57 protein-coding genes, 1 pseudogene and 1 other annotated feature (1 of these 59 only partly in view) are annotated in these 41,030 nt (G+C 36.1%); of the genes and pseudogenes, 5 read left to right on the top strand and 53 right to left on the bottom strand.

The window, feature by feature from the left end:
• Positions 1-408: 408 nt before the first annotated feature.
• The 8 genes from IEW44_RS12695 to IEW44_RS12660 form a co-directional block, all read right to left on the bottom strand.
• A complete protein-coding gene (locus IEW44_RS12695) occupies positions 409-1,101 on the bottom strand; it encodes a KinB-signaling pathway activation protein (protein WP_188615420.1) in 693 nt (230 codons plus the stop codon).
• Positions 1,102-1,355: 254 nt separating this feature from the next.
• A complete protein-coding gene (gene salA / locus IEW44_RS12690) occupies positions 1,356-2,411 on the bottom strand; it encodes an iron-sulfur carrier protein/transcriptional regulator SalA (RefSeq protein WP_188615419.1) in 1,056 nt (351 codons plus the stop codon).
• 78 nt (positions 2,412-2,489) lie between these two features.
• Complete coding sequence (locus tag IEW44_RS12685; RefSeq protein WP_188615418.1) at positions 2,490-3,020, bottom strand: DUF1648 domain-containing protein; 531 nt, start codon at positions 3,018-3,020, stop codon at positions 2,490-2,492.
• Between the two features lie 11 nt (positions 3,021-3,031).
• On the bottom strand, positions 3,032-3,415 hold the full coding sequence (locus IEW44_RS12680; protein ID WP_188615417.1) for a DUF3887 domain-containing protein: 384 nt from the start codon (positions 3,413-3,415) through the stop codon (positions 3,032-3,034).
• Positions 3,405-4,064, bottom strand: coding sequence for a YhfC family glutamic-type intramembrane protease (locus IEW44_RS12675; protein ID WP_188615416.1), 660 nt, complete (start codon positions 4,062-4,064; stop codon positions 3,405-3,407). The genes IEW44_RS12680 and IEW44_RS12675 overlap by 11 nt, the downstream gene beginning before the upstream one ends.
• Before the next feature lie 71 nt (positions 4,065-4,135).
• Entirely contained in the window at positions 4,136-5,470 is a 1,335-nt protein-coding gene (locus IEW44_RS12670) for a sensor histidine kinase (RefSeq protein WP_188615415.1), read from the bottom strand.
• Positions 5,467-6,192, bottom strand: a complete 726-nt coding sequence (locus IEW44_RS12665) for a LytR/AlgR family response regulator transcription factor (protein ID WP_188615414.1) — start codon at positions 6,190-6,192, stop codon at positions 5,467-5,469. Before IEW44_RS12665 ends, IEW44_RS12670 begins: the two co-directional genes overlap by 4 nt.
• Positions 6,193-6,237: 45 nt before the next feature.
• On the bottom strand, positions 6,238-7,116 hold the full coding sequence (locus IEW44_RS12660) for an SAM hydrolase/SAM-dependent halogenase family protein (RefSeq protein ID WP_188615413.1): 879 nt from the start codon (positions 7,114-7,116) through the stop codon (positions 6,238-6,240).
• Between the two features lie 48 nt (positions 7,117-7,164).
• Positions 7,165-7,426 (bottom strand) — a binding site (T-box leader).
• A gap of 509 nt (positions 7,427-7,935) precedes the next feature.
• Between IEW44_RS12660 and IEW44_RS12655 the strand changes: the two genes are divergently transcribed.
• The 4 genes from IEW44_RS12655 (at position 7,936) to IEW44_RS12640 (ending at position 11,052) form a co-directional block, all read left to right on the top strand.
• Positions 7,936-8,091 carry a hypothetical protein gene (locus tag IEW44_RS12655; RefSeq protein WP_188615412.1) on the top strand — a complete coding sequence of 52 codons (156 nt, stop codon included), beginning with the start codon at positions 7,936-7,938 and terminating at the stop codon, positions 8,089-8,091.
• A 90-nt stretch (positions 8,092-8,181) separates the two neighbouring features.
• Positions 8,182-9,066 carry a HesA/MoeB/ThiF family protein gene (locus tag IEW44_RS12650; protein ID WP_229704241.1) on the top strand — a complete coding sequence of 295 codons (885 nt, stop codon included), beginning with the start codon at positions 8,182-8,184 and terminating at the stop codon, positions 9,064-9,066.
• Entirely contained in the window at positions 9,056-10,213 is a 1,158-nt protein-coding gene (locus IEW44_RS12645) for a hypothetical protein (RefSeq protein WP_188615410.1), read from the top strand. The genes IEW44_RS12650 and IEW44_RS12645 overlap by 11 nt, the downstream gene beginning before the upstream one ends.
• A 2-nt stretch (positions 10,214-10,215) precedes the next feature.
• Positions 10,216-11,052, top strand: coding sequence for an alpha/beta fold hydrolase (locus IEW44_RS12640; protein WP_188615409.1), 837 nt, complete (start codon positions 10,216-10,218; stop codon positions 11,050-11,052).
• Between the two features lie 28 nt (positions 11,053-11,080).
• On the opposite strand, the gene IEW44_RS12635 is transcribed toward IEW44_RS12640, so the two are convergent.
• The 3 genes from IEW44_RS12635 to IEW44_RS12625 form a co-directional block, all read right to left on the bottom strand.
• On the bottom strand, positions 11,081-11,302 hold the full coding sequence (locus IEW44_RS12635; protein WP_188615408.1) for a phosphate-starvation-inducible protein PsiE: 222 nt from the start codon (positions 11,300-11,302) through the stop codon (positions 11,081-11,083).
• A gap of 116 nt (positions 11,303-11,418) precedes the next feature.
• Positions 11,419-12,765, bottom strand: coding sequence for a branched-chain amino acid transport system II carrier protein (gene brnQ / locus IEW44_RS12630; protein WP_188615407.1), 1,347 nt, complete (start codon positions 12,763-12,765; stop codon positions 11,419-11,421).
• A gap of 25 nt (positions 12,766-12,790) precedes the next feature.
• Entirely contained in the window at positions 12,791-13,771 is a 981-nt protein-coding gene (locus IEW44_RS12625) for a proline racemase family protein (protein WP_373286139.1), read from the bottom strand.
• An 860-nt stretch (positions 13,772-14,631) separates the two neighbouring features.
• Here IEW44_RS12625 and IEW44_RS12620 point away from each other — a divergent pair.
• Positions 14,632-15,108 (top strand): YfbM family protein, encoded by a 477-nt coding sequence (locus IEW44_RS12620; RefSeq protein ID WP_188615406.1) that lies wholly within the window; start codon positions 14,632-14,634, stop codon positions 15,106-15,108.
• Here the strand turns inward: IEW44_RS12620 and IEW44_RS12615 are convergent.
• The 42 genes and pseudogenes from IEW44_RS12615 to rplC all read right to left on the bottom strand — a co-directional run.
• On the bottom strand, positions 15,105-15,929 hold the full coding sequence (locus tag IEW44_RS12615; protein ID WP_188615405.1) for a helix-turn-helix transcriptional regulator: 825 nt from the start codon (positions 15,927-15,929) through the stop codon (positions 15,105-15,107). The two genes, IEW44_RS12620 and IEW44_RS12615, sit on opposite strands and share 4 nt — an antisense overlap.
• Positions 15,930-16,102: 173 nt before the next feature.
• On the bottom strand, positions 16,103-16,852 hold the full coding sequence (locus IEW44_RS12610) for a YwqG family protein (protein WP_188615404.1): 750 nt from the start codon (positions 16,850-16,852) through the stop codon (positions 16,103-16,105).
• A 110-nt stretch (positions 16,853-16,962) separates the two neighbouring features.
• Positions 16,963-17,619, bottom strand: a complete 657-nt coding sequence (locus IEW44_RS12605; protein ID WP_188615403.1) for a GAP family protein — start codon at positions 17,617-17,619, stop codon at positions 16,963-16,965.
• On the bottom strand, positions 17,616-18,350 hold the full coding sequence (locus IEW44_RS12600) for a MerR family transcriptional regulator (protein WP_188615402.1): 735 nt from the start codon (positions 18,348-18,350) through the stop codon (positions 17,616-17,618). The genes IEW44_RS12605 and IEW44_RS12600 overlap by 4 nt, the downstream gene beginning before the upstream one ends.
• 323 nt (positions 18,351-18,673) lie before the next feature.
• Positions 18,674-18,973, bottom strand: coding sequence for an ATP-binding cassette domain-containing protein (locus tag IEW44_RS16025; protein ID WP_188615429.1), 300 nt, complete (start codon positions 18,971-18,973; stop codon positions 18,674-18,676).
• 156 nt (positions 18,974-19,129) lie between these two features.
• On the bottom strand, positions 19,130-19,519 hold the full coding sequence (locus IEW44_RS12590; RefSeq protein WP_188615401.1) for a hypothetical protein: 390 nt from the start codon (positions 19,517-19,519) through the stop codon (positions 19,130-19,132).
• 42 nt (positions 19,520-19,561) lie between these two features.
• Complete coding sequence (locus tag IEW44_RS12585; protein WP_188615400.1) at positions 19,562-19,885, bottom strand: hypothetical protein; 324 nt, start codon at positions 19,883-19,885, stop codon at positions 19,562-19,564.
• Positions 19,886-20,240: 355 nt separating this feature from the next.
• Complete coding sequence (locus IEW44_RS12580; RefSeq protein ID WP_188615399.1) at positions 20,241-22,547, bottom strand: AAA family ATPase; 2,307 nt, start codon at positions 22,545-22,547, stop codon at positions 20,241-20,243.
• 675 nt (positions 22,548-23,222) lie between these two features.
• Complete coding sequence (gene rpsI, locus IEW44_RS12575; RefSeq protein WP_188615398.1) at positions 23,223-23,615, bottom strand: 30S ribosomal protein S9; 393 nt, start codon at positions 23,613-23,615, stop codon at positions 23,223-23,225.
• 22 nt (positions 23,616-23,637) lie between these two features.
• On the bottom strand, positions 23,638-24,075 hold the full coding sequence (gene rplM / locus IEW44_RS12570) for a 50S ribosomal protein L13 (protein WP_188615397.1): 438 nt from the start codon (positions 24,073-24,075) through the stop codon (positions 23,638-23,640).
• Between the two features lie 168 nt (positions 24,076-24,243).
• Positions 24,244-24,984, bottom strand: coding sequence for a tRNA pseudouridine(38-40) synthase TruA (gene truA, locus IEW44_RS12565; RefSeq protein WP_188615396.1), 741 nt, complete (start codon positions 24,982-24,984; stop codon positions 24,244-24,246).
• 4 nt (positions 24,985-24,988) lie between these two features.
• Positions 24,989-25,786, bottom strand: a complete 798-nt coding sequence (locus tag IEW44_RS12560) for an energy-coupling factor transporter transmembrane component T family protein (protein WP_188615395.1) — start codon at positions 25,784-25,786, stop codon at positions 24,989-24,991.
• On the bottom strand, positions 25,779-26,657 hold the full coding sequence (locus tag IEW44_RS12555; protein ID WP_188615394.1) for an energy-coupling factor ABC transporter ATP-binding protein: 879 nt from the start codon (positions 26,655-26,657) through the stop codon (positions 25,779-25,781). Before IEW44_RS12555 ends, IEW44_RS12560 begins: the two co-directional genes overlap by 8 nt.
• Positions 26,633-27,478, bottom strand: coding sequence for an energy-coupling factor ABC transporter ATP-binding protein (locus IEW44_RS12550; protein ID WP_188615393.1), 846 nt, complete (start codon positions 27,476-27,478; stop codon positions 26,633-26,635). The genes IEW44_RS12555 and IEW44_RS12550 overlap by 25 nt, the downstream gene beginning before the upstream one ends.
• A gap of 412 nt (positions 27,479-27,890) precedes the next feature.
• Positions 27,891-28,271 (bottom strand): 50S ribosomal protein L17, encoded by a 381-nt coding sequence (gene rplQ, locus IEW44_RS12545; RefSeq protein ID WP_188615392.1) that lies wholly within the window; start codon positions 28,269-28,271, stop codon positions 27,891-27,893.
• Between the two features lie 49 nt (positions 28,272-28,320).
• Positions 28,321-29,149, bottom strand: a pseudogene (locus IEW44_RS12540) (DNA-directed RNA polymerase subunit alpha).
• 137 nt (positions 29,150-29,286) lie between these two features.
• The gene (gene rpsK / locus IEW44_RS12535) at positions 29,287-29,676 is read right to left on the bottom strand and encodes a 30S ribosomal protein S11 (protein WP_188615391.1); all 390 of its coding nucleotides are present in this window, start codon (positions 29,674-29,676) and stop codon (positions 29,287-29,289) included.
• A gap of 25 nt (positions 29,677-29,701) precedes the next feature.
• The gene (gene rpsM / locus IEW44_RS12530) at positions 29,702-30,067 is read right to left on the bottom strand and encodes a 30S ribosomal protein S13 (protein WP_188615390.1); all 366 of its coding nucleotides are present in this window, start codon (positions 30,065-30,067) and stop codon (positions 29,702-29,704) included.
• Between the two features lie 23 nt (positions 30,068-30,090).
• Complete coding sequence (gene rpmJ, locus IEW44_RS12525; RefSeq protein WP_000868344.1) at positions 30,091-30,204, bottom strand: 50S ribosomal protein L36; 114 nt, start codon at positions 30,202-30,204, stop codon at positions 30,091-30,093.
• A gap of 37 nt (positions 30,205-30,241) precedes the next feature.
• The gene (infA, locus tag IEW44_RS12520; RefSeq protein ID WP_036143445.1) at positions 30,242-30,460 is read right to left on the bottom strand and encodes a translation initiation factor IF-1; all 219 of its coding nucleotides are present in this window, start codon (positions 30,458-30,460) and stop codon (positions 30,242-30,244) included.
• Between the two features lie 331 nt (positions 30,461-30,791).
• A complete protein-coding gene (locus tag IEW44_RS12515; RefSeq protein ID WP_188615389.1) occupies positions 30,792-31,445 on the bottom strand; it encodes an adenylate kinase in 654 nt (217 codons plus the stop codon).
• Positions 31,446-31,511: 66 nt separating this feature from the next.
• Positions 31,512-32,807: a preprotein translocase subunit SecY gene (gene secY, locus IEW44_RS12510; RefSeq protein ID WP_188615388.1), complete on the bottom strand. Its 1,296-nt coding sequence runs from the start codon at positions 32,805-32,807 to the stop codon at positions 31,512-31,514.
• Positions 32,807-33,247 carry a 50S ribosomal protein L15 gene (gene rplO, locus IEW44_RS12505; protein WP_188615387.1) on the bottom strand — a complete coding sequence of 147 codons (441 nt, stop codon included), beginning with the start codon at positions 33,245-33,247 and terminating at the stop codon, positions 32,807-32,809. Before rplO ends, secY begins: the two co-directional genes overlap by 1 nt.
• A 35-nt stretch (positions 33,248-33,282) precedes the next feature.
• Positions 33,283-33,465 (bottom strand): 50S ribosomal protein L30, encoded by a 183-nt coding sequence (gene rpmD, locus IEW44_RS12500; protein ID WP_188615386.1) that lies wholly within the window; start codon positions 33,463-33,465, stop codon positions 33,283-33,285.
• Positions 33,466-33,479: 14 nt separating this feature from the next.
• On the bottom strand, positions 33,480-33,983 hold the full coding sequence (gene rpsE / locus IEW44_RS12495; protein WP_188615385.1) for a 30S ribosomal protein S5: 504 nt from the start codon (positions 33,981-33,983) through the stop codon (positions 33,480-33,482).
• Positions 33,984-34,004: 21 nt separating this feature from the next.
• The gene (gene rplR / locus IEW44_RS12490; RefSeq protein ID WP_188615384.1) at positions 34,005-34,364 is read right to left on the bottom strand and encodes a 50S ribosomal protein L18; all 360 of its coding nucleotides are present in this window, start codon (positions 34,362-34,364) and stop codon (positions 34,005-34,007) included.
• Between the two features lie 31 nt (positions 34,365-34,395).
• Positions 34,396-34,935, bottom strand: coding sequence for a 50S ribosomal protein L6 (rplF, locus tag IEW44_RS12485; protein ID WP_188615383.1), 540 nt, complete (start codon positions 34,933-34,935; stop codon positions 34,396-34,398).
• A gap of 29 nt (positions 34,936-34,964) precedes the next feature.
• Positions 34,965-35,363, bottom strand: a complete 399-nt coding sequence (gene rpsH, locus IEW44_RS12480; protein WP_036143418.1) for a 30S ribosomal protein S8 — start codon at positions 35,361-35,363, stop codon at positions 34,965-34,967.
• 29 nt (positions 35,364-35,392) lie between these two features.
• Positions 35,393-35,578: a type Z 30S ribosomal protein S14 gene (locus tag IEW44_RS12475; protein ID WP_004233656.1), complete on the bottom strand. Its 186-nt coding sequence runs from the start codon at positions 35,576-35,578 to the stop codon at positions 35,393-35,395.
• Between the two features lie 21 nt (positions 35,579-35,599).
• The gene (gene rplE / locus IEW44_RS12470; protein WP_188615382.1) at positions 35,600-36,139 is read right to left on the bottom strand and encodes a 50S ribosomal protein L5; all 540 of its coding nucleotides are present in this window, start codon (positions 36,137-36,139) and stop codon (positions 35,600-35,602) included.
• Between the two features lie 25 nt (positions 36,140-36,164).
• The gene (gene rplX / locus IEW44_RS12465; RefSeq protein WP_188615381.1) at positions 36,165-36,473 is read right to left on the bottom strand and encodes a 50S ribosomal protein L24; all 309 of its coding nucleotides are present in this window, start codon (positions 36,471-36,473) and stop codon (positions 36,165-36,167) included.
• Positions 36,474-36,509: 36 nt separating this feature from the next.
• Positions 36,510-36,878, bottom strand: a complete 369-nt coding sequence (gene rplN / locus IEW44_RS12460; protein ID WP_188615380.1) for a 50S ribosomal protein L14 — start codon at positions 36,876-36,878, stop codon at positions 36,510-36,512.
• Between the two features lie 40 nt (positions 36,879-36,918).
• A complete protein-coding gene (rpsQ, locus tag IEW44_RS12455) occupies positions 36,919-37,182 on the bottom strand; it encodes a 30S ribosomal protein S17 (protein WP_188615379.1) in 264 nt (87 codons plus the stop codon).
• Between the two features lie 21 nt (positions 37,183-37,203).
• Positions 37,204-37,404, bottom strand: coding sequence for a 50S ribosomal protein L29 (gene rpmC, locus IEW44_RS12450; RefSeq protein WP_188615378.1), 201 nt, complete (start codon positions 37,402-37,404; stop codon positions 37,204-37,206).
• Positions 37,394-37,828, bottom strand: coding sequence for a 50S ribosomal protein L16 (rplP, locus tag IEW44_RS12445; RefSeq protein ID WP_188615377.1), 435 nt, complete (start codon positions 37,826-37,828; stop codon positions 37,394-37,396). The genes rpmC and rplP overlap by 11 nt, the downstream gene beginning before the upstream one ends.
• Before the next feature lies 1 nt (position 37,829).
• Positions 37,830-38,486 carry a 30S ribosomal protein S3 gene (gene rpsC, locus IEW44_RS12440; protein ID WP_188615376.1) on the bottom strand — a complete coding sequence of 219 codons (657 nt, stop codon included), beginning with the start codon at positions 38,484-38,486 and terminating at the stop codon, positions 37,830-37,832.
• Positions 38,487-38,489: 3 nt separating this feature from the next.
• On the bottom strand, positions 38,490-38,837 hold the full coding sequence (rplV, locus tag IEW44_RS12435) for a 50S ribosomal protein L22 (RefSeq protein WP_188615375.1): 348 nt from the start codon (positions 38,835-38,837) through the stop codon (positions 38,490-38,492).
• 21 nt (positions 38,838-38,858) lie between these two features.
• Complete coding sequence (gene rpsS / locus IEW44_RS12430; RefSeq protein WP_188615374.1) at positions 38,859-39,137, bottom strand: 30S ribosomal protein S19; 279 nt, start codon at positions 39,135-39,137, stop codon at positions 38,859-38,861.
• Between the two features lie 60 nt (positions 39,138-39,197).
• Complete coding sequence (rplB, locus tag IEW44_RS12425; RefSeq protein ID WP_188615373.1) at positions 39,198-40,028, bottom strand: 50S ribosomal protein L2; 831 nt, start codon at positions 40,026-40,028, stop codon at positions 39,198-39,200.
• Between the two features lie 40 nt (positions 40,029-40,068).
• Complete coding sequence (gene rplW / locus IEW44_RS12420; protein WP_188615372.1) at positions 40,069-40,353, bottom strand: 50S ribosomal protein L23; 285 nt, start codon at positions 40,351-40,353, stop codon at positions 40,069-40,071.
• Positions 40,353-40,976, bottom strand: a complete 624-nt coding sequence (gene rplD, locus IEW44_RS12415; RefSeq protein ID WP_188615371.1) for a 50S ribosomal protein L4 — start codon at positions 40,974-40,976, stop codon at positions 40,353-40,355. The genes rplW and rplD overlap by 1 nt, the downstream gene beginning before the upstream one ends.
• A 26-nt stretch (positions 40,977-41,002) precedes the next feature.
• Positions 41,003-41,030: the 3' end of a 50S ribosomal protein L3 gene (gene rplC, locus IEW44_RS12410; protein WP_188615370.1), read on the bottom strand. Its footprint extends 602 nt past the window's final position; 28 of the gene's 630 nt are visible here — the last part of the coding sequence; the start codon falls outside the window, past its right edge; it ends in the stop codon at positions 41,003-41,005.

The raw sequence follows: 41,030 nt of genomic DNA, 5'->3' as shown, positions 1-41,030 counted from the left end.
CGTCCTGAGCCAGGATCAAACTCTCCATAATAGAGAGAGCGATTAAGCTCTGCTTTGCTGGCATCTGTTTGATGTCCATTTGTTTCATTTTCATGAAACGTTTTATTGATTAACGTTTTGCTTGTTCAGTTTTCAAAGGTCATGGTGTTGCTTACGACAACTTTTATATCATAACATGATTATGTTTTTGTTGTCAACAACTTATTTTAAATTATTTTGTTTGTTGTCTTGTTTTAGACGACTTACATATCTTATCATGCAATAAATACATTCGTCAATTCTTTAATGTTTTTATATAAGATTTTTACAATTTACAGCTATTACCTTACATTAAAGCATATATTTTTATGCATCTTACAAAAAAACAAAGAATCTTATAAAGAAAGATTCTTTGTTGATCTTAGATATTTACTTCTTTTTTGTTTTCGCAGGCTTTGCTTGTTCCGCAACTCTTGCTTTTCGGCGCTCTTCTAAACGCTGACGATCAGCTTCAGATTGTTCATTGTATTTTGGCAGCATTAACACTTGGAATGCATTCACTGCTAATAATGGTAAGAGTAATAATGTAACGTATGTGTCGATTTTAGCATCGCGCCCCATTAATGCAATTGTCCATTCTAATGTTGTAACTACAATCATGAAGAATAATGTAGAGATAAGAATATACTTTTTATCTGTCATTTTTACTTTAGCAATCGCTGTTGCTACTGCACTACCCACTAATACAAGTAATAAAATCGTATATCTGATCCAATCTGCTGTTGTATCAGCTTGTGGTACAAAACGGAAAGCAATTAAATCAATTAACACAATGGCAATAAGCAATAACTGTACCCAATTCCATAGTGTAAGTGATCGGAAAATATTAACACCTACTTGGTGCAAGGTTAAATAAGCGAAGAAACCTGCTTGAGCAATTACACTCATTGTAAAACCTAGAAACACCATCCAGATGACACCTAAAATTAATTGCCCCCACTCACCATTAGCAGCATAAGGCTGGAAAAAGTCCCAACGTATGAATAAACTAAATACTCCAGTGACTAAGCCACCTATCATTAACGCTTTAACAAAAAATTTAATCCAGTTGCGTATTGTCACGACGTATTGTCCTCCAATGTTTAAATATAGTTATTATTTTAACAATGCTATTTAAAAAAAGCCATGTTGTGTTGTGATATCGCTTTCACTTTGTGACTAATCCTTGAAATAATACTCACTTCTAGACTACGCAATACGTATGTGATATCTCTTTTAAAAGAGACTTTCTACTATAATAAAAGAAAACATGGTGATCAAACAATAAATAAAAAAGTGATAAAGAGAAATATACCTTTTCTCTTTACCACTTCTACTTATTGTAATTTATCGATCATTTTTTGTGCTACGTCTAAATAAATCTTACCTGTTGGATGATCAGCTGCGTAAACAGAAGGCGCAAAGTCTTCTTCTGACCAATCTGGTTGACCTAATGGAATTTGACCTAATAAGTCTGTGCGTAGCTCTTCTGCAAGTTTAGGGCCACCACCTTGACCGAAGACATATTCACGTTCACCTGTTGTTTTAGATTCAAACCATGCCATGTTTTCGATAACACCTAGTAACTCATGGTCGGTTTGTAATGCCATAGCACCGGCACGTGCCGCAACAAATGCTGCGGTTGGATGTGGTGTTGTGACAACAATCTCCTTAGAAGCCGGTAACATCTGATGTATATCTAATGCAACATCACCTGTACCTGGTGGTAAATCTAATAGTAGATAGTCTAACTCGCCCCACTCTACATCACGGAAAAACTGGTCTAATACTTTACCAAGCATTGGACCGCGCCATACAATCGGTGCATTATTTTCTACGAAGAAGCCCATAGAAATCACTTTAACACCCATGCGTTCTACAGGGTAAATACGATCTTCTTTAATTACTGGCATCTCTTGAATACCCATCATATCTGGTACACTAAACCCATAAATATCTGCATCAATTAATGCCACTTTTTTTCCGAGACGTGCCAATGCTACTGCTAAGTTAACCGAAACAGTTGACTTACCTACGCCACCTTTACCAGAAGCAATTGAAATAAAACGTGTGGTATTTAATGGCGATAATAAATCTTGTGATGCCGACTCTGTAGCAGTACCTCGGAAGCTCTCTAATACTTCTGTTGATAACTCCTCAAAACGGATACCAACTGTATTTGCCCCTGCCTCTTTTAATACTTCAACCACTTTCATTTGCAGCTGCATTTGCTCTGGTGTATTTGTTTTCGCAATGGCTATTTTAACACTGATGTGATTTTTTTCATCTTTAATTGCAACGTCAATAATACCGCCTGTTTCCTCTAATGATTTATGTAAAAAAGGATCTTGCAGTTTACCTAATGCCGAAAATGCTTTTTCTTTTGTGATCATTTCTTGTGCCACTCCCTCAATTTAATTCACTATATGGCTTAGTATATCACAATCATTTTAGATAAACTTCAACGCTGTTTAGCTATTTTTAGTCGCATCTTTTAAACGTCTAGAGACTCGTACTAAGCGATAAATGCCAATAGGTAGTGGTAAAAAAATAAGAATTAAGCCAATTACCGTGGCATATATCCCTAAAAACGCCTTACCATATAATAGAGTATATAATTGGTCTGCCTCTACGATCAGAAAGAAAAATAATAAACCGCTTCTTATCAAACTCATCATTAGCACACCTTCATAATAATAGTAAGGCGCGTTCTCTTTTGTGATCTCTACAGGAAAATTCATAACATGGGGACGTCTTTGAATAAAACCACAGCCTATGTAACAAACTAGCCCAATCAGGACTGGTATCAATACATGTATTTTAGAACCGTAACGGTCTGGTACATTTCCTATTGTATAATGCGTTGGAATCGTATCTGGCAAACGTGACCATTGCGTAATAAGATAGATCAAATAACCTAACATAGCTAAGAGTGCCACATACTCAATGAATTTTGCTAACGTTGGTGTTGCTACTTGTAAGCGTGGTCGGTCGCGATACATGATGTCACTCCTTAATTAATAAATAATCCCTTCACTTGCTTCTCTTGATCGAATGTTAAGGTGAAAACACGCTTTTCTTTTGAATACTCAGCAACCGTTGTCACCACATATAATCCATCTTTCTCATCAACAGCCGTTTTTTTAAATGAAACAAACTCGCCAGCTTCTTGAATCACAGGTGTTAACTCCTCTAATTTAGCAATTGGTAATGCTTTTTGCATTTCTGTATCAAAACGCTGATAAACCGCTTCAAAATCACTAGCATATAATAACTCTATAATAGTATGTGCTTCTTTTTCGTAATCTGTTGCCACATCACTCTCTACATTGGAGCTACATGCTGCTAGTAAAATACACAAGCTACTTATTACTACTAATAATGCTTTATATCTCATGCCATTCATTTCCTTTCTTGTTACCATAATATAATGTAGTTATACTCACGACAATCAACAATGTTTCAAGAATAAGTATCGCATAGTGAGGCCACAACGTATTTACGATGCCAATGCTAGCATCGACCGTCGTATGCAGAGTAATAGCCATCATGAAATAGCGCCACTTTTTTGTTTGTACAGTTAACCAAACAAGCAATGTTAAACCGACATGTAATACCATAGCAAAAATCCGTTCCACCCCTGCCACAACTGTAATACTATCCCATAACGCAGGCTGCAATAACATAGGCACCCCTACGATAAGTAGTGCCTCAACCCCACCATGACCTAAGCCAAAAAAGATGGCTTGTTGTTTCGTCACGGCTTTTAACCCCTTCAATCCGATCAATCGCGCACAACTCTCCATTAATGCTGCCGATAACCCTAAAATAATACTAAAGACAAGAGGCATTGTGTTTCGCCATAACATATAAGTATCACTGTGATAACTGAGCCAACCTAAAAGCGGCAGTCGAATAAGTACTTGGGCAACAACAAAAGCTAATGCACCTATAAAAAATGCTTTTGCACTATGGGAGCGCCATGCTAAAACGCCACAAATCATAGGTATAATGAATGTAATAAAAAAGATAAAGCCTACAACCATCGCGATATTCACCTCCCCTTTAGTGTAGGAAAATCGCAAAAAATTGTAAGCTTTTTTTCGTATATGGTTCGTTATTCCGCATAATTGGTCACTTGTACATGTTGTGTAAAATATTGATCTGTCATTGTCGTCTGTAATGTGAGCTGGGGATGTTTACGGACGATTTGTTGTACATAATATAAACCTAAGCCACGTTGCGCTCCCTTTGTGGAATGTTGCTTTTGAAAAAGATTTGGTAAAGATAATTGGGTATTAGCGTAGGTATTACGAATAATCATATGATAGCTTTGTTTTGGCGTTTCAAAGAGTGATACATATATTTCCTTGCCTTCTGTAGATGCAGCCGCCTCAATCGCATTATCTAATAAAATAGCCATCATGCGAATGAGTGAACTTCTTTCGATTGATAAAATCGGTAGTGGTAATGGAATATCAAGGTATACTTGAATACCTTGCTGCTGTGCCTCACGCACCTTCGCATAATATAAGCTTTTTAACTCAATATTGGCAATCCGCGAGAGTTTGAGCACCTCGACTTGTTGTTGATTAAATACTTGCTCTGTTGGCTTAACGACTTGATAATACGTCTTTTCAATTGTGGCTAAGTCGTGCGTACGAATACTATAATCTAAAGATAATAAAATATTCATATAGTCATGACGAAACGTTGCCAACTCCTCGTGCGTGGCCTCTAGCTTTTGCATATAGTGCATCAACTCTTTATCCGCTTGTTTTTGACTCATAATATTGGCATATTCTTTTGTGAAATGAATACTCAAAATCACAATCAATCCTAGTAGTAATGTAAGGCCCCACAAATATAACATCATCTGATTAGCTAAATATAATTGCCATGTTTGCAAAAAAGCTATTTTGGGTTGAGAGGCGATCATTAATAATATGTTACCAACCAAACTAATTACAAAAATGACAGGATACCACTTACTTTGTTGTAATATAGCCGATAATGCTACAATTTTTTTACGACCTACTATAATAAGCCCTAATAATAGTAAAGCACTTGCTAGTGGAAGTAATAATTGCGTAGTCACACCGTAATAAAAAGGTGTTTGTAAATAGAGCGTATATGCGCTCTTATCTACTATAATGCGTAAAATCGTTACAACAAAGTAACTTAGTAGAGCGCTACCTACAATATAAAATACAGGCATGCCTTCCTGTCTTTTAGGCAAGCCAATGATAATAAGTAGAAGTAACAACAACAAATTTAATTCTGAGTATCCACTGATAGAAATAGCGCTAGCTAATAACAAAGTAAAAACCATACTAATACCTAACATACGCTTAGATAAAAATGCCGTTTGCTGAATTAATAATAAAAAAACAGCCAAATGACATAATGCAATGACGCTATACCAGACAATCATTATGATATTTAGCATCATCTCTGTATCAGCGCCTTTAATTTACGTAAATTCCTTCTTGAGAAAGGTATGTCTACCCCTGCTTGCATATGAATTATCCTTGCTTTGTAATCTATCGCTCGTATGTTAGGTACATATACAACATAAGATTGATGACACCGAAATAAACGTGTATCTATACCCTCCACCTCTTTTAATGTGCCATAAAACTGCACGACTTGCTGAGTGGTAATGGCCTCTAACCGATGGGGCTCTGCCGTCATAATATATTGTAGTGTAGAAAATGGCAAACGTACTGTTGTCCATGCTGTATCTACAATAAAATCATCGGGTATAGCAGGATTGGCATTATTTTTTGCGTATTGCTCAATACAGGCTGTAATTTGTTGTAATCGCTTTTCTAGTGGTGCTTGTTTCACAATGTATGTAAAAGCTGACACCATATATTCATAGGAGATTGGTGCTAATTCCGCATGAGTGGTAATGAAAACAATCATACCAGTCGGGTCGAGTGTTCGAATTTGTTGTGCTGTTTTTAAGCCTTGTCGGTTATCTCCTTTAATTTCAATATCTAAAAAGTAGAGGGCATAAGGAGACGATGTAGGTATCCAACTGATGAGCTCTTGTGGGCGACTTGTCGTATAAATTGTGTCATCAATCGCATACCTCGTACAAGTTTCTTGCAATTGCTTTTTGAGTTGTTGTGCTTGCATCACATCATCTTCTAAAATAAAAATTGCCATCTTAAACGACCACCTTTATATTTTGCTCCTTATATCATACATGATTTAAGAGCGGCGACAGTCTAACAATACTTTTTTCTCTCCCGTGGCACGTAAAGTTAGCTGCCAATTCGTACCTGTGCCTACATGATAAGCTTTAGCGAACGAACCTTGATTAATTGCAATGCCTAACTGGTCTAATGAGTTGACATACAACAATGGCTCTCCCAGTTGTGTGTCCATGAATGAGCGTCCATATACCATCGTGCTGTGGTATACCTCTCTATGCCCATCTCGAATCGAGACTTCTATCACATCACCATATGCAACTCCTTTTGATACAAAGAGTGCGCGCGGAATATTTGACCATAGATTCCCAAAACGCACATCTAAAATATCAACATTGCCATGGAACGTATTCGCCTCATAATAGGCATTTGGATTTTCTAACAAGACAATCGTTTCTAAATCGATAGTGTTTCCCACCTCTTCATACGTAATCACGCCAGTAGCTAAGCGTGCACCTGTATAAGCATAAACATCTCGCCCATGGAAAGTGTATGACTCACCTGATTGTGGTAATCGATTTTTGTTTTCGTCTATAATACGTGCTTCTTCAATTCCGATATGCGTAGCTAAATGTGTGAGTGTCCCATTATCGGGCGTTACAATATAATGACCGCTCGTTGTTTTTGCTACAATGCTCAAACGCTCTGAGCCAACACCTGGGTCTACAACCGAAACAAATACTGTATCCTTTGGCCAATACGTAACAGTTTGAAATAAACGATACGATGCTTCCCAAATATTATACGTAGGAATTTCATGTGTTAAATCAAAGATGCGTATTGCTGGATCTACACAATTAGCAACACCATACATGGCACTCACTGCACCATCACATAATCCAAAATCGGTTTGTAATACTAAACTTTGTTTTGTCATCTCATAATCCCTCCAAATAAAATAAAAAAACGTCCTTATCGATTGAACGATAAGGACGTGTTATATACGTGGTACCACCTTAATTTATTAGTTATTCACATAACTAATCTCTACAAGTACGCGAAAAAATCGGATACTGTGGCAATGGTAACGGATGCCAAAACCCGTCGAGACCTACTTGCAATGACTTGCTTTCAGCACGAGACTCTGAGGCCATTTTCAAAAACACATTTTGCTTGCACTCTCTCAGCTAACGAATGCTCTCTGTACTGCCATCTGTATCTTCTACTCTTCTCATCAACGTCTGTTTAACTTATTGCCTTTATTATAGGACTGCCTACTAGCTCACGCAACATCATTTTTGAATTTTCTAAAACTTCTATTCTATTTTTGACAAAGCTATGTCATTATCCATTTTTTGCTCCCTACGCCACAACCCGTTCACAAGTTAGACTTACTTTTAATAGAGATTGAGGTTTGTATTAATATAAAATGTCTATCACTAATAATTACACATTCCACTACATATAACTATTATATGGTAAAATTTATATTTATTAGCTTTTAATACAGAAAAACTTTATAAGATTTTTCTGTATTTTCTGGTAATTAAGTTGCTTTGCGGAATTATATTGTATATAATAGTTTTAATTACATAAAAAGGATGTTATTCGCTATGAAGATTGAAATCAAAGAAGTAGAAAACTTAACACCCTTAATTTGCCACAACCGCTAATTTGAAGGAGAAATAACTAAGTGTGTTTAAGTTTATATAAACTTAAACACACTTTTTTTTAGAAATACATAGGAGGTTTTTAAATGAAGCCTAAGATAAAAGAAATAGTCACACCCTTAATTAAATATGAGAAGAAAATTAGAATTGGATATCATGAAAAAGCTTTTGATTTAATGGACGAAGATAATAAAATTGAATCTCTCTTATCTTCCTTCGATGGGCAAAAAGAACTAGAATAGTTAGCCAAACTGAATAATTTACAATTAGAAAATTTAATAGGTTTAATTAATACATTTGACAATATTAAAATCCTAGAAAATCGAGATTTGATGAAAGATTTATTAAATGAGCAAGAGAAAGAAAGGTATAGAGCTAATTTTACTTATTTTGAGTACTACACCGATATATATAAAAGCTCCTATGATATGCAAAAAAAGATCAAGGACTCTCATGTACTTATTTTAGGCCTAGGTGGAGCTATCCAAGATGTAGCAACTTTAGCTAGTTTAGGTGTCGGTAAGATCACAGGTTTGGATTTTGATACAGTCGAATATAGTAATCTAAACAGACAATATATATATAAAGAAGGTGATGTAGGAAAGTTAAAAACAGAGGCAGCCAAACAAAGAATTAAAGAAATAAATTCGGATATAGAATTAAATATAATAAATAAAAAAATAACTAGTTCTGAAGATATTTTGCCTCTTTTATCAAATGTAGATTTAGTAATTAGTGGTATCGATAGTCCTGGTATTATATCTAGTCGTTGGGTTAATTTTGCTTGTGTTACCAAAAATGTACCTGTAATATTTAGTGGAATAAATGGAAATAAAATACTTATCAATAAACGTTCAGGTGAAGGATGTTTTGATTGTTTTTTAATGTATTGTTCAACAAACGATCCGATTTTTAAATATCAATTAAATACTTTATATGGCTATACTTTTGAAAAGAAAAACACAGCTATTGCACCAACTGTTTCTATTTTAAGTGGTTTTATTACAGCTGAAGTGATGAAACATCTATTGAACCTTGAATACCAAATGCGTGCTGGTTATATGTATCAATTCGATGTAAATGAACTGACTATGAATTCTGACTACCATTGGGAAAAGTCTAGTCAATGTCCAACTTGCGGAAAAAACCCCTCAAAAGAATTATGTGATATAACTACTTTAATGAAAATTGTTGAGGGACATTCTAATGATACATGAAAAATTCACAAAGGATAGTATCATTTCACTTTCCAATTTAACTGTCATAAAAGAAATAGATGACTACACCATTGGTGATGAACAAAAAAACATCTTTTTTCGTGTTCCTAGAGAAGCTGTCTATGTAATCGAAGAAGCAGAAGGTCATAATACAATTGAAGAAATTCAGAATTCTATTTTACAAAATAAAAAAATAGAAATCGACGTTTTAGATTTTATGAATACACTCAATAATTTAGGTGTGATAAATAATATTAGCCTTAATGAAGGTCATAGAAACAATTTCATAAAAAATTTAGGTAAATTATTATTTAATAAAACAACTGTAATTTTCTATATTATAAATATTTTACTAACAATTATTTTATTAATTTCTTTTCCAAACAAATTGACTCCTAATTATCAAGATACATTTGTTTTGTCTTCAATAGGGTTAAGCCTATTATTGTTTTTCTTTGTCTCCTGGTTTTTAGTTTTTGTTCATGAAGGTGCGCATTATTTAGCTGTTTCAGCAACTGGAAAAAAGATGAATTTCCAACTTAGTATTAGGTGGTTCTGGGTAGTTATAGAAGCCAATATGAATACATTATGGTCAATATCTAGAGAAAAAAGATATATCCCTTTTTTAGCTGGTTTTTTTATCGATATATTAATTATTAATGTTTCTTTCATATTGATTTTAATAATTAATGATATTTTCGTAATCAGTTTATTAAAAATGGTAGCATTAATACAATTTTATAAAATAATATGGCAATTCATTATATTTTTAAGAACCGATTTCTATTATGTTTTACTCAATTATTTTGGCGTTTCAACGTTAACAAAAGGAAGTATATCTTATTTATTACGAAAAATCTCTTCTAAATATAGTTTATTTTTTGATCAATTAAGCATTCGCGAACAAATAATATGTAAAAGATATAGTTGGCTGTATGTAATATCACTATTTGCCATATGCTATTTATTTTTATTTTTTTCTATTCCAACAGTATTCCACACTTTAAAAACAACCTTAAATATTCTATCCGCCTTTGCTTATAATACATTTGAATTTTGGGATTCTTTTATTGTTATAGCTTTAATATTCTTTGAGTTCATTTTATGGATAATCGCAGCATATAAACGTTTTAAGAGGGGGGATTAACTATGTCAGGAAAAATTAATATAAATTTATACGGTCATAAAGATAAAACACCTCTAATCTTTTTACATGGATTAAATTGGACACATCTTATTTGGAATTCCGTAATTAAACATCTAAAAGATGATTTTTTTATAATCGCAGTGGATTTACCTGGGCATGGGAATAGTGAGAGATTACAAGACTATTCATTTAACAATATCGCTCGTGTAATAAATGAAACGATTTCTGATTTGAATTTAACACAAAAGGTAACCATTATAGGTAGCTCCATAGGCGCTTCTATCGCACTAACCTTTGCTAGTATGTACGATATAGTAAAAACTGTAGTATTAGTGGATGGCGGTTTTTTTGCATTAAAAGAAGTTGAAGGGTTGACATGGGAAAACATAGAAGAAAATAGTTTCCCAAATGAAGTTTTACAAAACAAAGCATCTTTTATCAATTATATGAAGAGTGATAATCCAAATTTATGGAACAATAATATTGAAAAAGCTGTACTTGATCAAATTAAATGGTCTGCTGAACATCAAATGTATCAATTTAAAGTATCTGAGGACGATCAAATTCAATATATGAAAGATGAATGGAATCTTGACGTATTAACTTTACTAAAAAATGTACAAGCAAAAATTGTTTTATTAATCGCTGATAATAATCCTGAGGATGACTTTTTAAATTCTAAGATTGATACTTTTCAAAGCAATTACAAAGACTCTTTAGTTTATCGTTTGCGCAATACAGATCATTTAATCATGTTGGATGCTGAACAAGAATTTATCAAAATAATTAAAGACCATTTTCAAACCACACCTCGTATTTATCGTGAAATAAAAAAATGAGAATGACTTTACCAGTCATTCTCATTTTTTATAATTTCTGAATTAAAGCATACAATGTATCTTTTAACTCATCATCATGTGACGATAATTGTACAAAGTTAGCTAAGCGCTCGCGTAATACTGGGCGTTCTACTACTAATTTTTCATCTAAAATCGTGACAAGTAATTCGATAATCAAGCGGTCGCGTGCTGCTAATGCTTCCTCTAAACGTGATTCTGTAATTTTACCTTCTTTAATAACATTTGCCATGACATTTCCTCCTATACTTTTTATTTCTTTCATTATTTTAGCATGCTCTCTCACTTTTGCGTACTTTTATTCAAAGAAAAACGTTGAAATCATTTACTGATTTCAACGTTTGATCATTAATCTTCTACATGTGCTTTAGGGCTATTTTTGCTCAAAATCAAACCAATAATAGCACCCACTAAACCTGTAACTAACCAGCCCGCACCACTCGAAATAAGTGGAATAAATGAAAAGAAATCATTGATTGCATCTACCTTCGTTTGTGAACCACCAACAATGTCTTTCACAGCTTCAATAATAGCTACAACGCCAACACCGATTGTTGTCCACACATATACAGACTGTTTACTACCAAATAATTTGTCTGTGAAAATTAAAATAATTAATGCGATTGCTAATGGATATAGCAACATCAACAACGGAGAAGCCATGCTTAATACAGTTTGTAAACCGAAGTTTGTAATAATTAAGCTCACTACAGAAATAATAATTAACCATTTTTTATATGAAATACTTGGCATAATACGTTCGAAATACTCTGCTACAGCTGCTAAACAAGCCACATTTGTTGTAATACCTGTTAAGAAAATAACAGTACCAATCAAATAGAGACCAATTGGACCAAATAATGTTTTAGATGCTAATGCAATAATTTCGCCACCATTACTTGAATAACCAATCGAGTCGACACTTGATGCACCAATCCAAGCCATTGATACTTGCAGTGCAATTAAGCCAACAAGTGTAACAAGCCCCGCTTGAATAAACACAGTAGATACTTGCTTCTCATCTTTAATGCCTAATGCGCTAATGGATTTAATAAAAATCCCACCAAATACGAAAGCAGCTAATACGTCCATCGTATAATAGCCTTGTGTAAATCCTTTAAGGAAGGCTGCCAAAGGCTCTACGTATTCGCCACCATCTACTGGCGGGTGTACGCTTCCCATAGGCGTAATAAGAGATTTACCTACAATAACAACTAATAAAATCCCGAAGATTGGTGTAATAATCTTACCTAAACGGTCCACAAATTTTGATGTTTCCCATGATAAATAAATCGTTAAAATAATAAAGATTGTAGAGAATAACAGTAAAAATAATGTGTGGTTGCCATCTGGTATTAACTGACGAATCCCAATTTCATACACTACACTTGTTGTACGTGGGATAACATATAACGGCCCCAGCGCTAAAAATAATAACACAGAGAAAATCACAGCATATTTCGGAGATACACGGCTTGCTAATTTCTCAACTGTACCTCCACCTTTTGTTAATGCCATAATTGCTAAAATAACTAAACCTACACCTGTAATTAAAAATCCTAACATCGCAATCGGTGTGTTAGTACCTGCTTGTTGACCTACAACGGGTGCAAATATAATATTACCTGCCCCAAGGAACATCGCAAATAACATAAAACCGATAATCACGATTTGTAAGAATGAAACCTTTTTCATCTCGTTTTCCCCTTTGCTCTATAATTTAAATCGAAAAGCCTTGCTGATATGGATCATTTGGCTGTAGCACAAACATATGCTCACCCGTAATCCAAGCCGAACCTTTAATCATCGGTTTAATCGCTGCATGCTCATGCACTTTAGTAGTACCTAACTTTTTACCAATAAACTTAGAGCCAATAATGCTCTCTTGAATAATTTCTTCATTATCATTAAGATCAAGTGTCGCCATTTTTGCACATGTACCTGTACCACATGGCGAGCGATCAATTTGACCATCACCAAATACTACTACATTACGGTAATGATTCTCTGCTACTTTTTCTGTGATCTCGATTAAATCAACCGTTGTGATAGCTGGTAAGTCAGGATGCACCATGTCTAGTTGCGTATTAATCACATCACGTAACTCCATTGCCTTTGCTACGATATTGAACTTATCTGCTAAGTCAATCTTCACACCGAGTTGCTCTGCTTGCACGATACCAAAGAAACTGCCACCAAATGCTACATCTACGTTCACCTTTGTGCCATCTTTTAACGATAATGGCGCTTGTTTATGTAGAACAAAAGCAGGTACGTTTTGGAAAGCTACACTTTGTACAACACCTTCTTCATATGTAACAAAACATTCGATTAACCCTGATGGCGTGTCAATCTTCACCACATCTTTAGCCTCTACTAATCCTTTTGTTACAGCCATTGTTACAGTACCAATCGTGCCATGACCACACATATTCAAATACGAACCACTATCCATAAAAATAACGCCTAAATCTGCACCTTCTGTCACGGGCTCCACTAAAATCGAGCCAAACATATCTTTATGCCCCCGTGGTTCATTCATTAATAATTGTCGTAAATGGTCGTGATGATCGCGTACATATTCCTTTTTTTCCATCATTGTTGTGCCTTTTATCTCTGGAAAACCGTCTAACACAATACGAGTCGCTTCACCCATCGTATGTGTATCGATTGTTTTTATTTTTTTGCTATAATTATCCAATGTTTTCACCTCTGTGTTTGAAATTATGTTTATAAAATATAATAAAGCATACACCAACTTAAATATTTTGAAAAGTAGAAATCGAAAAATTAATGTATTTTACACTGTAATAACTCATTTTTTTACTCTTTGGTAACGTTTTCTTCCATTAATTCTCTAATTATTAGAAAATTACATTGATTCATTAACATCAATTATGAATAATTTTTTTGCACTTTTTCATTGGCTCATATAATGGCATTTATGTAAGTTTCCCATCATTATTTTTTATAATGTACTCATATTAAGGATTACAGCCTTAAATTTTATCGTTAAGTTCCCAATAAAAATACAATAATAAATTGTTAAATCCCACTTGCATTATGCCAATAAATATTGCATTATTATAGTAGTGAGAAAAATCAGTAATGCAAAATAATTTTGCACTTATGTTAAAACAAAATTTTCTACCAAACTACTGTTTATTTTGTTTTAGTAGCATAATCAAACATTACTAAACGACAATAAAATATAGATTCCACTCTATTAGCATTCCATATTTATTATGTTAAACATAAGAATAGAACCCTTTTAATACCTTAAAAGGTAAAATAAATATTTTTATAGAATAATAATAGCGTAAAACGCAGCGACTCATTCCACCATACCCCATGTAGTCTGTTTAGTTAAAAAATCGCTCCCCTTTTTACAAATGCGTTATATCTGCTCATAAATATAGTAACGCTTCGAATTTTGATGCTAAACGTACGAATGAGTCGCTACCTTTTATTGAAAGTGGCTATACAAAAAGCACTGGAACCCCCTGTCCAGTGCTTTTTGGCATTTTTTATTTTATACTACAATAAAAAGGAGGTTTTAGTATGGGCATGATTGGCCATTTCATAGCATATGATGAGACAACACTTGAACAACTCATCACAGCTCAAATACAACTCGAATCTTTACAACCTTGGGAACATGTTGAAGTTGATATTGATAAAACATGGCATGCTATTCACTTTACACTTACAAATTGTCTTGGGAACGGGGCAGCTCCGTTAGGTTACGTTGTCCCCTTACTCAATCATCAGCAATTGCCATTAGAGAGTTATGGTGCTTTTTATGTGACTAGTGCTCAAACGAAAGAGATAGCTGTTACATTGCAAAGTTTTAATGACATTCAATTACGTGAACACTATAATATGAGTGCCCTTGTTAATAACAATATTTATCCTTTATTTGCTGAAGAAGACGCAGAGGATTTTTTTGCCTATATGGTAGAACATTTTATGGCATTAAGAACTTTTATTATACAAACCGCACAACAACAAAAAGGGTATGTATTTTATGTCTGTTAAACGGAATATACTACACGTTCTCGGTAACTACTTGGTGCGATACCGTAGTATTTTTTAAAAGTTCTACTAAAATAAAAAGGGTCACTAAAACCGATTTCGTGTGCAATCTGTTGAATAGGCAATGGGCTTGTAAGTAACATTTCCTTACCTCGATTTAATCGATAACGCAAAATATATTCGGCTGGCCCCATACCAGCATGCCGCTTGAACACATAGGTTAAACGATTTCGATTCACACCATTTTGTGCTGCCAGTGTAGCAATAGGAATGGGCTCAACATAATAATTATGGATATAAGTTGTTGCCGCAAGAAACACTTGATAAGTATCCTCACTTTTTTGTTGCATCGCACTTAAAAATACTTCATTTAATACATCCCGAAAAAGCATTTCCGTTTGAAACATCGAAATGCCCCCTGGTTCATTATATGCTTGCCATAATTTAATAATTAATTGTTGCAAGCGAGGGGATTGTCCAACAATCAACTCAAAGTGCTCACTAGAAAAGGGGTAGGTTGTAGTGTTATTATCAAATATTTGATACAACACTAAAATGTATTCAAAATCAACATCGTCAAACTTCGTATGGGTTAAATCCATATAAGCACCTCCGTGAATGACTTTGCCTGGTTGAAATACATAAGACACTTGGTTAAAAGAAAATTGCGTTTTACCCTTAATCGGAAAGATAAAGCCTGGCACTTGATCGGTCATAGAAGCATAAGGAACACCAGGTTCTTTGGCATAACGATATATGCCTTCGATTTGAAAAGGGACTTGTGCAAAATAGGTAGCAAGTTGATTGACATCTATTTTCTTCATGCTCTACCTCCATTTATAAATGATAATTATTATCAATTAATGATAGGAACTTTTGATCTTTTTGTCAAATAAAAATGGTACAACTGAAAAATGTTCAGTCGTACCATTTACTGATGATGCAAGATTTACAGCGAGTAATCATTGCAATTATTTGTGTGATTAAAAAGGGATAACTAGTGACAGTCCCATGTATACAAAACTTTAGTAAAGTCTTTATTTTTTAAATCTGTTGGATGAATGAAGAAGTTACCAACACCTACATCGCCCCACATAATATCATGATCCATGTCTGAGTCTAACTGAAAGAGCAATTCATATTCCTTTAAATGATCCATATGAGCTCTAGGATCGCATTGTGTAAAGAATGGATATCCCCCTAATTTATGACCTGTTGCGATAAAATGGTCATGCAAAATATCCCATGTAGCATCATCCATATCATCGTAATCATCTATCATACGGTGGTCAGATAGCGATATGAGTTCTTGCTGAAGCTCAAATCGCAGAGCATATTGTTGCTTGAATGGAAATTCATATTCATTTATTGCTAAGTTCGATGGTACGTCTTCTAACAAATTTGCCTCTACATCTTCATGATAAACTACGCGATAGCCATCTTGTATATGTTCGCCAAATTCACAACCATACACATCATCACTAGCAATAAAAAATTGGAGTATACCTGTTTTAGGGAAATCTACGGGCAGATGAGGTAGATCAGCTAAGACAAATTGAGCTAATAATAATAAGGGCTCGCCTTCTTTTGTTTGAGGGTATGGCTTGCTTATGGGCCAATAAGGTTCGCCACCGAATTTACTTTGCCATCTTGTTGCTTCTCCTTTAACCACTTCTATAGCAACCGCTTCTCTCTTTGTATGGGCATACTTTTCTTTAAATTGTTGAACAACTTGCTGCGCATTCATTTTACATCCCTCCTTATAACATCATTATAACAAACGTATGTTCTGTTTTCTAGTTTTTTATGCCATTTTAATGAATAAAAAAGAGTAACATCGATTGTGTTACCCTTGACTTATAAACTATCTATAGTATAAAAAATTAAAATCACACCGATGATGCACAAAAGCCACGCCATTACAGAATGTGAATGTTGATTAAGCTTATGTTGCCAGTTATCAAAAATAGGCTGAATGGCTTTTATGCCACATCGATAAATAAGTAGCAATACGAATGCTGGTAAAATCATAGTAAAATTGTAAAGCATAATAATAGGCATCCAGTGATAAAGTGGCACATTTTCTGCAGTTAGTAAATTTATCAGTATAAAATAAGGCAGTGCCATTCCTGCCTCTATCATAAAAGTTGTAAGCCCTAGACCAATCATCGCTTTCATGTGGTAAGATTTAGCCTTTGGTATTGTTGCCTTTTTCTCGTATGGCACTAGAAAGCTTAACGCAAATAATAACACACCTAGCCCAAATACAATACGCACTAACCATTTATATTGCCTCAACTGTTCTAGTAAATACATCAACCCTGGCATACTTTCCATCATAACTATACCTAATAAAAAATAGAGTAACATAATGGTACCTAAATAAATGCTTATGCGTGACACTATTTTTTTATCCATCGTTACGAGTAACCATAGAGTCACCCCAATAATAGTCGGGCTAATCGCATCTAATAGTGCTAAGCCCACAACATACAACATCATATCTGTCGTCATCGCGATGCCTGCTCCATGTAATAGTCATATGCTTGCTCCATAAAAAGTAACACTTCTTGTGCAATAGGGTAGAGTTGATGTTTTGCCGCTTGCTCTTCTGACCGCCTAATCTCCCATAACTGATGTAAAAATGCCTCCTCACCAGCGTAATCTTCTTCCTTCTTCACCTCCATACGATGAATAATTTGCTGAATACGAGGGTGAGTGTATCCTAAATGTTGATGCTTGTTTAATTGACCTACTAACGCAATCCACTCTAAAGAATCTGGGTCACTGCTCCCCATCTTAGGTACCTTCTCAAGTATAGAATGATTCTTCGTATGCCAGTTAGTTAGTAATTGTTCTTTTGCTTGATGATTGTGATACAAATCAATAATGGTTTTAATTTGAAAAGCCTCTCCATCTACAGCTATGCCATTAATTAATTCACGTAAGCTCTCTTCAATTCGCTGCAATCGCTCTTGTTCACTCGTAATATACGTCAGTTGTTTCAACAAACTGGTTGACCAATCCCATTCATCTGTATCTAGCATTTCTTTAATTTCATGTAGTGAAAAGCCAATCGTTTGTAAAAAACGAATCTGCTGTAACTTTTGCAACTCTACCATCGTATATAATCGATGACCGCCTTCCGTTTTACCTACAGGTTTGAGCAGTCCAATCGTATCATAATGTCTCAATGTCCTAACGGATACCCCACACATCTTCTTAAACTCATTAATATGAAACATTTGCTCACTTCCCATCATGAGAAATTATAGTCTTTATGATATAACCTATACCAAGTCCAATCAGTACACCAATGATTGCACGTCCAAAAACTAATCCTATCCCTGCCCCAATAACCACACATGCATAAATGATACTATCCTCTTTCTTCATCGTATAAACGCATCCCTTCCATCCTATTGCTATTAGTATATAAAATGACATTACGTCACTTTCAAGATATGTGATACTTTATTTTTTCAAATAAAAAAAGCACCACTATGTAAGCAATAGTCGCACTTTCTCTTTCTACTTGTATAATAAAGCTGGCGGATTCACGGAAGGATTAATTTACGATTTTCAATACGGTATATTTGATCTGAATAGGCACAATACGTTCATCATGCGTTGCAATAATTATGATTTTTCCTTCCTGTTTTAGTGATTGAAATAAGGTTAATACTAACGCAAAATTATCAGCATCTAAATTAGTGGTCGGTTCATCTGCTAATATAATGGCAGGATTCAATATCAAACTTCTAATAATAGCTGTTCTCTGTTTCTGCCCTCCCGAAATATGTTTTACTTTTTGATAAAGAACGTCTTCTAAATCAAAGTCTTTAGCTAATTTTGTTGCTTTTTGTATCGCATAGGATTTTGACTTTTTTTATGATATAGTGTTGGCAACTCTTTAAATAATTGACTTGATTCATTCCATAAAAATATATTCATAAGAAATGCAGTCATCATTAGTAAGAGTAATAACAAAAATCTTTTTTTAATAATAATAGATTTATATTTTTCATCGTAACTTCCTCAACAACACATATTTCACCACCATTTGTAACATGAGCAATACTATAATAATTGTCATTTGTAAGATAACATCATACTTTACTTCAAAAAGATGATGCAACACTATACTTATAATCAACACAGTCATAACATGTGTTAATCCAAATACCATTAAAGTATCTTGCATATCTTTTTTAATTGATTTCCCCACAATAAAATGCACATTTATTTCCTTCTTATTTGCCATTATGGTTACACTCAATACGGCTACATTAATAATGAGCAGCATAATAATAAAAACTATTTTCATAGTGTTTGTTGTAAAACGTAATAAAAATGAGATACTAACGACAGTATATATATTTAACAAAAATAAGGTACGTTTTAATTGCCTCATGCTATTTTATTTCCTATTCAAATATTTATAAAAGAGATATCTTTAAAAGCTATAATAGTAAGTTGTCTTCGCTGCCCATGGATTGAGACTATCTCTTACAGTAACATTTGTATAGTTGCTGTTAGCTGAACTCCACGAATCCACATAGGCATACGCTCCACTAACATATGAGCCATTTCGATAATAGGTAATTTGTGACTTCCCATAACCTTTAACGGTATAAGCCTCACCAAAATAGGAAAGTTGGTGCCAATTCTCTGGATTTTTCACCCATTTTGAGCCACTTGTATGTTTAGCTGCATAAACTACCAAAGAAAAAGTGAAAACAAACATCACAATCATAAGTGTTATTTTTATTTTCTTCATATTTTTAACCTTCTCTTATCTCATTTTACATATCTATTTATAATAGTCGTTATATTCTGGATATTATCAAAAAAATGTATCAAAATACTATTAACTTTATAGGAGCAATTGTTTCAATTTGATTATTCATTTTTCGAATTGCTAATACAAATATAAAATCTATTGATTTTACTTTTTATCACTATGATCCACTTTATCCTCTTATAATTTTAAAGAATATCAACATAAGTATTACTTTCATTTTCAACGTAAAGAAACCCTCTCCCATACAAATGGGAAAGGGCTGAAAATGTATAGAAAAGTATTAAACATGATATTATTTGAACAAAAATAATCAATTCTAGTTGCATACAATTTACTTCCAATAGGTTTCAAAGTGTTCTTTTGCATTATTTGTTACAAATACCTCTTTAAACATTGCTATTAAAGTATCTTTATCTTTACCTATAGTTTCCATCGAATGATCGTCTATAGAATGTGAATTTACATCAAATAATTTCTTATGTTCTTCTTTATCTTTGTAAAAATCAACTGGATTTATTTTATTAAACTTAGTATAAGTTTCAATTATCCTCCTCATCGAGTTGAGCATTGAATTTAATAAGTTGTTTGAATAAAGAGACTGCAATTCAATCCATAAAAGTTCATAGTGTGTATTAAAATCCTCTTTCTGAGAAGAAATAAGTTTAAACTTCCCATTTTCTAATCTATAAAAATTATTTTTATCATATTTCGATATCTCTACAAGCTTTTCATTAATTAGCTTTTTGTCTTTAAAATTCCCATGCGGTTGAATATTTAAATAAAAATGTGCATTATGCGTTAAACAAATAAAATAATCTTTTTGAGATTTAAACTTACCTTTATATCTATCTGTATATAATTTTTGTATTTCTGTTATTATCAAATATTGCATAGTATCATCATTCGAGTTCATCGGATCATCAAAAACAATCATTTTATCTTTATCATTTTGTTTTTCAACATCACTTAAACTCTCTAGAAAGTATAAAAAAGCAATTATATTTTTCTCCCCTGTTGATAATTTATCAATAGAACGAACTCTTTCATTATCATCTTTTACTAAATAATGTTCAATATCATCTTCATCTTTATTTAAAACTAACTCTAAATTATACTTTCCAGCTTTTTTTAGCTTATCATTTATGATTTTTACAAATTTAGAAGTACTTTTAGTTTCACTTAAAACAGCTTCTTTTTCTTCATTAGCCTTTTTTATTTCACTATCTAGATAAAGAATTGTATTTTCTTCTAATTTTTTATTTGAACCTTTAAGTTTCGCGATTAAATTAACAATGCTTTTCTCATTTTCCAACTTATCATTCTTTAACCTCTCTAACTCATGTAATTCAATCTCATATCCACGCCAGTTTCTATTATAATTTTCTTTTTCATTTAATCTTAGAGCTACAAAATGTAATCTTAGTTTTTCTTTTGCTTCTATACGTCTATGGTCAATATTCTTATCCAATTCGTTATGTTTTTTTATTATATTTTTCATTTTTTCTTCAATACTTGTGAAATCTTCTGGAATTTCTATATCCACATCTACATTTAAAATCGTATTAAAAATTAAGCTTAGTCTTTTGTTTAAACCATCTTTTAATTTATCTAAATATCGATTACATTTCTCCTTATATAATCTGATATCAGTATTAATCTCATCTATCTCTTTATACAGTGTAATATAAAAGCGTTCCTTGTCTAATTCTTCTATTTTATCTACTTTTTTTCCAATGTTATCAATAATCTGAATATGTTCATTAATACTTATTTGAATTGTTTGAATTTCTGGCATTGATACTAATGTCTCTAATTTCTCTATTCTATCTTCTGTAATTTCATTGCCACAAAATGAACATTTTTCTCCTGCCTTATGTATTTTTAAACCAGTTTGAGCAAATTGTTTTCTAGCAGGGTTATCTTTCAATTCCTCTATAACATTAACTACTGCAACTTCATGTTCTAATATTCTTTTTACATTTTTAATTAAAGTGATAAAATCAAACTTTTTATCTTCTGCCTTTTCAATAATTATGCTTTTCTGTACTTCGCTTAAGATTTTCTTCAAGTCCCCTATGTCTTTGTCATCTAAGATTTTTCTTCTTGATATATCCCTTATAAAATCATTTCTATTATAAGTTGTTTTAGTAATTTGTGGCGAATTGAATTCTCTTAGTTCTCTAGCTTTATCTGTATAAAATCTATTTATTTCACTTTCTTTATTTGAGTAAAGTTTTGAAATATCTTCCTTGCTCTTATATAAAGAATGTTTCTGAAGCCCCTTTTCTTTATATTCATCTTTCCATTTTAAAGATTTAATTTGATTTACAATATTATTTTTTTCAGAAATAAGATCATTCAGTTTCCTATCAAGAGCTTGTAGGTTTCTTTTAGCATCTATATTTTCTTCTCCCAGAACAATAGCATTCAATTTTGTATCTACTATAATATTCTCAAAACCTGTAAAAACACGTACATCAAATTCATCAGTAAATTGTTTTTCTATCATTTTACAAAGTGTAGATTTTCCCGCACCATTTTTACCAAATATAAAATTCTTATTTTTCAGCGCTAGATCTGCTTTTTCTTCAACGTTAAATAACTCGTATTCTTGTTCAGATAAATCCAAACTTAACATTATTATCTCGTCTCCTTACTAAAAATATTATAAAATCTAAAACTTAAGAATTAAAATATAATTCGGAACTTATTATTTAATTTGAAAAACTATTGGCTATTATTATTTATATTGAAGCACTTTTATTGAAAAAAGTACACATATTTTCCATTTTAAATTATAAAAGTAGACACTTCCTATAATTTTGTTGACCTTTTGAATCGCCATAGAGAGAATCTCCGCATCAATTATGTTAAGTGAGGTAAATAGCAAAGCGCTGTGATTCATATATGCTTTGGGGAAGTCTAATGAATTAGGGGAGTTGACTCAAAGCTTCATCTACGTCTAATCTGCACTTGTCTTTTTACAAATTCAAATGATTTTCATCCTACTCTATTATCATAACACTGTCTAGTTTCCTCCCTTTCTTTTATGAGTATTTCAATTTTTTATATAAACCTTTTCCTTTAAGTTAACTATTGATTATCAATATTCTAAATCTGAATGCCTAGATGGTTCGTTTTAGGTCATATCAATATTCAAACAACGCAAAATTATTATCTAGAATTAATGCCAGAAAAAAAGCACCAGCAAGATGCTGATGCTTTAAATCTGTTAAGTTCTTTATGAAATCCAAGCTGATTTGAACCAACTTGAACCAAAAACCATTTGAAAACGTTGATATAAAAAGCGATATTAACGTTTTGAGAACTGAGGTGAACGACGTGCGCCACGTAGACCTGGTTTTTTACGTTCTTTCATACGTGCATCACGTGTTAATAATCCTGCAGATTTAAGTGTTGCACGGAAATCTGGGTCAACGTTAAGTAACGCGCGTGCGATACCGTGACGGATAGCGCCAGCTTGACCTGTGAAACCACCACCATCAACGTTAACGAAGATGTCATAGCTGCCTACTGTTTCAGTAGCTACTAATGGTTGTTTAATTACGTTACGTAAAGATTCGAATGGTACGTACTCTTCAACGTCACGTTTGTTAATAACAATTTTACCTGTACCTGGTACTAAACGTACGCGAGCTACAGAAGTTTTACGGCGACCTGTGCCGATGTATTGAACTTGTGCCAAAGTAATATCCTCCTCTTAGTTATTATCCGCGAAGCTCATATGCTTCTGGTTTTTGTGCTGCATGTGGGTGCTCTGAACCAGCGTATACGTTAAGTTTACCGAACATTTTACGTCCTAAAGAGTTCTTTGGTAACATACCTTTAATCGCTAATTCTAACATTTGTGTTGGGTACTTTTCTTTCATTTCGCCAGCAGTACGTTGTTTAAGACCACCTGTATATTGAGTGTGGCGGTAGTAAATTTTATCTTGTAATTTATTACCTGTTAATTCGATTTTATCAGCGTTGATGATGATTACATGATCACCTGTGTCAACGTTTGGTGTAAATGTTGGTTTATGTTTACCGCGTAAAATAGCAGCAACTTCAGAAGCTAAACGACCTAGTGTTTGGCCTTCTGCGTCAACTAATAACCATTTACGCTCTACTTCGTGACCTTTAGCCATGAATGTTGTACGCATGTGTATATCCTCCTAATCAATTAAAAATACCGTTATTTTTCATTATCTACAATACAATTAAGTTTCGGGGCTTATTTGTGGTGGTAATGAAAATACCATTAGTCATCATACCCTTTTCTCACATCAAAGTCAAGTGTTTTTAGGTGAACACGTGGCTAGGTTGCTTAGTCACGCATACCATACTTCTTCAAGGTATAAACCTTGTGGTGGCGCTGTTTTACCCGCTTCATCACGTGATTGAGAAGCAAGGATGGCTGGGACTTGTGCTACGGCTATTTTTTTCATACCTACATCCCACAATGTGCCAGCAATAATTCGCACCATATTATATAAAAAGCCATTCCCTTCAATAATAAGGTGTAATTCGTTAGGATGTTGCTCTAATCGTAAACTATGAATAGTTCGTACCTTATCTACTACGCTCGTATTAGCTGCACAAAAAGCAGAAAAATCATGTTCACCTAAAAAAGCATGCGTGGCTTGTTTCATCCGTTTAACATCAGGTTGTTGCCCTTTCATAAATACAGCATAATGCCTGCGAAATGGCGATTGTATTCTTTCCAATGACCAGATGTAACGATAACGTTTCCCCACTGCACCATATCTGGCATGAAAGTCATCCGTTACCAACTGCACATCTCTCACGCGAATATCGTCAGGTAGTTGGACGTTGAGCGCTTTTTGCCATGCTTCAACACTAATATTTAATGGTGTGTCAAAATGAATGACTTGCCCAGTAGCATGTACACGTGCATCCGTCCTACCACTTGCCACTACTTTAATGGCTTCCCCCTTGTGTATTTTCATTAGTACACGTTCTAATTCTAACTGTACAGTACGTTTATTTGGTTGTACTTGGTACCCTGCAAAGTTTGTACCATCATAGCTAATTACTGCTTTGATTCTCATATATTCACATTCCTCTATAATAAACTAATACACCTGCAACAAGCAGTAGAAAAAGAATGGCCATTGTATCACGAGTACGCCATGCTAATTGGCGATAGCGTGTACGCCCTTCCCCCCCACGGTAGCCCCTTACTTCCATTGCGGTAGCTAAATCCTCCGCACGTTTAAAAGCACTTACAAAGAGCGGGACAAGTAAAGGTACGACCGCCTTAATACGTTCTTTGATGGGCCCTGTTGTTAAATCTGAACCTCTTGCCATTTGTGCTTTCATAATTTTGTCTGTCTCATCCATTAAAGTCGGGATGAAGCGTAGAGAAATCGACATCATTAAGGCTAACTCATGCACAGGTACTTTAATCTTCTTTAAGGGATTCAGCAAAATCTCAATACCGTCTGTAATCGCAATAGGTGATGTCGTTAACGTTAAGAATGAAGTCATAATAACTAAGACCGCAAAACGAATGGAAATATAAATCCCTTGTCTAAGTCCCCCCTCATAAATTTGGAGAATGCCCCATTCAAATAATAAATCGCCTTCCTTTGTAAAAAACAAATGAAGAAAAAACGTAAAAATCAATAAAAATATTACAGGTTTTAACCCATTAATTAAATAAATTGGTTTAATGCGTGATAATAACATAACAAATAGCGTAAGCCCAATTAATATACTATATGTCAGCCAATTATTTGCTAAAAACACAATAAAGATAAATAGAAAGGTAAAGATTAATTTAGCGCGCGGATCCATCTTATGCACGTAAGTATCACCTGGCATAAAACGACCAAAAATAATTTTATCCATCTATGCCAGCCCTCTCTTTCAGTACATCTGCAATTGTTTGTGCTAACTCCTCTTCTGTTAGACAAACTTTTGGTAATGCCTTGCCCAGTAATTGCTCTACCTTCTCTTGAAAGCGCACAATCCTTGGTGGTTCCAATCGATATTTTTTTAGTGCTAGATGGTCAGCAAAAATTTGTCTAGGCTCGCCTTGTAGCACATTAGTGCCATCATGCATAATGATAATATCATCCGCATAACGTGCAGCATCTTCCATACTATGAGTCACAAGAATTGTTGTTAAGCCTTCTTCTTTATGAAGGCGATAAAACATATCCATCATTTCTTTTTGGCCTTTTGGGTCCAAGCCAGCAGTTGGCTCATCTAACACAATCACATCTGGCTTCATAGCTAATACGCCTGCAATCGCTACTCTACGCATTTGCCCACCTGATAAGTCAAAAGGGGACTTATTTAAGATACTAGTGGGTAAACCTACTTGTTCAATAAGTTGTTCAGCACGACGTTTTGCCTCATCTTCCCCAACACCAAAGTTGATTGGCCCAAACATAATATCTTTTAAAACGGTTTCTTCAAATAATTGATGCTCAGGAAACTGAAAAACAATGCCCACATGTTGACGCATTTCTTTTATATTTTTTGGTTTCTTTTCACTTGCCTTAATGTTAAATTCACCAATGGCAACTTCGCCAACGGTTGGTTTAAGTAAGGCATTAAAATGTTGCAAGACAGTTGATTTACCTGAGCCTGTATGCCCAATGATCGCTTGGTAAGTGCCTGTCGGAATCTTAAAATCCACCTCGTATAATGCACGCTTTTCAAAAGGTGTACCTGCAGCATAGGAAAAGCCTACTTGTTGAAGTTTGATATCCATAAGTCATTCACCAGTTCTTCCTCTGTCATGTTAAGCCCAATGAGAGGAACACCTTTCTCTTGTAATAAACGTGATAATTTCATTGCGAATGGTAAATCTAACCCTAAGTCAAGCAACGTATCACCTAGGGCAAAAATCTCATCTGGCGTTCCCTCTGCAAACTTTTGACCATTATTCATAAATAACAAACGGTCTGCTAAGATAGCCTCTTCTAAATCATGTGTAATTGAAATAACCGTTAAACCTGTTTCTTCACGTAATTGTTGAATGGTTTGCAATACCTCATTACGCCCTTGAGGATCAAGCATTGAAGTTGCCTCATCTAAAATTAAGAGTTTTGGGTATAAAGCTAAGGCGCCTGCAATCGCTACTCGCTGTTTTTGTCCTCCTGAGAGGTGATGTGGTTCATGGTCAAGAAAATCTTGCATTTTCACTTGAGCTAATGCTTGTTGAACACGTTTTACCATGTCATCATGCAAAACACCATTATTCTCTAATGCAAACGCAACATCATCTTGTACAGTAGCGCCAACAAATTGATTATCTGGATTTTGAAAAACCATGCCCATCTGTGAGCGAATATCCCATAAGTTATCATCATTCAATAGCTGATTCATAAATCGCACATTACCTTCATTAGGGTATAATAAGCCATTCATTAACTTAGCAATGGTTGATTTTCCAGAACCATTATGCCCAACAATAGCAATCCACTCCCCTTCTGTTATTGAAAAAGAGACATTGTCTACTGCATTGCGTACCTCTGTTTCATCAGAAGGATAAGCAAATGTTACTTGTTGTAATGCTAGAATTTCACTCATCATTGATACTCCCCTTTGTTTCAATTTTATGTAGTATGCATGTATGATAACTCTTTAAGCGTACTCGCTCCTATGCAGTGCGTCAACCTTTTTAGCGTATTACTTGACCTAATAAAAAAAGCACCCTATTGGCGCTTATCACTGTGCTCAAAGAATAAAAAAGCGCGCACCTCATTCAGAGAAATGCGCTTGTTGAACTACATTTATCAGCTTCTAAGGCGCTCAAACCTTTTAGCCTAAGAATGAGGTGCGGAGAGCTAAACGAGACGCCGCCAAATGGCTCGCTCATCATAACGCTCAGCTATTTTATTTGTCGTATGAAACATAGAGTTATTCACTCTAGTTGTTATAAAAAAGAGGATGATCGTTCACCGGTGAACAAGACCACCCTCCTAATTCGCTTGTTGAAAGATTAAACTAATTCAATCACAACTACAGGCGCACCGTCACCACGGCGAGGACCTACTTTAAGGATACGTGTGTAACCACCTTGACGCTCAGCGTAGCGTGGTGCTACATCGTCAAATAACTTTTGAAGTGCGTATTGAGTAGACTCATTACCTTCTTCATCAGTTGTAGTTACTGTTTCACGACGGATAAATGCTGCTGCCTGACGACGAGCATGTAAGTCTCCGCGTTTACCTAAAGTAATCATTTTCTCAACAACTGAACGTAACTCTTTAGCACGAGCTTCAGTAGTTTGAATGCGTTCGTTGATGATTAAATCTGTCGCTAAGTCGCGTAACATCGCTTTACGTTGAGAACTTGTACGACCAAGTTTTCTGTAACCCATTGATGTTTCCCTCCTTTATAAAAAGTCTGATCTATAAATATTGTTTCGCTTAGTCTTCTTTGCGTAATCCTAAACCAAGCTCTTCTAACTTCGCTTTTACTTCTTCTAATGACTTACGGCCCAAGTTACGAACTTTCATCATATCATCTTCTGATTTGCTTGAAAGCTCTTGTACAGTATGTTTGTGCCTCATGAGTCATATCAACAAAGATGTTAAGATGCTCAGTTAAAATTTTCGCTCCTAGCGAAATCGCCTCTCTTGGACTGATGCTACCATCTGTCCACACATCAAGCGAAAGTTTGTCATAGTCAGAAGACTGACCAACACGTGTGTTCTCCACTTGGAAGTTTACACGCGAAACTGGAGTGTAAATAGAGTCGATCGGGATCACGCCGATTGGAAGATCCTCACGCTTGTTTTGATCAGCAGGAGTATAACCACGGCCACGTTTTGCATACATGCGCATACGTAGATGACCATTTTTTGCGAGTGTTGCGATAAATAGTTCTGGGTTCAAGATTTCAACGTCACTGTCATGCGTGATGTCAGCAGCTGTTACTTGACCATCGCCCTTCACATCAATTTCGATTACTTTTTCCTCATCAGAATAAATCTTCAGAGCAAGCTTTTTCACATTCAAAATAATTGAAGCAACGTCTTCTACCACGCCTTCGATTGTTGAGAATTCATGTAGTACGCCATCAATTTGCACTGATGTTACAGCAGCTCCTGGTAACGAAGACAGAAGGATACGACGTAAAGAATTACCCAAAGTATTGCCGAATCCACGCTCTAGTGGTTCTACAACAAACTTGCCATACTTGGCATCTTCGCTGATCTCCTTAGGTTCAAACTCTGGTTTTTCAATTTCGATCATTCAATTTACCCTCCTTCAAAACATCGGATGAAATAGGTTTTTCCATCAATTAATTCGTATGCTTTCGCATATCAATATTAGTTATTGCACAGAACAAATGTACAAGAAGATGGTGTCACTCTAATGAGTTGCACCCATTACACACGACGACGTTTTGGCGGACGGCAACCATTATGAGGTACTGGCGTAACGTCTTTAATAGCAGTTACTTCTAAACCTGCTGATTGAAGTGCACGAATAGCAGCTTCACGACCAGCACCAGGACCTTTAACAGTTACTTCTAACGTTTTCATACCATGCTCCATTGATACTTTAGCAGCTGTTTCAGCAGCCATTTGTGAAGCAAATGGAGTAGATTTACGTGAACCTCGGAAACCAAGAGCACCTGCACTTGACCAAGACACCGCGTTACCTTGCATATCTGTAATCGTAACGATAGTATTGTTAAATGTAGAACGGATGTGAGCAATACCTGATTCGATATTCTTTTTCACACGACGTTTACGAGTTTGTTGTTTACGAGCCATGTTAAGTAGGAACCTCCTTTACCGATTATTTTTTCTTGTTCGCAACAGTCTTACGAGGACCTTTACGCGTACGCGCGTTGTTCTTCGTATTTTGACCACGAACTGGTAAACCACGACGGTGACGGATACCACGGAATGAACCAATTTCCATTAAACGTTTAATGTTTAATGATGTTTCACGACGTAAGTCACCTTCTAATTTATATGTGTCTAATTGTTCACGGATTTTATTTAACTCATCTTCAGTTAAATCGCGAACACGTGCATCTTCTGAAACGCCAGCAGCAGCTAAAACTTTTTGAGCTGTTGTTTTACCTACACCGTAAATATATGTTAATGAAATTACCACGCGTTTGTCGCGAGGGATGTCAACACCAGCAATACGTGCCATTCGCTAGAGCACCTCCTTTAGGATTAACCTTGTTTTTGTTTGTGTTTAGGGTTTTCACAGATTACCATTACTTTACCGCGTCGGCGAATTACTTTACATTTTTCGCAGATCGGTTTCACAGATGGTCTCACTTTCATCTAACCTAACCTCCTTAATAGTCCGGAGTGCAAAAGATTATTTAAAACGGTATGTGATACGACCGCGAGTTAAATCATACGGAGATAACTCAATTGTAACCTTATCTCCAGGTAAAATACGGATAAAGTGCATACGAATCTTACCAGAAACGTGTGCAAGTACAATATGACCGTTCTCTAATTCTACCTTAAACATCGCGTTTGGCAAAGTCTCAACAACTGTACCTTCGACTTCAATTACATCATCTTTCGCCATCTTACTCTGTCTCCCTTCTATATGCGTTTTCAGGTCTCACGCGCTATATCATATAACGACATGTCTTCTTATTTGAAGCAACTCGTTTCAACATATATGTTTGGATTGCATGAGAGATGTTCGAAAGACGCCTCGTCTGGTTTTCGCTTCACACAATCCGAGCAAATACACAGATGCTTCCACGAACCCATTTCATGCCCATCACTTTTTCAAGTGGCTGTGCATCTACCGGGCACAATATGCTTTTGCAACTCTCAAAAATTATGTTTCGTTGTGTTGCTCCCGCATGCATGCTCCCGCGGTAGCAGTTATCTGCGCCCGGAGCCGGGTATCAGCTGCGGTTGCCCTTTAATAGAGCGTCAATATCAGCAAACACATCGTTGATATCTTGCTGACCATTGATATTTGTTAACACACCTTTTGCTTCATAGAAGTCTAGTAAAGGTTGTGCTTGAGTCATATTTACTTCCAAACGATTAGTAACTGTTTCTGGATTATCATCGGCACGCGTAAACAGCTCGCCACCATCTTTATCACATTTGCCTTCCTCTTGTGGAGGATTAAACACTAAATGATAAGATGTTCCGCAAACTTTACAAATGCGACGTCCAGTAAGACGTTTAATTAGTTCTTCTTTTTGTACATCAATATTAATAGTGTACTCGATAGCTTTGCCTAAGTCCGACAAGATGTTATCTAATGCTTCAGCTTGCGGTACTGTACGTGGAAAACCATCTAATAAGAAACCTTGGTCACAGTCAGCTTGGCTTAAGCGCTCACGCACGATGCCAATCGTAACTTCGTCTGGTACTAGTGCACCTTGGTCCATATACGATTTAGCTTTTAAGCCTAATTCCGTACCTTCTTTAATCGCTGCACGGAACATATCGCCTGTAGAAATATGAGGGATTGCGTACTTCTCAACAATTTCATCTGCCTGTGTACCTTTACCAGCACCCGGCAAACCCATTAAAATGATATTCATACGTTTTCTCTCTCCCCACAAAAGTTAGCTGGTTATGGAAACGTCAACCGTTCCCAAAAACCAACATTATTTCATAAAGCCTTTGTAGTGACGTTTCACAAGTTGAGACTCAAGTTGTTTCATCGTTTCTAGCGCAACGCCGACTACGATGATCATACTTGTACCGCCAATTTGAGCAGATTGTGGTAAACCTAATACATTAATAAAGATGATTGGCATAATTGTAATCACCGTTAAGAATAAAGCTCCAACAAATGTCAAACGATACAGTACACTCGTTAAGTACTCTTGTGTACTTGCACCCGGGCGAATACCTGGTATGTAAGCACCTTGTTTCTTTAAATTGTCAGCTACATTCTCTGGATTTACTTGTACAAAAGCGTAGAAGTAAGTGAAAGCAACAATTAACAATACATAAACTAACATACCAACCGGTTTTGTATAGTCAAATGTGTTATTAATAAATGTTGTTACACTGTTTTCCCCAAAGAACATACCTAGAGTTTGAGGTGTCATCAAGAACGCTGACGCAAAGATTACCGGAATAACCCCAGCAGCATTTACTTTTAACGGTAAATGTGTTTGTTGAGCGCCTGTTACTTGGTTACGTCCTGTTACTCTTTTAGCATATTGAATCGGAATTTTTCGAAGTGCTTGTTGCACATAAATTACGCCAACTACAACTGCTAACATTACTAATACTAACAATCCTAAAATGACTAAATTGATGAATAATTGTTCACCAGCACCTTGGATTTGTTGAGCATAAAGTTGGTTTACTGCGTTTGGAATAGCAGCAGCAATACCTGCAAAAATTACAATTGAAACACCATTTCCTACACCGTAAGCAGTAATCTGCTCAGCTAACCATAGAAGAAAAGCTGTACCTGCTGTAAGCACAATTGAAATTGTAACATATGTCAAAATCGACTCATCTTGTATTAACTGCCCACCATACATTCTGTTGAAGCCAAAAGACATCGCAAATGATTGGATAAAAGCTAATACAATTGTAAAGTAACGCGTAAATTGCGCTAATTTGCGTCGACCAACTTCACCCTGTTTAGCCCACTCAGCAAATTTAGGAACAATGTCCATTTGTAATAGCTGAACAATAATTGAAGCTGTGATGTATGGGAAAATTCCGAGTGCAAAAATCGAGAATTTAGCCAATGCACCACCACCAAATGTATTCAAGAAGCCAACTAAGTTAAACTCGTTTGCTGCTTGTAATACACTTGCGTCTACACCTGGTACAGGAACAAAAGTACCAATACGGAAGACAATTAGCATTAATAGTGTGAAAATGATTTTATTTCTAATATCTCGAACACGCATAAAGTTTGAGATCGTTTGAAACATTAAATCACCTCAGTTTGTCCGCCAGCATTCTCGATTGCTTCTTTTGCAGAAGCTGAGAATTTATGAGCTTTTACGGTTAGCTTTTTCTCTAAAGTTCCATTGCCTAAAACTTTAATTCCAGCTTTCTCTTTGCTCACGATACCAGTTTCAACTAATGCTGCAGGTGTAACTTCTGCACCATCTTCGAAACGATTTAAAACTTCTAAGTTAACGATTGCGTATTCTTTACGGTTGATATTAGTAAAACCACGCTTCGGTAAACGACGGTATAATGGGTTTTGACCACCTTCAAAGCCTGGGCGTACGCCGCCGCCTGAACGTGCTTTCTGACCTTTATGACCTTTACCAGAAGTTTTACCATTACCAGAACCGATACCACGACCAACGCGGTTACGCTCTTTACGAGAGCCTACTGATGGTTTTAACTCATGCAGTTTCATTATTATGTGGCACCTCCTTGTTCAATGATTGAAAATTAAATTTCTGTTACAGTAACTAAATGAGCTACTTTGTTAATCATACCGCGAACAGCTACGTTGTCGTTGTGTTCTACAGTTTGGTTAACTTTGCGTAAGCCTAATGCTTCAACTGTTTTACGTTGTACCGGTTTAGTACCGATTACAGATTTAGTAAGGGTGATTTGTAATTTGTTAGCCATTATAAGTCCCCCCCTTAACCTAAGATTTCTTCCACTGATTTACCGCGTAATTTCGCAACGTCCTCTACACGTTTTAATTCAGTTAAACCTTTGATTGTAGCACGTACCATGTTAATTGGTGTGTTTGAACCTAAAGATTTTGAAAGAATATCCGTAATACCAGCAAGCTCTAATACAGCACGTACTGGTCCACCTGCGATAACTCCTGTACCAGGAGCAGCAGGTTTGATTAAAATTTCTCCTGCGCCGAAGCGACCAATTACTAAGTGTGGAGTTGTACCATCAACGCGTGGTACTTCAACTAAGTTTTTCTTCGCATCTTCAATTGCTTTACGGATCGCATCTGGAACTTCCTGAGCTTTACCCGTACCGAAGCCTACATGACCATTCTTATCTCCAACAACAACTAATGCTGTAAAGCGGAAACGACGACCACCTTTAACAACTTTAGCAACACGGTTAATTGTAACTACGCGTTCTTCAAGTTCTCCAAGTTTGTTTGCGTCAATCTGACTCATGTAATGTGTCCCTCCTTCTTATTAAAATTGTAAGCCGTTCTCGCGTGCAGCTTCTGCTAAAGCTTTCACACGACCATGATATAAGTAACCACCGCGGTCAAATACAACATTTGTGATGTTTTTTTCCGCAGCGCGTTTAGCGATTGCTTCACCGATTTTAGTTGCAGCTTCTACGTTACTGCCAGCGCCTTCAAACTCTTTTTCCATTGTTGAAGCACTAACAATTGTAACACCTGCCACATCATCGATTAATTGCGCATAAATGTTCTTGTTTGAACGGAATACGTTTAAACGTGGACGTTCAGCAGTACCTGAAATCTTTGTACGAACACGCGCATGACGTTTTTTACGAACTTGATTTTTATCTTGTTTCGTAATCACAGAGGTCACTCCTTTCTAATGCTATGCAGCATTATTTACCTGTTTTACCTTCTTTACGACGAACGTATTCGCCTTCATAACGGATACCTTTACCTTTATATGGCTCAGGTGGACGTACCGCACGGATACTTGATGCAAGAGCGCCTACGCGTTCTTTGCTAATACCTTTAACAATAATAATATTGTTAGCTGGTACTTCAACTTCAACACCATCTTCTGGTGTGAATTCTACTGGGTGTGATAAACCTACGTTTAACACTAGTTTCTTACCCTGCAATTGAGCACGGTAACCAACACCATTTAATTCTAATTTACGTTCGAAACCTGTAGAAACGCCAGTAACCATGTTCGCTAAAAGCGCACGAGTAGTACCGTGGTTTGTACGGTGTTCTTTCGATTCAGATGGACGAGTAATTGTAATTACTGTGCCTTCTTGTTCGATTTTCATATCAGAGTTTAGTGAGCGATTTAATTCGCCTTTAGGGCCTTTTACAGTAACAGCGTTACCTTCAGCAACAGTTACTGTTACACCTGCTGGCACCTCAATTGGGTTTTTACCAATACGAGACATTTATTGCACCTCCATTCTTTTGTTGCTAATTACCAAACGTATGCTAGAACTTCGCCGCCAACTTGTTTAGCGCGAGCTTCTTTGTCTGTTAATACACCGTTTGAAGTTGATACTAAAGCGATACCTAAACCGTTTAATACTTTAGGTACTTCATTCGTTTTAGCATATACACGTAAACCTGGTTTAGAAATACGTTTTAGGCCTGTGATAACACGTTCATTATCTTTGCCATATTTTAAGAAGATACGAATAATACCTTGCTTGTTGTCTTCAACATATTCAACATCACGTACAAAACCTTCACGCTTTAAAATTTCAGCGATTTCTTTTTTCACGTTTGAAGCCGGTACTTCTAACTTCTCGTGACGAACCATGTTCGCATTACGAATGCGAGTAAGCATATCTGCAATCGGATCAGTCATTGTCATTACATTTACCTCCTTCCCAAATTAGGGGATTACCAGCTGGCTTTTTTCACGCCAGGAATTTGTCCCTTATATGCAAGTTCTCGGAAACAAATACGGCAAAGCTTGAATTTACGATATACAGAATGTGGACGGCCACAGCGTTCACAACGTGTATATTCTTGTACTTTAAATTTTTGCTTGCGTTGTTGTTTAACGATCATAGATTTTTTAGCCACGTTTTCGCCCTCCTTATTTTATTACTTTTGGAACGGCATACCGAATTGTGTCAATAACTCGCGAGCTTCTTCATCAGAATTCGCAGTCGTTACGATCACGATGTCCATACCGCGCACTTTCGAAACTTTATCGTAATCGATTTCTGGGAAAATTAATTGCTCTTTAACACCTAGTGTATAGTTACCACGACCGTCAAATGCTTTTTTAGAAACACCACGGAAGTCGCGTACACGTGGAAGTGCGATTGCGATTAATTTGTCCAAGAATTCATACATACGCTCACCGCGTAATGTAACTTTCGCACCGATTGGCATTCCTTCACGTAGACGGAAACCTGCGATAGATTTCTTAGCTTTTGTAATAACTGGTTTTTGACCAGTAATAATTGTTAATTCTTCTACTGCTGCATCAAGTGTTTTTGAGTTTTGAACTGCGTCACCAACACCCATGTTAATAACGATTTTGTCAACTTTTGGCACTTGCATTACTGATGTATATTCAAACTTGCTCACTAGAGCAGGTGTTACCTCTTTAACAAACTTCTCTTTTAGGCGGCTCATGCTTTTACCTCCTTTCCAAACTTAATTAGTCGATTACTGCACCTGATTTTTTTGCAACACGAACTTTTTTATCGCCTTCGATTTTGTAACCTACGCGAGTCGGCTCGCCAGATTTCGGATCGATTAGCATTACGTTCGATACATGGATTGCTGCCTCTTGGCTTACAATACCACCTTGTGGATTCAATTGGTTAGGTTTAATATGCTTTTTCACAATATTAACGCCTTCAACAAGAACACGATCTTGTTTTGGGTATGCTGCTAAGATAACGCCTTCTTTGCCTTTATCTTTACCAGTGATTACCTTAACCTTGTCACCTTTTTTTACATGCATGCTTGTCGCACCTCCTTGATTGGCACTATCATGAAATTAAAGAACTTCTGGAGCTAAAGAAACGATTTTCATGAAGTTGCTGTCACGTAATTCACGTGCAACAGGTCCGAAAATACGAGTTCCACGCGGTGATTTATCATCACGAATAATTACACATGCGTTCTCGTCGAACTTGATGTAAGTACCGTCTTTACGGCGCACACCAGACTTCGAACGAACGATTACTGCTCTAACAACGTCACCCTTCTTGACAACGCCACCAGGTGTTGCTTTCTTAACTGTACATACAACTACATCACCGATATTAGCAGTTTTGCGGCCTGTACCACCAAGAACTTTAATAGTTAGAACTTCACGTGCACCTGAGTTGTCAGCAACTTTCATACGACTTTCTTGTTGGATCACTTAGGTTACCTCCCTTCGGAATATGGTCGTTCCGAAATAATTAAATAATAACCGCTTCTTCTACAACTTCAACTAGACGGAAACGTTTAGTTGCTGATAGCGGGCGAGTTTCCATGATACGTACGATATCACCGATTTTCGCTTGATTTTGCTCGTCATGAGCTTTAAATTTCTTTGAATATTTTACACGCTTGCCATAAAGCTTATGCTTTTTGTGAGTTTCAACTAAAACAGTGATTGTTTTGTCCATTTTATCTGAAACAACACGGCCAGTGTATACTTTGCGATGATTACGCTCAGTCATGCCAGAAAACCTCCTTCTTTATCAGTTATTTGCACTGATTTCTCTTTCGCGAATCACAGTTTTCATACGCGCAATCGCTTTACGAACTTCGCGAATGCGAGCTGTGTTTTCTAATTGACCAGTCGCCAATTGGAAGCGAAGGTTGAAAAGCTCTTCTTTCAGTGATTTCACTTTTAATTCTAAATCAGAAGTGGCAAGTTCACGGATTTCTTTAGCTTTCATTAGATTCACCACCAGTTTCTTGACGTTTTACGATCTTACATTTCACAGGCAGTTTATGTGCAGCTAGACGTAGTGCTTCACGAGCAACTTCTTCTGATACGCCAGCAATTTCAAACATTACTTTGCCTGGTTTTACTACTGCTACCCAACCTTCAGGAGCACCTTTACCAGAACCCATTCGGACTTCTAAAGGTTTTTTCGTGTAAGGTTTATGTGGGAAGATTTTAATCCAAACTTTACCGCCACGTTTCATGTAACGTGTCATTGCAATACGAGCAGACTCGATTTGACGGTTAGTAATCCAGCTTGCAGTTTGAGCTTGTAAGCCCCACTCACCGAAAGTTACTTCTTTACCGCCTTTTGCTTGTCCGCGCATGCTGCCGCGGTGTTCACGACGGTATTTTACGCGTTTAGGCAATAACATATTATTTGCCTCCTTCCACAGAGTTCTTCTTAGTTGGAAGGACTTCACCACGATAAATCCATACTTTAACACCTAGTTTACCATAAGTAGTGTCTGCTTCTGCGTGAGCATAATCAATGTCTGCACGAAGTGTATGAAGTGGAACAGTTCCTTCACTATAGTGTTCAGCACGCGCGATATCAGCGCCACCTAAACGTCCAGATACTTGTGTTTTAATTCCTTTAGCACCAGCACGGATTGTGCGTTGGATTGCTTGCTTTTGAGCACGACGGAATGATACACGGTTTTCTAATTGACGTGCGATGTTTTCTGCTACTAAACGAGCATCTAAATCAGCACGTTTGATTTCAACGATGTTGATGTGTACACGCTTGCCAGTTAATTCGTTAAGTTTTTTACGTAGTGCTTCAACCTCAGCACCACCCTTACCGATTACCATACCTGGTTTCGCAGTGTGAATTGTAATATTTACACGATTTGTTGCGCGTTCGATTTCAACTTTAGATAAAGAAGCTTCTTTAAGCGCTTTTTCGATGTAATCACGAACTTTGATGTCTTCATGAAGTAGAGTTGCATAGTCTTTATCAGCGTACCATTTAGACTCCCAGTCACGAATAACACCAATACGTAGACCTATTGGATGTACTTTTTGACCCACAGATTAACCCTCCTTCTTTTCAGATACCACTAGTGTAATGTGGCTTGTACGTTTATTGATTGCACTTGCGCGTCCTTGTGCACGTGGACGGAAGCGTTTTAATGTTGGACCTTCATCAACGAATACTTCAGAAACGACTAAGTTGTTGATGTCTAGCTCGTAGTTATGTTCAGCGTTAGCAACTGCAGATTTTAATACTTTCTCAACGACTGGAGACGCCGCTTTAGGAGTATGACGTAAAATTGCAACTGCCTCACCAACTTGCTTGCCTCGAATTAAGTCTACTACTAGACGTACTTTACGAGGAGCAATGCGCACTGTACGAGCGATAGCTTTAGCTTCTTGTGTCATTAGGATTGACCTCCTCTCAAATTAGCGTCTTGTTTTCTTATCATCTGCACCGTGACCTTTATAAGTACGAGATGGTGCGAATTCGCCTAGTTTATGACCTACCATGTCTTCCGTTACGTATACAGGTACGTGTTTACGACCATCATATACAGCGATTGTTAAACCGATGAAGTTCGGGAAGATTGTAGAACGGCGAGACCAAGTTTTAATTACTTGTTTCTTTTCTGAACTCTCTTGCGCTTCGACTTTTTTCATTAAGTGCTCATCGACAAAAGGTCCTTTCTTCAAGCTGCGACCCATTTAGGAACCTCCCTCCGTGATTCCACCACGGCTCTTTCAACGAACCGTAGTCCAATCACTTTATTTTTTACGACGACGAATAATTAAGCTGTCTGACTTAGCTTTCTTATTACGAGTTTTCAAACCAAGAGCTGGTTTACCCCATGGTGTCATTGGAGATGGACGACCGATTGGTGTACGACCTTCACCACCACCGTGTGGGTGATCATTAGGGTTCATTACAGAACCACGTACTGTTGGGCGTTTACCTAACCAACGAGAGCGACCTGCTTTACCAATATGAACTAATTCATGTTGTTCGTTACCAACTTGACCAATCGTAGCGCGGCAAGTAGCTAATACTAAACGTACTTCACCTGATTGTAAACGTACGATTACATATTTGCCTTCGCGACCTAAGATTTGTGCAGAAGTACCTGCTGAACGTACAAGTTGACCACCTTTACCAGGTTTTAACTCGATGTTATGGATTGTTGTACCCATTGGAATGTTTGCAAGTGGTAATGCATTACCTACTTTAATATCAGCATCTGGACCAGATACGATTGTTTGACCAACCTCTAATCCTTTAGGTGCTAAAATATATGCTTTTGCACCATCAGCATAGTTAATTAATGCGATGTTTGCAGAGCGGTTTGGATCGTATTCGATTGTAGCAACGCGGCCTGGAATGCCATCTTTGATACGTTTGAAATCGATGATACGGTATTGTTTCTTATGTCCACCGCCATGATGACGAACAGTGATTTTACCTTGGTTATTACGACCAGCTTTGCGTTTTTTAGAGTCAAGCAATGATTTCTCAGGCTTGTTTGTCGTGATTTCCGCAAAGTCTAATGTAGTCATATTACGACGTCCATTAGTGGTAGGTTTATACTTTTTAATCGCCATGTGTTTTCCCTCCTTCTTGATTGTTTATCCTAGTTGGATATTACATTTCAAATAATTCGATCTCGTTGCTATCAGCAGTTAATTTAACGATAGCTTTACGACGTTTGTTAGTGTACCCAGCATAACGACCAACACGCTTGAATTTACCTTTGTAGTTCATGATATTGACTTGTTCAACTTTCACGCCAAAGATTTCTTCAACAGCTGATTTAACCTGAGTTTTATTAGCGCGAGTGTCTACTTCAAAAGTATACTTTTTCTCTGCCATTAATTCTGAAGAACGCTCAGTAATGACTGGACGTTTTAAAATATCACGTGCTTCCATTAACTAAGCACCTCCTCGATTTTTGCTACTGCATCTTTAGTTACAACTACTTTGTCATGACCTAATAAGTCAAGTACGTTGATACCTGTTGCAGTTAATACTGTAACACCAGGGATGTTACGAGCTGATAATGCTACATTTTCATTTAAATCAGCAGTTACAAATACTGCTTTTTTATCAATTGAAAGTGCGCTTAATACTTGAACAAACTCTTTTGTTTTTGGTGCATCAAAGTTTAATGCATCAAGTACAACTAAGTTTTGATCTGCTACTTTAGAAGATAATGCAGATTTAAGAGCTAAGCGACGAACTTTTTTAGGCATTTTGAAGCTATAGCTGCGTGGAGTTGGACCAAATACGATACCACCACCGCGCCATTGTGGCGAGCGAATAGAACCTTGACGTGCACGTCCAGTTCCTTTTTGACGCCATGGTTTGCGACCACCGCCAGAAACTTCAGAACGGTTTTTTACTTTATGATTACCTTGACGTAGTGAAGCGCGTTGTGCGATTACTGCGTCGAATAATACTGCTTCATTTGGCTCGATACCGAAAACGGCTTCGTTTAATTCGATTTCACCAACTGAAGAACCTGTTTGACTAAGTACGGCTACTTTTGTCATTCCTGTTTCCTCCTTCCTTCAGTTAATTAGTTAGCTTTAATTGCAGTTTTCACT

Source organism: Lysinibacillus alkalisoli (genome assembly GCF_014643595.1).
GTDB lineage: Bacteria > Bacillota > Bacilli > Bacillales_A > Planococcaceae > Metalysinibacillus > Metalysinibacillus alkalisoli.
This window is presented reverse-complemented; position numbering and strand designations above follow the sequence as displayed.

Bases quoted from the DNA above. Each gene is read 5' to 3' on its own strand.
- salA (WP_188615419.1), bottom strand. From the start codon at position 2,411: ATGATCACAAAAGAAAAAGCATTTTCGGCATTAGGTAAACTGCAAGAT.
- IEW44_RS12685 (WP_188615418.1), bottom strand. From the start codon at position 3,020: ATGTATCGCGACCGACCACGCTTACAAGTAGCAACACCAACGTTAGCA.
- IEW44_RS12680 (WP_188615417.1), bottom strand. From the start codon at position 3,415: ATGAGATATAAAGCATTATTAGTAGTAATAAGTAGCTTGTGTATTTTA.
- IEW44_RS12675 (WP_188615416.1), bottom strand. From the start codon at position 4,064: ATGGTTGTAGGCTTTATCTTTTTTATTACATTCATTATACCTATGATT.
- IEW44_RS12670 (WP_188615415.1), bottom strand. From the start codon at position 5,470: ATGATGCTAAATATCATAATGATTGTCTGGTATAGCGTCATTGCATTA.
- IEW44_RS12665 (WP_188615414.1), bottom strand. From the start codon at position 6,192: ATGGCAATTTTTATTTTAGAAGATGATGTGATGCAAGCACAACAACTC.
- IEW44_RS12660 (WP_188615413.1), bottom strand. From the start codon at position 7,116: ATGACAAAACAAAGTTTAGTATTACAAACCGATTTTGGATTATGTGAT.
- IEW44_RS12655 (WP_188615412.1), top strand. From the start codon at position 7,936: ATGAAGCCTAAGATAAAAGAAATAGTCACACCCTTAATTAAATATGAG.
- IEW44_RS12650 (WP_229704241.1), top strand. From the start codon at position 8,182: ATGAAAGATTTATTAAATGAGCAAGAGAAAGAAAGGTATAGAGCTAAT.
- IEW44_RS12645 (WP_188615410.1), top strand. From the start codon at position 9,056: ATGATACATGAAAAATTCACAAAGGATAGTATCATTTCACTTTCCAAT.
- IEW44_RS12640 (WP_188615409.1), top strand. From the start codon at position 10,216: ATGTCAGGAAAAATTAATATAAATTTATACGGTCATAAAGATAAAACA.
- IEW44_RS12635 (WP_188615408.1), bottom strand. From the start codon at position 11,302: ATGGCAAATGTTATTAAAGAAGGTAAAATTACAGAATCACGTTTAGAG.
- brnQ (WP_188615407.1), bottom strand. From the start codon at position 12,765: ATGAAAAAGGTTTCATTCTTACAAATCGTGATTATCGGTTTTATGTTA.
- IEW44_RS12620 (WP_188615406.1), top strand. From the start codon at position 14,632: ATGGGCATGATTGGCCATTTCATAGCATATGATGAGACAACACTTGAA.
- IEW44_RS12615 (WP_188615405.1), bottom strand. From the start codon at position 15,929: ATGAAGAAAATAGATGTCAATCAACTTGCTACCTATTTTGCACAAGTC.
- IEW44_RS12610 (WP_188615404.1), bottom strand. From the start codon at position 16,852: ATGAATGCGCAGCAAGTTGTTCAACAATTTAAAGAAAAGTATGCCCAT.
- IEW44_RS12605 (WP_188615403.1), bottom strand. From the start codon at position 17,619: ATGACGACAGATATGATGTTGTATGTTGTGGGCTTAGCACTATTAGAT.
- IEW44_RS12600 (WP_188615402.1), bottom strand. From the start codon at position 18,350: ATGTTTCATATTAATGAGTTTAAGAAGATGTGTGGGGTATCCGTTAGG.
- IEW44_RS12590 (WP_188615401.1), bottom strand. From the start codon at position 19,519: ATGAGGCAATTAAAACGTACCTTATTTTTGTTAAATATATATACTGTC.
- IEW44_RS12585 (WP_188615400.1), bottom strand. From the start codon at position 19,885: ATGAAGAAAATAAAAATAACACTTATGATTGTGATGTTTGTTTTCACT.
- IEW44_RS12580 (WP_188615399.1), bottom strand. From the start codon at position 22,547: ATGTTAAGTTTGGATTTATCTGAACAAGAATACGAGTTATTTAACGTT.
- rplM (WP_188615397.1), bottom strand. From the start codon at position 24,075: ATGCGTACAACATTCATGGCTAAAGGTCACGAAGTAGAGCGTAAATGG.
- truA (WP_188615396.1), bottom strand. From the start codon at position 24,984: ATGAGAATCAAAGCAGTAATTAGCTATGATGGTACAAACTTTGCAGGG.
- IEW44_RS12560 (WP_188615395.1), bottom strand. From the start codon at position 25,786: ATGGATAAAATTATTTTTGGTCGTTTTATGCCAGGTGATACTTACGTG.
- IEW44_RS12555 (WP_188615394.1), bottom strand. From the start codon at position 26,657: ATGGATATCAAACTTCAACAAGTAGGCTTTTCCTATGCTGCAGGTACA.
- IEW44_RS12550 (WP_188615393.1), bottom strand. From the start codon at position 27,478: ATGAGTGAAATTCTAGCATTACAACAAGTAACATTTGCTTATCCTTCT.
- rplQ (WP_188615392.1), bottom strand. From the start codon at position 28,271: ATGGGTTACAGAAAACTTGGTCGTACAAGTTCTCAACGTAAAGCGATG.
- rpsK (WP_188615391.1), bottom strand. From the start codon at position 29,676: ATGGCTCGTAAACAACAAACTCGTAAACGTCGTGTGAAAAAGAATATC.
- rpsM (WP_188615390.1), bottom strand. From the start codon at position 30,067: ATGGCACGTATTGCTGGTGTTGACATCCCTCGCGACAAACGCGTGGTA.
- rpmJ (WP_000868344.1), bottom strand. From the start codon at position 30,204: ATGAAAGTGAGACCATCTGTGAAACCGATCTGCGAAAAATGTAAAGTA.
- infA (WP_036143445.1), bottom strand. From the start codon at position 30,460: ATGGCGAAAGATGATGTAATTGAAGTCGAAGGTACAGTTGTTGAGACT.
- IEW44_RS12515 (WP_188615389.1), bottom strand. From the start codon at position 31,445: ATGAATATCATTTTAATGGGTTTGCCGGGTGCTGGTAAAGGTACACAG.
- secY (WP_188615388.1), bottom strand. From the start codon at position 32,807: ATGTTTCAAACGATCTCAAACTTTATGCGTGTTCGAGATATTAGAAAT.
- rplO (WP_188615387.1), bottom strand. From the start codon at position 33,247: ATGAAACTGCATGAGTTAAAACCATCAGTAGGCTCTCGTAAAGAGCGT.
- rpmD (WP_188615386.1), bottom strand. From the start codon at position 33,465: ATGGCTAACAAATTACAAATCACCCTTACTAAATCTGTAATCGGTACT.
- rpsE (WP_188615385.1), bottom strand. From the start codon at position 33,983: ATGAGTCAGATTGACGCAAACAAACTTGGAGAACTTGAAGAACGCGTA.
- rplF (WP_188615383.1), bottom strand. From the start codon at position 34,935: ATGTCTCGTATTGGTAAAAACCCAATTGAGGTGCCAGCAGGTGTAACA.
- rpsH (WP_036143418.1), bottom strand. From the start codon at position 35,363: ATGACAATGACTGATCCGATTGCAGATATGCTTACTCGCATTCGTAAT.
- rplE (WP_188615382.1), bottom strand. From the start codon at position 36,139: ATGAGCCGCCTAAAAGAGAAGTTTGTTAAAGAGGTAACACCTGCTCTA.
- rplX (WP_188615381.1), bottom strand. From the start codon at position 36,473: ATGCATGTAAAAAAAGGTGACAAGGTTAAGGTAATCACTGGTAAAGAT.
- rpsQ (WP_188615379.1), bottom strand. From the start codon at position 37,182: ATGACTGAGCGTAATCATCGCAAAGTATACACTGGCCGTGTTGTTTCA.
- rpmC (WP_188615378.1), bottom strand. From the start codon at position 37,404: ATGAAAGCTAAAGAAATCCGTGAACTTGCCACTTCTGATTTAGAATTA.
- rplP (WP_188615377.1), bottom strand. From the start codon at position 37,828: ATGTTATTGCCTAAACGCGTAAAATACCGTCGTGAACACCGCGGCAGC.
- rplV (WP_188615375.1), bottom strand. From the start codon at position 38,837: ATGACACAAGAAGCTAAAGCTATCGCTCGTACAGTGCGCATTGCTCCT.
- rpsS (WP_188615374.1), bottom strand. From the start codon at position 39,137: ATGGGTCGCAGCTTGAAGAAAGGACCTTTTGTCGATGAGCACTTAATG.
- rplB (WP_188615373.1), bottom strand. From the start codon at position 40,028: ATGGCGATTAAAAAGTATAAACCTACCACTAATGGACGTCGTAATATG.
- rplW (WP_188615372.1), bottom strand. From the start codon at position 40,353: ATGGAAGCACGTGATATTTTAAAACGTCCAGTCATTACTGAGCGTTCT.
- rplD (WP_188615371.1), bottom strand. From the start codon at position 40,976: ATGACAAAAGTAGCCGTACTTAGTCAAACAGGTTCTTCAGTTGGTGAA.